The 55,334-nt window shown below is 58.7% G+C and carries 58 protein-coding genes and 2 pseudogenes; 38 read left to right on the forward strand and 22 right to left on the reverse strand.

From position 1 onward, the window contains the following. The first annotated feature begins 261 nt into the window (after positions 1–261). The gene (locus IAE39_RS07160) at positions 262–1,107 is read left to right on the forward strand and encodes an alpha/beta fold hydrolase (RefSeq protein WP_201200735.1); all 846 of its coding nucleotides are present in this window, start codon (positions 262–264) and stop codon (positions 1,105–1,107) included. 35 nt (positions 1,108–1,142) lie between these two features. On the opposite strand, the gene IAE39_RS07165 is transcribed toward IAE39_RS07160, so the two are convergent. Then, the gene (locus IAE39_RS07165) at positions 1,143–2,093 is read right to left on the reverse strand and encodes a GlxA family transcriptional regulator (protein ID WP_201200737.1); all 951 of its coding nucleotides are present in this window, start codon (positions 2,091–2,093) and stop codon (positions 1,143–1,145) included. Positions 2,094–2,197: 104 nt separating this feature from the next. On the opposite strand from IAE39_RS07165, the gene IAE39_RS07170 reads away from it, so the two are divergent. The 3 genes from IAE39_RS07170 to IAE39_RS07180 all read left to right on the forward strand — a co-directional run bounded on the left by IAE39_RS07170 (position 2,198) and on the right by IAE39_RS07180 (position 4,680). Beyond that, positions 2,198–3,022, forward strand: coding sequence for an SDR family NAD(P)-dependent oxidoreductase (locus IAE39_RS07170; protein WP_201200739.1), 825 nt, complete (start codon positions 2,198–2,200; stop codon positions 3,020–3,022). Continuing rightward, positions 3,019–3,537 (forward strand): carboxymuconolactone decarboxylase family protein, encoded by a 519-nt coding sequence (locus IAE39_RS07175; protein WP_201200755.1) that lies wholly within the window; start codon positions 3,019–3,021, stop codon positions 3,535–3,537. Before IAE39_RS07170 ends, IAE39_RS07175 begins: the two co-directional genes overlap by 4 nt. Positions 3,538–3,672: 135 nt before the next feature. Continuing rightward, positions 3,673–4,680, forward strand: a complete 1,008-nt coding sequence (locus tag IAE39_RS07180) for a zinc-binding alcohol dehydrogenase family protein (RefSeq protein WP_201200758.1) — start codon at positions 3,673–3,675, stop codon at positions 4,678–4,680. Between the two features lie 167 nt (positions 4,681–4,847). On the opposite strand, the gene IAE39_RS07185 is transcribed toward IAE39_RS07180, so the two are convergent. Beyond that, positions 4,848–5,372 carry a cupin domain-containing protein gene (locus IAE39_RS07185; RefSeq protein WP_201200760.1) on the reverse strand — a complete coding sequence of 175 codons (525 nt, stop codon included), beginning with the start codon at positions 5,370–5,372 and terminating at the stop codon, positions 4,848–4,850. A 346-nt stretch (positions 5,373–5,718) separates the two neighbouring features. On the opposite strand from IAE39_RS07185, the gene IAE39_RS07190 reads away from it, so the two are divergent. The 8 genes from IAE39_RS07190 (at position 5,719) to IAE39_RS07225 (ending at position 11,388) form a co-directional block, all read left to right on the forward strand. Continuing rightward, complete coding sequence (locus tag IAE39_RS07190; RefSeq protein WP_201200762.1) at positions 5,719–6,219, forward strand: DUF4142 domain-containing protein; 501 nt, start codon at positions 5,719–5,721, stop codon at positions 6,217–6,219. A 23-nt stretch (positions 6,220–6,242) separates the two neighbouring features. Continuing rightward, a complete protein-coding gene (locus tag IAE39_RS07195; protein WP_201200765.1) occupies positions 6,243–6,494 on the forward strand; it encodes a hypothetical protein in 252 nt (83 codons plus the stop codon). A gap of 96 nt (positions 6,495–6,590) precedes the next feature. Continuing rightward, a complete protein-coding gene (locus tag IAE39_RS07200; RefSeq protein ID WP_201200768.1) occupies positions 6,591–6,971 on the forward strand; it encodes a termination factor Rho in 381 nt (126 codons plus the stop codon). Between the two features lie 115 nt (positions 6,972–7,086). Then, complete coding sequence (locus IAE39_RS07205) at positions 7,087–8,004, forward strand: DUF72 domain-containing protein (protein ID WP_201200770.1); 918 nt, start codon at positions 7,087–7,089, stop codon at positions 8,002–8,004. Next, positions 8,001–8,774, forward strand: coding sequence for an endonuclease/exonuclease/phosphatase family protein (locus IAE39_RS07210; RefSeq protein ID WP_201200773.1), 774 nt, complete (start codon positions 8,001–8,003; stop codon positions 8,772–8,774). The genes IAE39_RS07205 and IAE39_RS07210 overlap by 4 nt, the downstream gene beginning before the upstream one ends. Beyond that, a complete protein-coding gene (gene clsB / locus IAE39_RS07215) occupies positions 8,771–9,973 on the forward strand; it encodes a cardiolipin synthase ClsB (RefSeq protein ID WP_201200775.1) in 1,203 nt (400 codons plus the stop codon). Before IAE39_RS07210 ends, clsB begins: the two co-directional genes overlap by 4 nt. Next, positions 9,973–10,932, forward strand: coding sequence for a lysylphosphatidylglycerol synthase domain-containing protein (locus IAE39_RS07220; protein ID WP_201200776.1), 960 nt, complete (start codon positions 9,973–9,975; stop codon positions 10,930–10,932). Before clsB ends, IAE39_RS07220 begins: the two co-directional genes overlap by 1 nt. A 27-nt stretch (positions 10,933–10,959) precedes the next feature. Further along, complete coding sequence (locus IAE39_RS07225) at positions 10,960–11,388, forward strand: hypothetical protein (RefSeq protein ID WP_201200778.1); 429 nt, start codon at positions 10,960–10,962, stop codon at positions 11,386–11,388. Positions 11,389–11,484: 96 nt separating this feature from the next. On the opposite strand, the gene IAE39_RS07230 is transcribed toward IAE39_RS07225, so the two are convergent. From IAE39_RS07230 to IAE39_RS07250, 7 genes and pseudogenes are all read right to left on the reverse strand, one after another. After that, positions 11,485–11,715: a metallothionein gene (locus IAE39_RS07230; RefSeq protein ID WP_201200779.1), complete on the reverse strand. Its 231-nt coding sequence runs from the start codon at positions 11,713–11,715 to the stop codon at positions 11,485–11,487. Then, positions 11,715–11,853 (reverse strand): annotated as a pseudogene (locus tag IAE39_RS29620) (phosphotransferase system, HPr-related protein); the annotation flags it as partial. The pseudogene IAE39_RS29620 and the gene IAE39_RS07230, both read right to left, overlap by 1 nt. A 3-nt stretch (positions 11,854–11,856) precedes the next feature. Further along, entirely contained in the window at positions 11,857–12,006 is a 150-nt protein-coding gene (locus IAE39_RS29965; RefSeq protein ID WP_328825558.1) for a PSPA7_2676 family Cys-rich small protein, read from the reverse strand. Between the two features lie 119 nt (positions 12,007–12,125). Then, on the reverse strand, positions 12,126–13,232 hold the full coding sequence (locus tag IAE39_RS07235) for a carboxylate-amine ligase (protein WP_201200780.1): 1,107 nt from the start codon (positions 13,230–13,232) through the stop codon (positions 12,126–12,128). Positions 13,233–13,239: 7 nt separating this feature from the next. Further along, positions 13,240–14,193, reverse strand: coding sequence for a methyltransferase (locus tag IAE39_RS07240; protein ID WP_201200781.1), 954 nt, complete (start codon positions 14,191–14,193; stop codon positions 13,240–13,242). Continuing rightward, positions 14,193–15,518 carry an iron-containing redox enzyme family protein gene (locus IAE39_RS07245; RefSeq protein ID WP_201200894.1) on the reverse strand — a complete coding sequence of 442 codons (1,326 nt, stop codon included), beginning with the start codon at positions 15,516–15,518 and terminating at the stop codon, positions 14,193–14,195. Before IAE39_RS07245 ends, IAE39_RS07240 begins: the two co-directional genes overlap by 1 nt. Before the next feature lie 14 nt (positions 15,519–15,532). Next, positions 15,533–15,718, reverse strand: coding sequence for a hypothetical protein (locus IAE39_RS07250; protein ID WP_201200782.1), 186 nt, complete (start codon positions 15,716–15,718; stop codon positions 15,533–15,535). A 217-nt stretch (positions 15,719–15,935) separates the two neighbouring features. On the opposite strand from IAE39_RS07250, the gene IAE39_RS07255 reads away from it, so the two are divergent. Then, complete coding sequence (locus IAE39_RS07255; protein WP_201200783.1) at positions 15,936–16,436, forward strand: DUF4142 domain-containing protein; 501 nt, start codon at positions 15,936–15,938, stop codon at positions 16,434–16,436. A gap of 133 nt (positions 16,437–16,569) precedes the next feature. Here the strand turns inward: IAE39_RS07255 and IAE39_RS07260 are convergent, their stop codons facing one another. Continuing rightward, complete coding sequence (locus tag IAE39_RS07260; protein ID WP_201200785.1) at positions 16,570–17,085, reverse strand: MgtC/SapB family protein; 516 nt, start codon at positions 17,083–17,085, stop codon at positions 16,570–16,572. 608 nt (positions 17,086–17,693) lie between these two features. Here IAE39_RS07260 and IAE39_RS07265 point away from each other — a divergent pair. The 4 genes from IAE39_RS07265 to IAE39_RS07280 all read left to right on the forward strand — a co-directional run bounded on the left by IAE39_RS07265 (position 17,694) and on the right by IAE39_RS07280 (position 21,766). After that, on the forward strand, positions 17,694–18,797 hold the full coding sequence (locus IAE39_RS07265) for a site-specific integrase (protein ID WP_236548448.1): 1,104 nt from the start codon (positions 17,694–17,696) through the stop codon (positions 18,795–18,797). Positions 18,798–19,005: 208 nt separating this feature from the next. After that, complete coding sequence (locus tag IAE39_RS07270; RefSeq protein WP_201200789.1) at positions 19,006–19,881, forward strand: TIR domain-containing protein; 876 nt, start codon at positions 19,006–19,008, stop codon at positions 19,879–19,881. A gap of 646 nt (positions 19,882–20,527) precedes the next feature. After that, the gene (locus tag IAE39_RS07275) at positions 20,528–20,977 is read left to right on the forward strand and encodes an antitoxin Xre/MbcA/ParS toxin-binding domain-containing protein (protein WP_201200791.1); all 450 of its coding nucleotides are present in this window, start codon (positions 20,528–20,530) and stop codon (positions 20,975–20,977) included. Between the two features lie 372 nt (positions 20,978–21,349). Beyond that, complete coding sequence (locus tag IAE39_RS07280) at positions 21,350–21,766, forward strand: DNA-binding protein (RefSeq protein WP_201200792.1); 417 nt, start codon at positions 21,350–21,352, stop codon at positions 21,764–21,766. On the opposite strand, the gene IAE39_RS07285 is transcribed toward IAE39_RS07280, so the two are convergent. Beyond that, the gene (locus IAE39_RS07285; RefSeq protein WP_201200793.1) at positions 21,756–22,544 is read right to left on the reverse strand and encodes a hypothetical protein; all 789 of its coding nucleotides are present in this window, start codon (positions 22,542–22,544) and stop codon (positions 21,756–21,758) included. The two genes, IAE39_RS07280 and IAE39_RS07285, sit on opposite strands and share 11 nt — an antisense overlap. 285 nt (positions 22,545–22,829) lie before the next feature. Between IAE39_RS07285 and IAE39_RS07290 the strand changes: the two genes are divergently transcribed. From IAE39_RS07290 to IAE39_RS07300, 3 genes are all read left to right on the forward strand, one after another. Next, positions 22,830–24,662: a Mu transposase C-terminal domain-containing protein gene (locus tag IAE39_RS07290; RefSeq protein WP_201200794.1), complete on the forward strand. Its 1,833-nt coding sequence runs from the start codon at positions 22,830–22,832 to the stop codon at positions 24,660–24,662. A gap of 104 nt (positions 24,663–24,766) precedes the next feature. Then, a complete protein-coding gene (locus IAE39_RS07295; RefSeq protein WP_201200795.1) occupies positions 24,767–25,672 on the forward strand; it encodes a TniB family NTP-binding protein in 906 nt (301 codons plus the stop codon). Positions 25,673–25,686: 14 nt separating this feature from the next. Then, on the forward strand, positions 25,687–26,505 hold the full coding sequence (locus IAE39_RS07300) for an ATP-binding protein (protein WP_201200796.1): 819 nt from the start codon (positions 25,687–25,689) through the stop codon (positions 26,503–26,505). Between the two features lie 1,624 nt (positions 26,506–28,129). Here the strand turns inward: IAE39_RS07300 and IAE39_RS07305 are convergent. Further along, positions 28,130–29,080 carry a GlxA family transcriptional regulator gene (locus IAE39_RS07305; protein ID WP_201200895.1) on the reverse strand — a complete coding sequence of 317 codons (951 nt, stop codon included), beginning with the start codon at positions 29,078–29,080 and terminating at the stop codon, positions 28,130–28,132. Positions 29,081–29,187: 107 nt separating this feature from the next. On the opposite strand from IAE39_RS07305, the gene IAE39_RS07310 reads away from it, so the two are divergent. The 4 genes and pseudogenes from IAE39_RS07310 to IAE39_RS30070 form a co-directional block, all read left to right on the forward strand. After that, positions 29,188–29,985 (forward strand): SDR family NAD(P)-dependent oxidoreductase, encoded by a 798-nt coding sequence (locus IAE39_RS07310; protein WP_201200798.1) that lies wholly within the window; start codon positions 29,188–29,190, stop codon positions 29,983–29,985. A gap of 22 nt (positions 29,986–30,007) precedes the next feature. After that, positions 30,008–30,772 (forward strand): SDR family oxidoreductase, encoded by a 765-nt coding sequence (locus tag IAE39_RS07315; protein WP_201200799.1) that lies wholly within the window; start codon positions 30,008–30,010, stop codon positions 30,770–30,772. 150 nt (positions 30,773–30,922) lie between these two features. After that, entirely contained in the window at positions 30,923–31,930 is a 1,008-nt protein-coding gene (locus IAE39_RS07320; protein ID WP_201200800.1) for a zinc-binding alcohol dehydrogenase family protein, read from the forward strand. A 44-nt stretch (positions 31,931–31,974) separates the two neighbouring features. Continuing rightward, a pseudogene (locus IAE39_RS30070) lies at positions 31,975–32,079 on the forward strand (hypothetical protein); the annotation flags it as partial. Positions 32,080–32,136: 57 nt separating this feature from the next. Here IAE39_RS30070 and IAE39_RS07325 read toward each other — a convergent pair. Beyond that, on the reverse strand, positions 32,137–33,309 hold the full coding sequence (locus IAE39_RS07325; RefSeq protein ID WP_201200802.1) for a M20 aminoacylase family protein: 1,173 nt from the start codon (positions 33,307–33,309) through the stop codon (positions 32,137–32,139). A 161-nt stretch (positions 33,310–33,470) separates the two neighbouring features. Between IAE39_RS07325 and IAE39_RS07330 the strand changes: the two genes are divergently transcribed. Together IAE39_RS07330 and IAE39_RS07335 are read left to right on the forward strand one after the other, a co-directional pair. Beyond that, on the forward strand, positions 33,471–34,370 hold the full coding sequence (locus IAE39_RS07330) for a LysR substrate-binding domain-containing protein (protein ID WP_201200806.1): 900 nt from the start codon (positions 33,471–33,473) through the stop codon (positions 34,368–34,370). Positions 34,371–34,528: 158 nt separating this feature from the next. Next, positions 34,529–36,043: a peptide MFS transporter gene (locus IAE39_RS07335; RefSeq protein WP_201200808.1), complete on the forward strand. Its 1,515-nt coding sequence runs from the start codon at positions 34,529–34,531 to the stop codon at positions 36,041–36,043. A 186-nt stretch (positions 36,044–36,229) separates the two neighbouring features. On the opposite strand, the gene IAE39_RS07340 is transcribed toward IAE39_RS07335, so the two are convergent. Genes IAE39_RS07340 through IAE39_RS07355 form a run of 4 tightly spaced genes read right to left on the reverse strand, consistent with a single transcriptional unit; the run spans position 36,230 to position 39,390 of the window. After that, complete coding sequence (locus IAE39_RS07340) at positions 36,230–37,438, reverse strand: pyridoxal phosphate-dependent aminotransferase (RefSeq protein WP_201200810.1); 1,209 nt, start codon at positions 37,436–37,438, stop codon at positions 36,230–36,232. Beyond that, positions 37,435–38,064: an RraA family protein gene (locus tag IAE39_RS07345; RefSeq protein ID WP_201200812.1), complete on the reverse strand. Its 630-nt coding sequence runs from the start codon at positions 38,062–38,064 to the stop codon at positions 37,435–37,437. Before IAE39_RS07345 ends, IAE39_RS07340 begins: the two co-directional genes overlap by 4 nt. Next, positions 38,061–38,726: an RraA family protein gene (locus IAE39_RS07350; protein WP_201200814.1), complete on the reverse strand. Its 666-nt coding sequence runs from the start codon at positions 38,724–38,726 to the stop codon at positions 38,061–38,063. Before IAE39_RS07350 ends, IAE39_RS07345 begins: the two co-directional genes overlap by 4 nt. Before the next feature lies 1 nt (position 38,727). Next, complete coding sequence (locus IAE39_RS07355; RefSeq protein WP_201200816.1) at positions 38,728–39,390, reverse strand: RraA family protein; 663 nt, start codon at positions 39,388–39,390, stop codon at positions 38,728–38,730. A gap of 107 nt (positions 39,391–39,497) precedes the next feature. Between IAE39_RS07355 and IAE39_RS07360 the strand changes: the two genes are divergently transcribed. The 10 genes from IAE39_RS07360 (at position 39,498) to IAE39_RS07405 (ending at position 47,679) form a co-directional block, all read left to right on the forward strand. After that, positions 39,498–40,397 (forward strand): LysR substrate-binding domain-containing protein, encoded by a 900-nt coding sequence (locus IAE39_RS07360; protein WP_201200818.1) that lies wholly within the window; start codon positions 39,498–39,500, stop codon positions 40,395–40,397. A 90-nt stretch (positions 40,398–40,487) separates the two neighbouring features. Next, a complete protein-coding gene (locus tag IAE39_RS07365) occupies positions 40,488–41,297 on the forward strand; it encodes an alpha/beta fold hydrolase (RefSeq protein WP_201200820.1) in 810 nt (269 codons plus the stop codon). Between the two features lie 132 nt (positions 41,298–41,429). Then, positions 41,430–41,837, forward strand: coding sequence for an ACT domain-containing protein (locus IAE39_RS07370; protein ID WP_201200822.1), 408 nt, complete (start codon positions 41,430–41,432; stop codon positions 41,835–41,837). 177 nt (positions 41,838–42,014) lie between these two features. After that, positions 42,015–42,437 (forward strand): nuclear transport factor 2 family protein, encoded by a 423-nt coding sequence (locus IAE39_RS07375; RefSeq protein WP_201200824.1) that lies wholly within the window; start codon positions 42,015–42,017, stop codon positions 42,435–42,437. Beyond that, positions 42,434–43,186 (forward strand): SDR family NAD(P)-dependent oxidoreductase, encoded by a 753-nt coding sequence (locus IAE39_RS07380; RefSeq protein WP_201200826.1) that lies wholly within the window; start codon positions 42,434–42,436, stop codon positions 43,184–43,186. The genes IAE39_RS07375 and IAE39_RS07380 overlap by 4 nt, the downstream gene beginning before the upstream one ends. Positions 43,187–43,189: 3 nt before the next feature. After that, on the forward strand, positions 43,190–44,434 hold the full coding sequence (locus IAE39_RS07385; RefSeq protein WP_201200833.1) for an NAD(P)/FAD-dependent oxidoreductase: 1,245 nt from the start codon (positions 43,190–43,192) through the stop codon (positions 44,432–44,434). Next, positions 44,431–45,243, forward strand: coding sequence for a DUF1365 domain-containing protein (locus IAE39_RS07390; protein ID WP_201200834.1), 813 nt, complete (start codon positions 44,431–44,433; stop codon positions 45,241–45,243). The genes IAE39_RS07385 and IAE39_RS07390 overlap by 4 nt, the downstream gene beginning before the upstream one ends. Then, a complete protein-coding gene (locus IAE39_RS07395; RefSeq protein WP_201200835.1) occupies positions 45,218–46,477 on the forward strand; it encodes an SAM-dependent methyltransferase in 1,260 nt (419 codons plus the stop codon). Before IAE39_RS07390 ends, IAE39_RS07395 begins: the two co-directional genes overlap by 26 nt. A 2-nt stretch (positions 46,478–46,479) precedes the next feature. Beyond that, complete coding sequence (locus IAE39_RS07400) at positions 46,480–46,965, forward strand: DUF2878 domain-containing protein (RefSeq protein WP_201200836.1); 486 nt, start codon at positions 46,480–46,482, stop codon at positions 46,963–46,965. Between the two features lie 360 nt (positions 46,966–47,325). After that, positions 47,326–47,679: a RidA family protein gene (locus tag IAE39_RS07405; RefSeq protein WP_201200837.1), complete on the forward strand. Its 354-nt coding sequence runs from the start codon at positions 47,326–47,328 to the stop codon at positions 47,677–47,679. A gap of 73 nt (positions 47,680–47,752) precedes the next feature. On the opposite strand, the gene IAE39_RS07410 is transcribed toward IAE39_RS07405, so the two are convergent. The 4 genes from IAE39_RS07410 to IAE39_RS07425 all read right to left on the reverse strand — a co-directional run bounded on the left by IAE39_RS07410 (position 47,753) and on the right by IAE39_RS07425 (position 50,683). Then, positions 47,753–48,502 carry an amino acid ABC transporter ATP-binding protein gene (locus IAE39_RS07410; RefSeq protein ID WP_201200896.1) on the reverse strand — a complete coding sequence of 250 codons (750 nt, stop codon included), beginning with the start codon at positions 48,500–48,502 and terminating at the stop codon, positions 47,753–47,755. A gap of 11 nt (positions 48,503–48,513) precedes the next feature. Continuing rightward, positions 48,514–49,173, reverse strand: coding sequence for an amino acid ABC transporter permease (locus IAE39_RS07415; protein WP_201200838.1), 660 nt, complete (start codon positions 49,171–49,173; stop codon positions 48,514–48,516). Between the two features lie 10 nt (positions 49,174–49,183). Further along, positions 49,184–49,831 carry an amino acid ABC transporter permease gene (locus IAE39_RS07420; protein ID WP_201200840.1) on the reverse strand — a complete coding sequence of 216 codons (648 nt, stop codon included), beginning with the start codon at positions 49,829–49,831 and terminating at the stop codon, positions 49,184–49,186. 63 nt (positions 49,832–49,894) lie between these two features. Then, positions 49,895–50,683 (reverse strand): ABC transporter substrate-binding protein, encoded by a 789-nt coding sequence (locus tag IAE39_RS07425; RefSeq protein ID WP_201200842.1) that lies wholly within the window; start codon positions 50,681–50,683, stop codon positions 49,895–49,897. A gap of 286 nt (positions 50,684–50,969) precedes the next feature. Here IAE39_RS07425 and IAE39_RS07430 point away from each other — a divergent pair, with 286 nt between their 5' ends. Next, positions 50,970–51,410 carry an Lrp/AsnC family transcriptional regulator gene (locus tag IAE39_RS07430; protein WP_201200844.1) on the forward strand — a complete coding sequence of 147 codons (441 nt, stop codon included), beginning with the start codon at positions 50,970–50,972 and terminating at the stop codon, positions 51,408–51,410. A 219-nt stretch (positions 51,411–51,629) separates the two neighbouring features. Here the strand turns inward: IAE39_RS07430 and IAE39_RS07435 are convergent, their stop codons facing one another. Beyond that, a complete protein-coding gene (locus tag IAE39_RS07435) occupies positions 51,630–54,677 on the reverse strand; it encodes an aminotransferase class III-fold pyridoxal phosphate-dependent enzyme (RefSeq protein ID WP_201200846.1) in 3,048 nt (1,015 codons plus the stop codon). A 143-nt stretch (positions 54,678–54,820) separates the two neighbouring features. Here IAE39_RS07435 and IAE39_RS07440 point away from each other — a divergent pair, with 143 nt between their 5' ends. After that, positions 54,821–55,261 (forward strand): Lrp/AsnC family transcriptional regulator, encoded by a 441-nt coding sequence (locus IAE39_RS07440; protein ID WP_201200848.1) that lies wholly within the window; start codon positions 54,821–54,823, stop codon positions 55,259–55,261. The last annotated feature ends 73 nt before the right edge of the window (positions 55,262–55,334 follow it).

Raw genomic sequence — 55,334 nt, forward strand, 5'->3', positions numbered from 1 at the left:
GCCATGGGCGCAGCACGGCCATGGCGCTACACTGAAGTCCAGGATGCACCATCTCGCCAGCTGTCAGAAAGCATGCCCCACCAGTGGCCCGAAAGTTTCTTCAACGACCTCACGTGCCAGCGCGTTATCCAGTGCAGCACGGGAGGCGGTATTGTCGAACGAACTCGGATCGCACGTCCCGAATCACGCCCTTAAACGACGTTTATTGACATCCCTCTGGAGGGCAGGATTGCAGCCAACTCCATCAAGGATGTAAGCATCATGAAGGCTCCAACCACTGCCACTACTGCTCCTACCCAATTCGTTCAGGTGAATGATCGTCGCCTGGCTTATCGAACCATTGGCAGCGGCCGCCCACTGGTATTGCTGGTGCGCTATCGCGGCACCATGGACGATTGGGATCCGCTGTTCCTGGATAACTTGGCCGGGCGCGGTTTTCAGGTGACTGTCTTTGACTACAGCGGGCTGGGCCAATCAAGCGGCACACCGAGCTACAACCCCGGAGCACTGGCCAAGGATGCAATAGAACTCATCCAGGCGCTGGAGCTCGGCAAGGTTGTGATTGGTGGATGGTCACTCGGGGGAATTGCCGCTCAGGTTGTGCTGGCGCAGGCGCCACAGTTGGTAAGCCATGCCGTACTGATTGGTACGACGCCACCCGGTCAGCTGGTCAAACCTGGTGAAGCCCTGTTCTATGAGATGGCTCGTCGAGAAAATGACTTCGAGGATTTCGTACGCTTGTTCTTCGAGCCAGCCTCGAAGAACAGTCGTGCAGCAGCCGAAAAGGCCTGGGCGCGACTGACTTCACGTGAGGAGGATCGCAGCCCCCAAGTCCCTGTCGAGTGGGCCGCTCAGCAACTCGGAGACGGGCCGAAGAACCCCGTATTCCCAGTCGAGGCGGTGTTGCAGGCCCTGAAGAGCACCACCATTCCCGTGCTCCACCTGGGGGCCGATCACGACATCGTGTTCCCGGTCGAAAACTGGTATGCCCTGAGCAGCCAGTTGCCGACGCTGACGCTCGTCAGCTTCCCTGCCGCTGGCCAGGGGCCTCACATGCAGCACCCTGAGGCGGCTGCCAATCACATCGCGGCTTTCATCTCGGCTTAGCTTAACTGAGGGCCACCCCGGTGGCCATTCCTCCCTCATCCGGTCACAACTCGTCTGGCGTCCCTACGCACTGCCTGAGGCGGAACGCCAAGCCCGCGAATGAACACTTCTCGCATGTGCCGGCGATCTCTGAAACCCGTTTCTCTGGCCACTACATCCAAGCTGTGGCGACTCTGCTCGATCATCAGCCGGGCAGCTTCAAGGCGCAGGCTTTCCACGGCCTTCGCCGGTGACTGGCCCGTCTCTGCAGTAAACACCCGTGTGAACTGCCTGGGGCTCAAATGCGCGACTTCAGCCAGCTCCTCCACACTGAGTGGCCGGCCAAGATGCTTGCGTGCGTAATCCAAGGCGCTCTGGATGCGGTCAGATTTCGGCGAAAGCGTCAGCAGTTCGGAATGCTGGGATTGCCCACCGGAGCGGCGCTGATGCATGACCAGTTTTCGCGCCACCGAGCGAGCCATCTCCGTTCCGTGATCCTTTTCCACCATCCCCAATGCCATATCCAGCGCTGCAGTCATGCCCGCAGATGTCCATATCGGCCCATCCACGATGAAAATCCGATCTTCTTCGACTTCGATTTTCGGGTGCAGCTCACGCAGCTTGTTGGCAAAGGCCCAGTGTGTCGTTGCCCGCCGATTGTCGAGGACGCCAGCCTGCGCCAACACGAAGCAGCCTGTGCACAGGCCTGCCGTACGCCGCGCTCCGTCGACAAAACCTCGCACACTGGCAAGCACCTCCTCACTCGGCGGCGTCAGCGGCGTCAACGTCCCGGTGATCATCCAGGTGTCGGCCAAGCCAGGAGCGCCCAAGGGCAAGGTGTCCATGTACATCCCCAACGAGGAGCGCACAGTCCCACCCTCGATGGAAAAATTCTGGATCTTATAAGCCATTTCACCGGCAACGATGTTGGCAAACTCGAAGACCGCTTGGGTGGCCAAAGACATGACCTGGAAACCTTCAGTTATCAGATAGCCGACCCGGTGCATCGAATGACTCCATAGGTGATGTCCTAAAAACGTATCTTATGCGTCATTCAAGACGAAAGCGACCTTCTGCATCATGGCTTCACACCCAACAACGGAGCATGACCATGACGCAGCAATTCAAAGGCACCGCGCTCATTACCGGCGCCTCCACCGGGATTGGCTCGATCTACGCAGAGCGTTTGGCTCGCCGGGGCTATGACCTCGTGCTGGTGGCTCGCAACCGGGAGCGCCTCAACGCCCTGGCCAGCCGGATCACCACCGAGACCCAGCAGAACGTGGAAGTTTTCCCGGCTGACCTTTCCAAAGCAGATGACCTGGTGAAGGTCGAACGCAAACTACGTGATGACGCCAGCATCAGCCTGCTGGTGAACAATGCGGGTATCGGCACTCACACAAGCCTGATGGAAAGTGATGTCGAACGCATGGCCGAAATGATCAGCCTCAACATCACCGCCTTGACCCGCCTTACCTACGCTGCCGTTCCAGGCTTCGTCGCCCGTCAGGAAGGCGCCGTCATCAACATCTCGTCCATTGCAGGCCTTGCGCCAGAGCTGCTCAACGGTGTCTACGGTGGCAGCAAGGCCTACGTCACCGCCTTCAGCCAATCCCTGCACAAGGAGCTTGCAGACAAAGGCATCAAGATCCAGGCGGTATTGCCAGGGGCCACCGCGACCGACTTCTGGCAGATCGGCGGCCTGCCTGTCGAGAATCTCGATCCCGGCATCGTCATGTCCGCTCATGATCTGGTCGACGGTGCCCTGCAGGACTTCGACAACGATGTGCTGCTGTCCATCCCGTCGCTGCATGACGTGCACGCTTTCCAGCGCTATGAGGCCAGCCGGCAAGCATTGTTCAGCCAGTTGTCCAGTAACCAGCTTGCCCCGCGTTACAGCGCCAAGGGATCACCAGCACAGGAAACGCAATCATGACTCGCATCAATGCCCTGACCCTCGATCAGGCTCCTCCAGCCGCGCGCAGTGCCCTGCAGGGCGTGGAGAAAGGCTTGGGCTTTATTCCGAACGCGTTCGCCACCCTCGCCCATTCGCCGGCAGCCCTCGGTGGCTATCTTGCGCTGTCGCAAGCCTTGAACAAGAACAGCCTCAGCCCCGCCGAGCGTGAAGTTGTCGCGTTGGCTGCATCAGCGGTGAATGGCTGCGACTACTGCATCGCCGCACACAGCTTCTTTGGCGGCAAGGCAGGTTTGGACGCTGGTGAGCTGCTGGCGGCACGTGCCGGCACACTCGATGGCGTTGCTGCGTTCGCCAGAGCGGTGACGCTGAGCCGAGGCCAGGTCAGCGATGCGCAGCTGGCGGCGGCGCGGGAAGCAGGGCTGGATGACGCGAAAATCGTCGATGTGATCGCCCAGGTCGCCCTGCTGACGCTGACCAACTACCTCAACAATGTGGCCATGACGGACATCGATTTCCCACCTGCCGGCACGTGAGGGGCTGCGCGAGGCGTCGCCAGCGCCTCACCACTTTCATTACAAGCGAGAAAGTCTTACTGCTTTTAGGCTGTTTTTCGCGTTAATCGAAGCGAATAACCTGTGTCCACTTTTGATTCTCATAGAGGTAGCGCCATGAAGGCTGTCGTCTACACACAACCCGGATTACCTATTCAGGACGCTCAGTCTCTGTATGACGCGGAGCTCCCGGAGCCAAAGGTCGGCGCCCGTGACCTGCTTGTCGACGTCAGGGCGATTGCCGTCAACCCGGTCGATACCAAGATTCGGGCCAGCCGCGGTGGCGAGCAACCCCAAGTGCTCGGCTGGGATGCTGTCGGTGTGGTCCGTGAGACGGGCCCAGAGGTCACCCTGTTCAGGCCAGGGGATGAAGTGTTCTACGCCGGAGCCATAGATCGGCCCGGCAGCTACAGCCAGTTCCATGTGGTGGACGAGCGAATCGTCGGCCACAAGCCCAAGCGCCTGGACAACGCCAGTGCCGCCGCCCTGCCGCTGACGTCCATCACGGCCTGGGAGTTGCTGTTCGACCGTTTGGCCGTCGAAGAAAATGGCGGCAGAGGTCAAACCCTGCTGGTGGTCGGGGCGGCTGGCGGAGTGGGCTCGATCCTGGTACAGCTGGCAAGCAAGTTGACGCAGCTTACAGTGATAGGCACGGCCTCAAGACCTGAGACTCAAGCCTGGGTCAATGATCTGGGCGCCCATCATGTGATTGATCACTCCGAGTCGATCCCGCTTCAGCTGGAGGCGCTCAAACTGAATCCGATTGATTATGTAATCAGCCTGACGCACACCGACTCTTACCTGCCGCAATTGGTGGAAGTGCTTCGTCCGCAAGGCAAGCTCGCATTGATCGATGACCCGGCGCAACTGGATGTCATGCCGCTCAAGCGCAAATCGCTGTCACTGCACTGGGAGCTCATGTTCACCCGCTCCTTGTACAAGACCGAGGACATGATCAAGCAGCACCAGTTGCTCGAACGTGTTTCACAGCTGGTCGATGAGGGGATACTGAAAACGACTGTCGGGGAGCATTTCGGCGGCATATGTGCCGACAACCTCAAACGTGCCCACGCCCTGCTCGAAAGCGGCAAGGCCCGAGGCAAAATTGTTCTGGAGGGCTTTTAGACACCGCTTTGAAAAAGGCCCGCGCGTAATACCTTCAAGATGAAGCAAGCCGCTCAATCAATGGCAAGCCCGGAGCGCAGCTTTCCCCGAGGCAGCTCTCGCTCGGCAGCCACAGTGGGTGTTTCGTGAAACCGGATTGGCTCAGCAGTCTTCTCGTTTGGTTCTGATCACTGCCAGAGTCTCATCAGGGCACCATGAATTCCGCTCACTGGGTCCTGCTCAGGGTGTGGCACTCGGGCGATACGTGCCAGTGCCTGCTGGTGAGCGGCAACTTCTGGTCGCTGGATATCGTAATCTTCCTGCCCTTGGGGATAGGCGCCCACGACCAGAAAGTCGTCGCTGGACACCATGCAACGATGCCCCGTCCCTGCGGGTAAAACCAGAACATCACCCGCCTTGACCGTCAGCGCCTGCCCCGCTGCACCGCCCAACATTATCCGAGCCTGGCCGCGGGCAACGCCCAGCACCTCGTGCGCATTGGGGTGAAAATGGTGGTAATCGAAAATCCCGGCACGCCACAGCGGGGTCCATTGATGAGCGGCGAACAAGGTCTCGAACGCGCCGGCATTGTCATGCGCAGGCGCAAGTTGCAGCCGGTAGAGCAACACGGGGAAGCGGCTATTAGGCGTCGCACCATCGTCCTCGAACCGCAGGGCCTGCAGGGGCTGGGTGTTGCTGTCGATGGCAAACATGAGGGCATCCTGATCAGGTAGGCGATGTACTTGTGAAGCCAGACCTATCCCGGGGTTCCTGCGGGCTGACGATGTACAACCTGTTGAAAGTCGAGCCCCGACGTGCCCTATCAACTGTTCGCCATCTCTATTGGCCTGCATGACATTTTCGTTGACCGTGAAGATCAGATCGCCAGCGCCTGGGAAAAGCCCTGGCCGCCGATCGGCCGGTTCTGATCGAGTTCAAGACCGATGTGCCGCCCCGCACTACAGCATCTGGCTCGAAGAAAAACTAAACCTTTACTCGCTCCTGCGGCTCAACCGATTGCGACATTGAGGTCGCGCCCACTGAACGAAGGAGTCAGACATGCACCAGCCATTCCTGAAACTCGCAGGCATCACGCTATTGATGAGCCTGGCTTCGCTACAGGCACAAGCCGCCTCTTCGGATGACTTTGTCGATGCAGCCACCGAGGCCGGCATCGCCGAAGTGGTCACCGGCAATCTGGCGCTGGAAAAGAGCCAGAGTGCCGACATCAAGAAATTTGCCCAGCAAATGGTGACCGACCATACCAAAGCCAATCAGGAGCTAGGCGACATCGCCCGCAAGCTGGATATCAGCGTGCCAGACGATGCGGCACTGACGGACAAGGTCAAGAAAATGATCCTCGAATGGCGCGAAGAGTCGTTCGACAAATCATATGTGAACAACCAGGTCGACGCTCACGAGAAGGCAGTGGAACTCTTCAAGAAGGAAGCCGCGTCATCCGACAAACCTGAACTGAAGGCGTTCGCCAGCGATAAATTGCCAACCCTCGAGCACCATTTGGAGCAGGCCAAAGCGTTGCAGACCACCCACGGTAAATAACCTGCAGCCGAGTGAGGTCAAAGATGAGCAATGACGAATTACGTACTGAAGTACTGACGCGGTTGCTGCACACCCATCCCCATGGGCTGGGCAAGGAAGTGTTGGACAATTATCGGGGCGAGAAAGCCGTGGCCGGCATGCTCAAGACACTTCAGGAGCACGGTCTGATTCAGGATGGCAGTGTAGCGGTCAGCGCTGACCATGAGGTGACCATGAGTTACCCGATCAAGCTGTCAGCAGCAGGGGTCGAGGCGGCTCGCCAATTGGAGAGCTGACGCGAGCGGGACCGCGCCGCGGTCCCTTCTACTGCTGCCTGCTGTTGATCACCACATCGGCCAGGGTTTCAGGCAATTTACTCAGGAGTGAATACCATGCCACGCGGTGACAAAGACAAATATACCGACAAGCAGAAACGCAAGGCCCAGAACATCGAGCAATCATACGAGGACAAAGGCGTCGGCAAGGATGAAGCCGAAGCACGCGCCTGGGCCACCGTTAACAAACAATCCGGCGGCGGTGAAAAGCCGGGAGGTGCGGGCAGCAAGACATCACTGCAGGCGAAAGATTCTGCACGTTCGGATTCGGCCAAACGCGCCGCGAAATCTCGTCAGGGGCATTCACGTACTTCACACGTTTCGCTGGAATCGCAAACCAAGCAAAGCCTTCTGAAGGAGGCGCGCAGCAAAGGCATCAAGGGGCGTTCAACCATGAACAAAGCCCAATTGGTGGAAGCCCTGGGCAAACAGAATTGACCAGGGCAAAGTTGAGCAGTGCATGGCCCAACCCTGAGCCACTCGTCAATCATGCTGAACCCCTCTTTACCGCTGCCGGTCGCTACTGATGAGTGCATGAACGCGGGGGGCAACGGTGAGCGAGATCCGCATTGGTATTTCCGGTTGGCGCTATGGCCCATGGCGCAAGGACTTCTACCCAGAGGGGCTGCGCCAGGACGACGAGCTGACGTTCGCCTCGCGGGCAGTCAACAGCATCGAAATCAACGGCTCCTTCTACGCGCTGCAAACCCCGGAGCGCTATGGCAAGTGGCGTAATCAGACACCGCCAGGCTTCGTGTTCGCGGTCAAGGCGCCGCGCTACATCACCCATGTCCGCAGGCTGCGCGAGGTCGACGAGGCGCTTGCCAATTTCTTCGCATCGGGCCCGTTGCTGCTGGGTGACAAACTGGGCCCCTTCCTGTGGCAGTTTCCGCCAAACCTGAAATTCGACGCGCAGCGCTTCAGCGACTTTCTGGCCAAGCTGCCCCACGACCGCAAAGCCGCCCGCAGCCTTGCCCGCCACGCCGCGGAACGCCTGCAAGGCAACGGCGGCATTGTCGTGCCGGGTAATGCGCGCCTGCGCCACGCCGTGGAGATCCGCCACCCCAGCTTCCTCTGCAACACCTTCATCGACCTGTTGCGCAAGCACAAGGTTGCCTTGGTGGTCGCCGACAGCGCCGGCAAATGGCCCTGTGTCGAAGAGGTCACGGCCGACTTCGTATACTTGCGCCTGCATGGCGATGTCGAGCTGTACAGCAGCGGCTATACGGCCAGCGCGCTGCGCCGCTGGCGCCTGCGTATCCAGGCCTGGGCTGCGGGCGGCCAGCCGGAGGATGCTAAGCGCGTGGTACGCCGCGCCCCTGCAAAACGTACGTCGCGTGATGTGTACTGCTACTTCGACAACGACCAGAAAGTCCATGCCCCTTACGATGCCCGCCGCCTGCTGGACAAGCTGGGCCTTGGCGGCGAGCTGGCTACCGAACCAGGCGTCGAGCCGCAGGAGCCGCTATGAACCGGACACTGCCCGCCCCCCGCGGCATCATCGACAAGGTCACCGCCGTGCATCGCCTGACGGTACTGACCCTCAATGTGCACAAGGGCTTCACCCTGTTCAACCGCCGCTTCATCTTGCCGGAACTGCGCGAGGCGGTACGCTCGACCGGCGCCGACCTGGTGTTTCTCCAGGAGGTGCACGGCAGTCATCGGCAACATGCCGAGCGCCATCCGACGTGGCCACAGACACCCCAGTACGAGTTTCTCGCCGACAGCATGTGGCCGCAGTTCGCCTATGGACGCAATGCGGTTTACCCCCATGGCGACCATGGCAACGCGCTGCTGTCCAAATTTCCCATCCGTGCCCACGACAATCTGGACGTTTCAGTCCATGGCAACGAAGAGCGCGGTCTGCTGCACTGCCAGCTGGAAGTGCCGGGCCATGAACAGGTGCACACCGTCTGCGTGCACCTGGGCCTGCGCGAAGAGCATCGTCAGCGTCAGGTCGGCCTGCTGCTCGCGTTGCTTGACAGCCTGCCGCCGGATGAGCCGGTCATCGTCGCCGGCGACTTCAACGACTGGCGCCTGAAAGCGGATGCGCGGCTGTCGGGCCACTTGGTGGAAGCCTTCGGCAAGCCGCCACGCAGCTTTCCCGCGCGCCTGCCGATGCTGCGCCTGGACCGCATCTACCTGCGCAATGCCCGTGCTGCCCAGGCACGGGTGTTATCCAGATACCCATGGTCCCACCTCTCCGACCATGCCCCGCTGGTGGCGCAGGTGACGCTATGAAGCAGCCTTGGTGCGACGGCAACCGCGTCCAGTTGCTGATAAACGGAGAGCAGTACTATCCCAGCGTCTTCGAGGCCATGGCCCAGGCACGCGAAGAGATCCTTTTGGAAACCTTCATCATCTACGACGACAAGGTCGGCCAACCCTTGCGCCACGCCCTGATCGATGCCGCGCGGCGCGGGGTGCGGGTCGAAGTGGCGGTGGACGGCTACGGCACCGCCGACCTGCCTGATGATTTCATCGCCTCGCTGACCGAGGCCGGCGTGCGTTTCCATGCGTTCGATCCGCAACCACGGCTGGTGGGCATGCGCACCAACCTGTTTCGCCGCCTGCACCGCAAGATTGTGGTGATCGACGGGCAACGCGCCTTCATCGGCGGCCTGAATTACAGTGCCGACCACCTGGGTGACTTCGGCCCGCAGGCCAAGCAGGACTACGCCGTGGAGGTCGTCGGCCCGGTGGTGGCCCAAGTGCATGCTTCTTCCTGCCGCATGCTCGCACCGGTGCTGGATGCTGCCAGCAGGCTTCAGCCGAATGGCATCGCTTCAGGCCCGGCCAGCGCCGTGCTGGTGGAACGCGACAACCAGCGCCATCGCAACGATATCGAAGCCTGCTATTTGCAGGTTTTCCGTGAAGCAAGGCAACGTATCGTCGTGGCCAACGCCTACTTCTTCCCCGGCTACCGCTTGCTGCGCGAACTGCGCAACGCCGCCCGGCGCGGGGTCGAGGTAACGCTGATCCTCCAGGGGCAACCGGACATGCGCTGGGTTCGCGCGCTCTCGCGGCTGCTCTACAACTACTTGTTGCGCGACGACGTGCGCATCCATGAGTACTGCCAGCGGCCGCTTCACGGCAAGGTTGCGTTGGTGGATAACGACTGGTCCACCGTAGGCTCAAGCAACCTCGACCCGCTGAGCCTGTCGTTCAACCTTGAGGCCAACCTGCTGATCCGCGACCCTGCGTTCAACGAACAGCTGTACCAGCATCTGACCGAACTGAGCCGGGAGCACTGCAAGACCGTAACGCTGGAGCGCATGGTGCGTGGTTATTGGTGGCGTGCCCCGTTGATCTTCCTGGGTTTCCACATCACGCGCTATTTCCCGCGGATTGCCGGCTGGTTTCCGGCGCACCGGCAGCGCCTGCAGTCGCTGCAAGCCGACGACCAGGCCCCGGCCGACTACCACGGGGGCAAGACCTGATGGCCACTACACGCTGGACGACCTGGGCCAAACGCTTGCTGACCGTGCTGTTTTTGCTGTTGATACCGGTACTGCTGGTCACCCTGGCGCGTAACCTGGACTGGAATGAAGTGCGCCAGTCACTGCTGGCCTACCGGTCCTCAACCCTGGCCTTGGGGCTGCTGCTGGCCCTGTGCAGCTACCTGGTATTCGCCAGTTACGACCTGCTCGCCCGCGCCTACACCGGTCACCGCTTGCCGGCTCGCCAGGTACTGCCGGTAGCGTTCGTCTGCTATGCATTCAACCTCAACTTCACCACCTGGGTCGGCGGTGTGGCCCTGCGTTATCGCCTGTACAGCCGGCTGGGCCTGGATACCCCGACCATCACCCGCATCCTCACCTTGGGGCTGTTGACCAACTGGATGGGCTACTTGCTGCTGGCCGGCACGGTATTCGCCTTGGGCCTGGTCAAGCTGCCGGAAAGCTGGGCGGTCGGTGCCAGCGGCCTGCGCCTGATCGGCGTATTGATGGTGGCGGTGGCGTTAGCCTACCTGTGCGCCTGCGCCTGTGCCAAGCGGCGCACGTGGGCGCTGCGCGGCCACGAAGTCACCCTGCCGAGCCTGCGTATGGCGCTGTGCCAGGTGGCCCTGGGCGCAAGCAACTGGGCGCTGATGGCAGCGCTGATTCACCTGCTGCTGCCGCCCGAGCTGTTCTATCCCTCGGTGCTAGGTGTATTGCTGATCAGTTGCGTGGCCGGGGTGGTCGCCCACATTCCCGCAGGGCTCGGCGTACTGGAAGCCGTATTCCTGGCGCTGCTCCACGGCCAGCTCGGCCAAGGCACCCTGATCGCAGCGCTGCTGGGCTATCGAACGCTGTACTACCTGATCCCGCTGCTGTTGGCGGTGGTTACCTACCTGATCCTCGAGAAGCGCGCCAAGGCCTTGCGCCGACAGGCCGAGGCAGCCATCGATAAGCGCTGACGGGCCCTGGTGCCCGGGAGGTATATCATGCGATTCGCTCTGTACATGGCACTATTGGGAATTTTGAGCAGTGGGCAGGTGTTGGCCGAAGGTTGCGACGTGGTCACCCGCTCATCCAGCGAGGCGGTCAAACCAGTGCAGCAACACACCTGTTACAGATACAGCAACATGCCCGCGGAGGCGATTGCCTGGTCGTGCAGCAACGAAAGTAAAGAGATGTTGAACAACGAAAAGCGTCGGGTGGAGCGTTGCGCCGACGGCAGCGTTGGCAGCTGTATCGCGCCACTGACGCAGGAGACACTGGCCAACCCCGATGCCGCTGGACGTGATGAACCTGCCACCCGCCCTGCACTACCCAAGGATGCGCGGATAATCACCTACTACTACGACACTTCCGGCCTGGGCCAGGCCCGCAGCGACTGCGAACGCAACAACGGTGTCTGGCAAACCCATTGAGTGAGTCACCCAAACCAGATGCGTGACGGGTGAGTCTCTACATGATCTACACCACATCCTGTCGCTCTCCCGTCTCACATCTACAAGCATCTAGGCTCATGGCGAAATCGGATCGCTCGCCGGGAAAGTTTCATCCAGTGCATTATCGACATTGGACTCTTTCGACTGAGCTAACTCACCACACTTGCAGTCGCTCATTCGACAGGGTTCGCCATTGCGATGGCCCTTTGCACAGGCCTCGCAGCAATAGGCCTTGCCATCCTGGACCACAGCATTGGCATCCACGGTGCAAGAACAATGGGTGCAGGAACAACGTTGCTCATTCATCACGGCTCTCTCCCTTCGTCATCGGGCACCACATCATCGGTCCAGCGGCGCTAAGCGCGCCAGTTCGGCCTCGTCCAGGCCGAAACCGCCACCGACCTCGTGGCCATCTAGTTGGCGCAAGGCCTTGTTCACATTGCCGGGTCATGGAGCGCTCCTACACATTGAAGGGTGACCGGGCTGGCTGTAGCGCAGCGCGCCACTACGTTCGCAACATTGGCAGTGAAGCCCGGCGACTTCACATACCAGCAGGCTTCGCCATTGGCAGTTCCGCAGCAGGCAGAAGAGTTTCATCAACCACCTCCCTGGCCCTCAGGACCATCCGGGCCCTTACTGAAACTGACTGCGCAGCGCCGCGAAGGTTTATCCGGATTTCCCGGTCAGCCCATCAGGGCAGCGGTTTGTCACCGGCTCTACCGATGGTCGCTCATCACCTGCCCGGCCACTGCGCGTATCGCCTGGCGGTTATCCAGGCCCTGTTCACGGGCCAGCGCGAAGGCTTGGCGCTGGCGATCGGCACTGCTGCCCTCTCGCAGGATAAGCCGGGCATGAACGAATGAACGCTCGGCATCGGCGGTGTCCGGCGGGCATTGCAGTTGCAACTGCCTCAGCCAGCCCTCGGCGCTGACCGGCTGTTGCTCGTGGACACCGATGAAGGTGGCCAGACGGCCCTGACGCAGGGCGCGCCAGTAGTTTTCCTGGGTGACCCAGCGCATCTCGCGGTTGGCGGGGTCATCGTGGCGGGTCAGCGCCTGCTCGACAAGGTGGCGAAACAGGCCGGCGACGGCCAGGGCATCTTCCAGCCGCGGGCAACCATCGCAGATACGCAGTTCGACCGTCGGAAACCGCCTCGAGGGCCTGATCGCCCACCAGAAGTCGCCGTCCTCGGCCAGGCTGCCGGTCCGTTGCAGCAATGCCCTGTAGCGCTGGTAAGCGCTCCAGTCCGGCAACGGCTCTGGCAGGCCCATGTGCGGCCATTCCCCGCACACTGCGCGGCGGTAGCTCATGTAGCCGGTATCCTCACCTCCCCAATACGCAGACGAAGTGCTGAGCGCCAACAACAAGGGCAGCCAGTACAGCACCCGGTTGATCACCCGCATCCGATCGATGCCCACTGGTACACCGACGTGCACGTGTAGGCCATTCAACAGGCTGCGCCGGGCCACCAGCTGGTAATCGTCGAACAACTGGCGATAGTGCGGTGTGCCACGTGGGTGCTGGCGCAGCCACTGGGCGCTTGGGTGGCTTGCCGCGCCGTACAGGCCGGCGCCCTCGTCGGCCAGCGCCTGGGCCAGGCGCTGGCGCCGCTCGCCAAAGAAATCACGTGCCTGGTGCAGTGCGTCGAATACCGGCGAAGCGATCTCTATCTGGCTGTGGAACATTTCTTCGGCGAACCACGGGCCCAATGCATCCCGACAACAGCGGGCCACGGCTACGGACGGCGCCGCCATGACCTGCCCGGTGGCCAGCTTCACCAGCAGGTATTCTTCCTCGATGCCAAACGTGCACTGGCGCCCCACAACGCTATCAGCCGCGACGGGTTACAGTCAGGGCCACGGCGGCAATGCGCTCGACCTGCTCGTAACCGGGCTCAAGCAATTGCTCACCGAATACGTCTGGGTCCAGCTCGCGATAGAACCAGCTGAACTCAGGGCCTGCCAGGCGCAGGCGCATGGCTTCGAGCAGCGCATCGCGCCCCTCGACGATGGCGACACCGGTGTACAGCAACAACGTGCCACCGGGCGACAGGCGCTCACGGGCCTGCTCGACAATGCGCAGCGACAACTCGGCGCCCAGTGCGCCGCCGCCGTGGCGGTAGGCGCGCTGGCCGGCGTCGAGCATGTACGGCGGGTTGGCGACGATCAGGTCGAACGTACCTGCGATGTCATCGAGCAGGTCGCTGCGCTCCACCGAGACATTGGCCACACCGGCCAAGGCAGCATTGATGGCAGTATGGCGCAAGGCCAAGGGGTTGATGTCCACCGCGCAGACCTGCGCATGCTGCGCGGCGCGCGCGATCAGCAATGCCCCGACACCGCTGCCGCAGCCGATGTCGACGGCATGCTGCACGCGCTCGGGCGTGCTTCTGAGGTGATCGTGGATCAGCTGGGCGAACCGGTAGCTGTCCGGGCCGAAGAACACGGCATCGCGGCTGTCCGTAGGCCAGGCGGAATGAACCAGCAGCAGGTCATCCAGGCTGGACCAGCGCACGTTGCTGCACCACAGCGCCCCCTGGGCTTGCAGCACGCCAGCGAGGCGCAGCTGCTCCAGTTCATCGTGGCTGAGCAGTGACGCGGCGAACGGTCTACTCCAGCCGAACACATCACGCAAGGTACAAGCCTGCTGCGCCTCGGCTCGGGCATTGACCCTGGCTTGGGTCGCCGGCGTCACGCAGGTGAAACGATAGCCGTCGGCGCGCAAGCGCTTGCCCAATTGCAGCAAGGCCTCATCGGCACGAATCTCATCCTGGTCGAGCAGCATCAATGAAGACCTCCGTGCATCAAACCGGTGGCCTGGATGAACGCACGGGTGGCGTGCAGGCCTTCGGGAGTGGCGTGCCGATTGCCGGCCATTGCATCGATCAGCGCAGGTATGTCCGATACCTTGGACGTGCTAGAGACATCATCGTCCAGCTGCAAGCCATGCTCCCACTGCCCTGGCGGCACCCGACGCATTCCGGCACCTTGCCAGGAGCCAGCTATCCAGTCATGCCAAAGCTGCTTTTCATAGGCATCAAACACACCGAACATGGCCGCAACCGGCCCCTCGATCAGCGACCAGAAGCGGCTTTGCTCAGGATCGTTGTCACGCTTGATCCAACCTTGCGCCTGTAAGGCTTCAAGAAACCCGGGCACCGCGCCGGGCTCAGCAAGCCACTCGTTGATGGTGCGTCCTTGCAGGCGACAGCGGTCCGAATGCATGCACTGTCCATAGATGCGCTTGCGTTCCAGTGCACTTAGCAACTCGGCCTGCACGTCGAACGACGCGATCAGCGCGGGCGTGTCGGTGCCCAGGTTATTGAGCCGGTAGCCGTGCCTCACGCGCTCATAGAACGCCGGCCCCTGATCCCGCGCCAGCTCGGAGAAGCACTCCACGGCGCGTCGCGCATGGCCGCTGGCGGCATTATCGATGGTCACATGCAACTGAAAGTAATGGGCGTCGATACCCAGCTCGGCCAGCTCATGGGTGGTGATCAGCAGGTGCAAGGGCGGTTGCTCGTAACCCAGGTTGTAACCGATTACTTCCGGCAAGAATCGCTGGCAGTGCTGCCCCAGCGCCAATTGCAGCGTGCCCTGCAGGTAACGAGCAGGGTCAAGTGGCCGCTCCTGCGAGCACCCCAGACGGCTGAGCAAGCGCTGATAAATCAGCACGTGGTTGCAGCGAGGGTCGCCGTCCCCGAGCTCTTCCAAGAAGGTGCGGATCAGCCCGTGGAAGCGCGGATCCTGCCAGTGCGATAGGGTTCCGTGCAGCCACGCACCGTCGACCGCCTTGGTCGGCGCGACTTGCTGCAGGAACCACAAGGCATGGGCTCGGTTGGCGAAATAACGCCGCGCCCCGCCCTGAAGCCGGTGTTTCAGATAGGCCGCATGCCCTTTGGCGACACCCCCTGCATGGGCATCGGCCCATTGCGTAAGTAGCCCAGGATCATCTGGCAAATCGTCGGCAAGCAGACGGGCATGGCGCAATTGCTCCTCCAGCCAGGCCCCACTAGTCGGTTCATGGCCCTCAAGTAGCGCTCGATAGCGATGTTCCAGCCCTGTGCTGGCCTTATGGGTCGTGGTACCTGCATGCGTCATTACCACCATGCCTTGAACCTCGCTCATTGATTCTGCGGTTTGGTCTCAGGTGGAGGAGTGGTTGCGGGAGGGGTAGGTTGCTGCATCTGAAGCGAGGGTTTACTTGGGTCAGCATCCTTGGCGGGGTGATCCTTGTCGCGGTCGAAACAACCTCCGAGCAGCGAGAAACTGGCAGTCAACAGCAGCGCGACAAACAGGTTGTTTTTCATCTGATGGGCTCTCGTTTTCGTGAAGACCTACACCAACGAGTCCGACCGGTACCGGTGAATTCGTTCTGATTTCGACATAGCGGATGAGCGGTGCCCGAAAACGCCCGTTGCGCCTTTACGGTGGCCCCTTATTCAAAAAAAACTAAACCTCCTCCTGCTCCCACGGCTCGACCGGGTGCGACTTAGAGGTCGCAGCCACCAAGCGAAGGAGCGTCAGATGAACACACCATTATTGAAAATCGCCGGGGTTGCCCTGTTGATGGGCCTGGCTTCGCTGCAGGTACAGGCCGCGTCTTCGGACGATTTCATCGATGCGGCCACTGAAGCCGGTATCGCCGAAGTGGTCACCGGTAACCTGGCGCAGGAAAAGAGCCAGAGCGCAGACATCAAGCAATTCGCCCAGCAAATGGTCACAGACCATTCCAAAGCCAACCAGGAACTCGGCGATATCGCCCGCAAGCTGGACATCAGCGTGCCCGACGAAGCGGCGCTGAGTGACAAGGCGAAGAAGATGATCCTCGAATGGCGCGAGGAGTCGTTCGACCGGTCGTATGTCAATAACCAGGTCGAAGCGCACGAAAAAGCCGTGGAATTGTTCAAGAAAGAGGCCGCCTCCTCGGACAAGCCAGAGATGAAGGCCTTCGCCAGCGAAAAGTTGCCAACGCTGCAACACCATCTGGAGCAGGCCAAGGCGCTGCAAGCCACCCACGGCAAGTAATCGACTCGTCCCCGCGCGATCCCAAGGGCCGTCTTGCGGCCCTGTCTTAAGTTACCTGGAAGCGAGCGCCCATGAATGGCTCCGAGTCGGTCTGACCAAAAGCCGACACGCTTTGACGGGCGGCCCACGCCCTTCAGCGCTTCCCGCCCTTCTGCTGCTGTTTCTCTGTGCCCTGCCCTTCGACCTTGTCCACCAGCAAGGGCATCGTGCCCAGCACCAATAGCGCCAACACCGTACTGACCAGCGCCGTGGCTTCGCGTCCCATCCCCGCTGCCGTACCAATGGCCGCCGTCATCCATAGCCCCGCGGCTGTGGTCAGGCCCTTGACATGACTGGTGTCCTGGCCATTGCCTTTGAGGATGGTGCCCGCGCCCAGAAAGCCGATACCGGCAACGATGCCCTGAATCACCCTGCTCAGTGCCTGCGCATCGGCACCTGCCATGCTCGGTGCCAGCACGAACAGCGCCGCCCCCAGCGAAACGAGCATGTGCGTGCGTAGCCCGGCGGACTTGCCTTTGTGCTCGCGCTCGAAGCCCAGCACTGCGCCCAGTACGGCAGCCATCACCAGACGTACTAGGATTCGAACGATCTCGCGCTCATCGCCAATGTCGGCAAATTCGGCCTGGATTGTTTGCCAGATCATGTCCATTGACAGGAACTGGCCTGATGAGGTTGTCTGCTGGTGCGGCGCTCTTCGCAGGCTCGCGCTGGTTCGATCTTGATCGGCATGACAGCGGCTTCCGAGGACGGTTAAACCGTATGACTGCAAGTACTGCAAGGTTGCTGCATCGGATTGCCTGGCAGGTAGAGTGCATGTCGTCTGGGCTGACTTTGACAGCTGTCAGAAATCGCCATTCTCGATCGCGCATTCTGTTGGGGGTATCGCGGGTATTTTTGGGGGTGTATTTTCCATTTATTGAAACCAGAAATGCCGCCCTAGAGCCCTGTCCAGGTGTTCTTCGGCGAGTTCCTACCTCCCGCCGCACCGCCAGTGGTTTCTGCTCAGGCATCAGCATTTTTTATTCTCGCAGTGACCAGAACCGACGTGACGTAATCCGTCACTGCGTCCTAGATCTAACAAGGCGCCTCAAATTATTTGGCCCCTTCTTTAGCATGACGACCGCGTACAGGAGCTTCACGAGCTGTTAAACCCTTACTTTTATAATCTGCACCTGAGTATATTTGGGTCTGATAAGTCACAGGTTATCCGAACCTATCGCAGCATTGAGCGAGATGAAATTGACAGAGCCGGTACAAATGCTCTCCTCCCAGCCGTTGGTGCTGGCGGAGTTAGCCGACAGCACCCGCGCCGCGGCCGAGGCATTCATCGCGGCAGGCACTGCGGCCAATACGGTGCGCAGCTATCAGAGCGCCCTCACCTACTGGTCCGCGTGGTTGCGGTTACGTTATCGCCGCTCGCTCGGCGACAGCGCGTTGCCACCCGAGGTCACCGTGCAATTCATCGTCGACCATTTGGCCAGGCCCGATACATCTGGTAACTGGACGCACCTGCTGCCGCCGGCCGTCGATGCCGCGTTGGTGGAAGCCAAGATCAAGGGCAAGCCGGGGCCACTGTCGTTCAGCACAGTTAGCCATCGCTTGGCAGTTTTGGCTAAATGGCATCGCCTGCGACGCTGGGATAACCCAAGTGAGGCTCCTGCGGTGAAGACGCTTCTTCGCGAGGCACGCAAGGCCCAAGCGCGCCAAGGCGTATCCGTGCGGAAGAAAACTGCAGTAGTGTTGGAGCCGCTGCAGGCGATGCTTGCCACCTGCACTGACGGCGTGCGTGGTACGCGCGATCGCGCCCTGCTATTAATGGCCTGGAGCGGCGGTGGCCGGCGCCGCTCGGAAATCGTGGGTTTGCAGATCGAAGACCTTCGCCGTCTGGACGCCGACACCTGGCTATATGCACTTGGGGCAACCAAAACCGATAGTAGCGGCGTGCGGCGGGAAAAGCCGCTGCAGGGACCGGCGGCTCAGGCGCTGAACGCCTGGCTCGCTGTAGCACCGGCCAGCGAGGGCCCGCTGTTTCGCCGCTTGTACAAAGGGGGGCGGGTCGCGTCTGCTGGTCTGTCCGGTGACCAGGTCGCGCGCATTGTCAAACGCCGTGCGGCACTAGCCGGCCTCGACGGCGACTGGGCAGCGCACAGCCTGCGCTCGGGCTTCGTCACCGAGGCAGGACGCCAGGGGGTGCCTCTCGGCGAGGTAATGGCGATGACTGAGCACCGTAGCGTCAGTACCGTAATGGGCTATTTCCAGGCGGGGTCGTTACTGGGCAGTCGTGCCAGCCAACTCCTTTCAATGGAATCGTCAAACGAGAACGCGCCAAGTGACCTTCAGCCGACAGCGAATCCCTCCTAGCGCGCAGGGAGGCGCCCGCCAGATGCGTGAACAAGTACGGTGTGCAGTCCACACCACGCCACCAACTGATTTCAACATCGCCTCCTAAGCATCAAGGTGCAGCTCGGCGAAGCCAGCCCGGAGCGTTCGCCCGACGTAAGTAGCAGTGGATGAAGCGGCATCTCAAATCAGCAATAATGGCCTACCGCCACCAAGGAACGCGTAGACCATGGCCCGAAAATCCTCCCCTGTTGTCCCTCCACAGCCGAAGTTAAAACTGACGTCGCAAGAGATCGACCGTGGTATTGCCCGGTTATCCGAAAGAATTGCAGAGCTTCACGCCTTTGACCTTGGTACCGTCCGGGATGGCAATACACCCGAGCTAAAGGCTATGGAGGTTGCCATCAAGGACAGTCTGACCCGCTGTTTCGGCGAGGACACCAGTACCTACCGCACCTATGCGGCCGCCACCGACCTCACGTATTACCCCATGGTTTTCACCACCGGGCACACGGTCGACTATCACGGACCAATTCAACGCAGGGTACTGAACTCCATCGCGCTGCTTGAACAGGCACAGAAAAGCTTGAAGGAGGATTTGGCTGATCTCCCAGCAGCGGAGGATACGCAGAGAGCCTCGGGTCGTGAGGATAAGCTTGTCCAGTCAGATCGAGTATTTGTTGTCCACGGCCATGACGAGGGTGCTCGTGAGTCGGTGGCTCGATTCCTTGAAAAGCTTGGACTCGAGCCCGTCATTCTCCATGAACAGGCCAATCGTGGTCGGACCGTAATCGAGAAGATTGAAGGACACCGAGACGTAGGATTTGCGGTGGTGCTGCTCACGCCTGACGACCAAGGCTGCGTAAAGGGCGGAGAATTAGAGCCACGCGCCAGACAGAACGTCCTGTTGGAACTTGGCTATTTCCTGGGCTACCTGGGGCGTGACAGGGTCTGTGCACTCAAGCGTGACCAAGTGGAAATACCCAGCGACTTCGCAGGCGTAGTCTGGACTTCGATGAGCGACGAGGGTTGGAAGCAAGCCTTGAGCCGGGAGCTACAGGGCGCCGGCTACGAAATTGATTGGAATAAAGTAATGCGCTGCTAGGCAGCAGGCTGAAGCCCTGACCTCAACCGGGCTGACAAAGGTGGCGGTGGGGTGTAATCTAGCGACATTGGCTCCGAGACTTTGTTGGCAAATCGCCTCCCCTTGGAGACGCCTGAAAGCCCGCCCTAAAAGCGGGCTTTTTTCGTATCCGCCAGCATTTCCACCGATTGGGCTCTCACAAGCTCAGTCTTCGGCTCAGGCGCGCTCTGCGCCCAATCCCCCTCAACTAGCTCTGCCGTTCTTTGAGGCTTTCAGCGATTTTGGCCTCCAGGGTTTCTAGCGGCACACCTTGACGCCGCACGATTTTCCGAGAACGCCGAGATTTCTTTCAATAACTGCCCGTCCTCCCCCGAGATGAATTCCAGCTTTTGGTGCAGCGCAAGGTAGGTGGCGACGTCATTTTGCTATCTGCATTGGAGCTATGGACTAGCCAGTTGCGGTCCTCAAGTAACGTGGCAACGCGTCAGGCGGCAGACGACGCTCAAAATGCTGATCGATCCGCCGGCGATCACGCGTATCGGCAACGTCAGACTCGGTCTCAATACGTTGGCAATGGTCAACGGGTGTCAACCCTCAGGACCACGTGTAAGATGTACCCTTGAGCGACAGCGCAAAGTGCTGGTGGAATGCCAATGGAGTACATTCAATGGTTCCGATTCGTGAAAGTGGCACCCGCAGGGCAACGGAATACTTGATCCAAGCCAATATTGGTGAACTGAGCCCCGTGCTGATTTATCACCATATTAACGCAGGATTCACATTGTTGGACGTTCAACAGATGTTGTTAGAGATTACACCACGCTCGTGCGGCTCAACATTGCGCCGAATTTTAGGCAAGCCTACTTCTGCCAAGCTCCGCGCCGGGCGTCTCCCAGTACGCCTGAATTCCCAGCAGAGCGCTGTGGCCTTTATGTACGCCAAGATTTTTGAGTTATCCCTGAATGTTTTTGGTACGCCCCAACTCGCTGAACAATGGATGAGATTACCGTGCCGCTTCCTAGGTGGCGATGTGCCACTTGACGTGATACATAATCCCTATGCATACCGCTTGATCGAAACGTATCTACAGCGCGTAAAGTACGGGATTTACCAATAGCATTTGGCACACAAGCACCCTATCTCGTGTCCATCCCAAGCAAATATTATAATGAGACATTCCGAGTGCTAACCGTTTAACGCCCGCTACAAGTTGCATTATACGGAGCGTATAAATAAATTGATTCGGCGATCGCTGCAACATGCCACCAAAAGTCAAAAAAGCAACTACATTAACACCAATGTGATAGCAAGCCTTGATCAAAAAAATCCTATACTATATCAAACCACACTTGCACTTGTGACTGGTTAGAGTAACTCACAAGCCCTGCATCTTCACTACGTGACGAAGCTTTATTAAATCTTCTGGCATTGACTTAAAAAAGACGTTTGGGCATAATACTTTGGGTCGCATACTTCGGAAGTCAAAGTAATGAAAAGCAAAATAACCGAAATGGATGTCGCACGAGCAATTCAGCGCTTAAAGACTAAAGGAATGAAACCAACCCTCAATTCCATTAGGGCCGAACTGGGAAATCAAGGATCCAAGACGACCATCTTACGGATGGTGCGAACACTTAGCGAGCAAAATAAATCTGCCAATCTTTCAATTACTCTACCTGCAGGTGCTGATGGCTCATTAGCAACTGCCAGCCTTTCAATAGAAGAGCCTTCTGCAATCGTCGAAAGTATTGAATCGCTGGGAGAGGCCCGAGTGATTGTCAACAGACTGTGCTTAACTATACAGCATTTAAAAACCGAACTGGCCATATGTCAATCCAACAACGAAGCTTTACGCTCATCTCAAAAGCAAGCGTTAGAGGCACTGCGCGCATCCATTAAATTGTAATGATGCGCGGACAACACCTGTACACCTTTCTCTGTATACGTTTTAGCTGTTTCTCCCCATCGATATTCTCGGCGCTCCCTCCATCCGCTCTACCCCTTAAATGCTTTGCCAGATTTATTCGCTCTAGCCAGTTCATTTCTCTAATGACGTAACGCCACGTTAGCCATACATCTGAATAATCTCTCCCACCGGGACTGTAATACCCTTCATAAACAGCCTCCCAAAATTTGATTACCCCACGTACTTCATAGCACGCGGAATCAAAAAAAACACACCCTGCTGCCTCTACAGCGCCGAAGACCACACTTGAAAATTCCTCCTGCAGGATAGTCCACTTTCGCTCAATAAGTAGTTGAGCAACCACATCTAAAAAATCCTGATAAACTTGACCGCCTCGTAAGTCAATGGCGGTACAAGTGCTCGCAATAAATATCGCTAGCCTATCGAAACTTTTATGTTTTTGCAGTTCCTTGAGCGAGTAATAACTACTCAGCCGAGATGCCGCTCCGTAGCGATTGAGCACATCAATTCTTGTTGAGTAGTCGCAGTCTTCCTTTAGAAGTTTCCACAGTGGATGGTGATACACATCAGATGCTTGAGGGCATACTAGCAGTAGCTGGTTGAATGTGCTGTGTTGAGGCTGATGCCCTCTCAAAAACAATCTCCATGGTTTTGGGTCCAGAGATCCTGATTCCATACCGTGGATTTGCTCAAACCACCTCGCCATTGCGTAGCCAGTGCGAGCAATCCTCGCCTCGTCTGCAATGGTCAGGGCCATCGCCTTCACCCTTAGGTAATCAACGGGCTGCTTACGTGGTCGCGCCACATCGTACTCCTAAATCGGGGTGATACGGTTCACACCGATTCTCAATGCGCGGCATGCCGAACCTTGTATAGCCTTGATTTTTAACATTTCTTTTGTTCGTAAATTCAGTTTTTTTGCCTCGTGACTACTCAATTCCTGCCCCCCTAGAATGGTACACATCGGCTTCAGTGTACCGCTATTCGTAATCAAATGCGGATCTGCGGAGCTTGCCAGGTGGAGAGATAAGAGAATTGAGCAATGGATCAGATTCTGGAAATTGGTGAGTATGTAATCGTAAATGGCGTGATTGCTGTTATTTCTGAACTGATCGACTCTGAAAATCTGAAGGTGAGAGAGCACGAGTCGGGTTTGTTATATACAGTGAATGTAGGTGATATCAGAGTGATTCCGAAATCATCTAAACAATCTGAGAGCTTCCGACTAGACCCGACAGATCCTGCTATAGCACAGTCCTTAGTGCAAGCTGCTGAGCGAGCAGAAGTGATCATGAAGTATAGAAGAGGCGAATTAAACGTTAAACAAAGCGGCGAGTTGCTCGGTATTAAGAAAAGCCAATTTTACAAACTCAACAAAAACTATAGCGAAGACTTTGGTCCATCTAGCATAGTACGCCAAACCGCTGGACCAAAAATCGGCTCTACCCGAATTAGCAAGCATATATCCGATATCGTGGACGAATGCTTTGATACACACTACAACGGGCCAGCAGCAAGTTATTCAGCAGTTTGGAGACAGGTCCAAGCGCAGTGCTTCAAGGAAGGGCTGCAATGCCCAAGTCTTGGAACCGTTAGCCGATTAATCAAAATGCACGACCAAAAAGAAAGAGAGCTCAAAAAAAACGGACAAGATGCAGCACGCCAAAAATTTGAGCCAAGGCCTGGAATCGTTGAAGCAAGTGCCCCACTAAGTATCGCTCAAACGGATCATACAATGGTGGATCTGCTTTTGCGTGCCGAGCACGACAGAAACATAATTGTCGGCCGCCCGTGGGTAACGCTAATCATTGACATATATAGCCGTGTTATTCTCGGCTACTACATCTCAATGTTCCCGCCGTCCTTGATTTCGGTACAGCAAAGTTTAGGGATGGCCGCGCTTCCGAAAAAGATGGGTTACTTTGTTAGCGATCTGGATTATGTGGAGTATCCTTATTACGGGCTTCCCCAAATAGTGCTCATGGACAATGCCAAAGAATTCAGATCTCTGACATTGCGTGCAGCCATGAGCAAGTATAACGTTAAACCAGAGTATAGGAAGCCGTATAAAAAGCATATGGGAGGACACATCGAGCGCTTGATCGGTACGTTCATGACTACTGCAGTACATTTCCTTCCTGGTACAACATATTCGAATCCACAACAACGCGGCGATTACAACAGCGAAAAACTATCTTCGTTGACCTTCAGCGAGTTTGTCACGTGGTTCGCTGGCCAGGTAATGATTTATCATGGAACGGTGCACTCAGCGCTAAAGAAATCGCCTAAAGACGCCTGGAATGAGTATTTCATCTCTAAAGGAACAACTCCACAACTGATTACTAATCCTAAGCAGTTTTTCATCGACTTTATGCCGGAACTACAGAGACCGGTGCACAATAGTGGCATCCATGTTAATGGCAATAGGTACCACTCGCAGGGTATCAACCAAGTTCAAGGTCGGGGAAAAATCACTATCAAGTTCGACCCCTACAACCTAGAACAGATCTGGGCTAAAGTCGGCGATAACTATGTCCAAGTACCCAAAATAACCGGCGAGCATGATTTCATAAACTATGAAAGCTATAGGTGCAACCGTAAATTTAACAAGTCTGCTCCGCCTGGCACCATCACTGATCCGGATGCTCTTCGCCAGGTCTTGAAGAATAATGACCTGGTTAAAAATAGCCGTAAACGCACTCGTGCTGCCAGCGTGATGAACAATGCAGATGAAGCTAGGCGTCAGCACAACCGCGCAATAAAATCCGGTTTGCCTAAATCTCATTTTCCTGACTCGATCGAAAATCCGCAAGCCACTGCCCATCGCAACGTAAACTTTTCATTGCCCCCAACGCTGTACGACTTGACAGACTGATCAACTCGAGCCGAGCAAATATACGTGTGGTTTCTAACTTTAGATTGTCTTTGTTGTAAGCGACCCATGGCGTGTTTACACATTCAATCAAGAAGGAATTCGATATGACTGAAACATTCGCAAATCAAACTAGCAATAATTTTTCAGGTGCACATGTAAGGGAGTCGCGCAGGCCTTTGCTGCTACTTGAACCTGAGCAGCGAATGGCGATCTGTTTAGAAGATGTATTTCTCGACTATCCAATCGCAGACTCGATTCTCAAATCAATAGACTACATGCTTCAGTCAAAAAACAAAGTGCAAGCACCCTGCATGCTGATATGGGGTGAAGGCGGATATGGCAAAACCAGCCTGATCAGGAAAATCAAGGAAAGAAACGTTGAGCAAACCAATAAGCTTGTTTTCATGAGTATGCGGCAGACACCAGAGAACTACAACTTTCGCGAGCTATTGCTTGAGGCCTTCGGGATCCCGCTAACCAAAAAATTTAGTGGTTTTAATGCCTCGAAGGAGTTCGCACGCACAGTCGCGCATAACAATATCAAAGGTATCGTTATTGACGAAATTCATGACGCGCTCACGCTGACCCCTTTTCAACAACGCGCAAATTTATCGCTACTTAAAAATCTTTCTGGAGAGCAATTCAATCTGAGCGTGATTGCGTCTGGTACAGAAAAAGCCAGCGAAGCACTCCGACTCGACGCCCAACTGGAGAGACGTTATCTACAGTGGCCTCTCGCAAAGTGGGAGCTCGACGAAAACTTCCGTTCCTTCCTGCTTGCTTATGAACGCACTTTACCGCTAAAAAATCAATCACGGATATGGGATGAGGTAATCGCGCGGATGATACTAAAAACATCCTCAGGAATTATGGACAATGTTGCGAAAATTATTCAGGTTGCGGCTGCGGAAGCAATACGTACTGGTGAAGAACAAATTAGCGCAGAAATCATAGAGCATGTGCACCGGCTTGCTCCACACTATGGAGTTTCGCTAATGAAATCTCATTGAGCTCGGGAAATTTTATGAATGAATTAAGCTTGCTGACCCGGTCGATCCATGACGACATGCAGTTTTTAACCCCGCAAGTAACGAAGTGCATCGACGAAATCCAATCGCATCATAAGTCTCAGAGTGAGCGCCGCCAACGCATGCCTCTTGTAGTGTGCGGCAAATCTGGAAGCGGAATTTCGACAGTAATGTCCCGAACAGCTAAGCAATTCAAATTAACGAGCACAGGTGTTGTAGTATTGCAACGTCAAGATCTTGCCCTCTACTCACCGTATCAATTGCTGCTCCACCATTATGGCTTCAGACCGGCCGACAGTGCGCGACTCGCCTCATCATACGATCTGCCTCTTTACATCACCAAGCTTTTGGCTATGGCTGAACCTGAGGTTATTATTTTGGATGATTTTCTTAATGGAGTTATTGGAAACAAAGACAAATCCAAGCATTTAGCCCAGTGGACTAATTTGGCAAATGCAATGCCGCAAACATCGATAATTTTCGGCAATCCAGGTCGCCGTACACCTACATGGTTATCTAGCGCCCCGAACTACAAATCAGTCTATATAGATGAGTGGTCACCAGGCCCTTCATTCGACCTCTACCTGAGTCAAATTTCCGATCTGGCACTGACAAAATATGGTCTGAACATGGAGCTGCAAGTATTTCAGAGCCAGCTCTATCAACATTCCCATGGCAACACTGGAAACTTGATCCGTCACTTGCGGCAACTCGTCATAAATCTAATGCTAAATCAGCAGTCAGATATGACATTATTTTTTGCCACAAAAAAACTAAAGGAGTTGATTGAAGACAATGCCAGGATCTTCTGTTAAATCGCTATGTGACGATGAATCTTTTTCTTCATTGGTAATGAGAGGTGTCTTAGACGCCCCGGCGGCTCAAACTTTCTACGATGAAATCAAAGATTACACACTCGAAGGCGACCCCGATTTCGATCACGCTTACACTCAATCAGGTTCTGCGCCTGTTTACGACAGGATTAAGCCGAATGACTGCTGGATAATCCCTCACACCGTTTCCGATTTTGTTTGCATGCAGTGCTTGGCGTCATCATTGAAGGAATATCACGCTTTGAGGTTTATGAAAGCCTGGCGTCAAGTGGCTCAGCCCTTTTGTAAATCACATAATAAATTACTGGATTCTTTCCCAGCCAGGAACAGCGACTTAATGAACTTCCTAGTACAGAAGCCCAGTTCGCTGCGCACTACCCTCCCAGAAAGCATACTTCAGATGATTGCTTGCACCGCTAGGAAAATATATGAAGACTTGATTGAAACAATGCATTTCGAATGTCCCGCTGCCGCCCAGAAGCGATTCAGTTCTTTCAGGTTCCTACTTGAATTATTCCTTCATGCACAGTCCGATTCCGGAGGCATCGCGTCTTTTTATATGAGTGCCCCGAGGTCCCGTAATAGCCGATGGCAGCCATTCAGTTGGCAGTCCAGCTTTCAAACGGGTGCAGTGATCAGCAACGCGCTGGAGCGCGCGTGTGCAATTATTATGTATCACGCCATCTCATCGGACGCTTCGCAAATATCAATCGCTCCTATTACGTCCCAAATTTCCGGTTTCGGCTACCACTACCCAATTACACCCGAATCAATCGGTAGCTTGAGTAGATTGGTAATGAGCGAGGTTAATCCAGCCGTCACAGCAAGATTGCACAGTTACTCCGAAATACTGAATTGTAGTTCTTATCAGCGTTTTCTTCGAGGGTTCCATCATGACAAATGTTAGACTTACACATATTCGAATCAATTGTTTAGACCTAGGTTTCCCGGTCTACGACCAATTCAAAATGGCCACGCTTACCCCGCAAATAATAATTTGCAGTGATGTGTGCCTAGGAACAATAATTGCTGCTGGCATCACGCGACGCGAAACCATTCACGACTTGTCATACAAAATAAAACTTTTTCTGCGTAGCGACTTCTCGATAATCCGCGACCCGTCAATATCAGCCAACTCATTAACTTTCCAATGGTTTTCATACTGTGGGATCACAGCAGCGCCAACCAAACACATACAACAAAAACCGATTCCATTTATTGATGACCTGGACTTGAGCGAATCTTTACAGCGCTTACCTCTTTACTATCTGCGCTTACTACTGGACCGCAACTTAAAGCTCATTCATTTAGAAAGGTTTGTATTAAGCATTCTTAGACAGCACAATAAAAAATGTCAGATACCGACACTCCAACAATAGGCGCAAGTGGAGAAGAACGAGGCGTCAATAGCCGTTAATGGGTGGAATTTCTCCCGATTTAAAGAAAAATTTTCCACTAATTAACAGTTAATCGGTGAAAAAAGTCTTAAAATCAATGACTTGGGGATTTCCACTTTTGCTCTGATGGTCACAGTCTGCGTGATCTCTACCCTTCGCTTTCCCTCGAGGCACTCACTGTGATTGCGACGGCAGCTGGAACGGCACAGTCAGGCGGATACGACCCGCCGTGCATCCCTTCGCACGGCTTGAGGCGGTACGCCAAATCCGCGGATAAACACTTCTCGCAGGTGCCGGCGATCCCTGAAGCCTGTCTCCCGGGCTACTACATCCAGGCTGTGCCGACTCTGCTCAATCATCAATCTGGCAGCTTCGAGGCGCAGGCTTTCCACGGCCTTCGCCGGTGATTGCCCAGTCTCGGCGGTGAATACGCGGGTGAATTGCCTGGGGCTCAGATGAACGACCTCAGCAAGTTCGTCCACACTGAGTGGGCGGTTAAGGTACTTACGGGCGTAATCCAGAGCCATCTGGATGCGATCAGATTTTGGTGAAAGCGACAGCAGCTCGGAGTGCTGTGATTGTCCACCGGAGCGGCGCTGATGCATGACCAGCTTACGCGCCACTGACCGTGCCATATCGGTGCCCAGATCCTTCTCGACCATGGCCAGCGCCATGTCCAGTGCAGCGGTCATACCTGCAGACGTCCATATGGGCCCGTCCACGATGAAGATCCGGTCTTCTTCAACTTCGATCTTTGGGTGCAACTCGCGAAGCTTGTTCGCATAGGCCCAATGCGTCGTTGCCCTCCGGTTATCGAGCACACCTGCCTGCGCCAGCACGAAGCAACCCGTGCATAGGCCTGCCGTGCGTCTCGCTCCATCGACAAAGCCACGCACGCTCGCCAACACGTCTTCATTTGGCGGTATCAGAGGCGTCAATGTCCCCGTGATCATCCAGGTATCGGCCAAGCCTGGAGCACCCAAGGGTAGCGTATCCATGTACATCCCGAGAGATGAACGGACGGTGCCGCCCTCAATGGAAAAGTTCTGGATCTTGTAAGCCGTTTCGCCGGCAACAATATTCGCGAACTCGAATACAGCCTGAGTCGCCAGTGACATGACCTGGAAACCTTCAGTGATGAGGTAGCCGACCCGGTGCATGGTTTGAAGCTCCAATATGCGATGTCCTAAAAACGTAGCATAAGCGTCGTTTAAGACAAGAGGACCTTCCCGCATCATGATTCCACATCAAACGCTGGAGCATGACCATGACGCACGCATTCAGAGGCACCGCGCTCATCACGGGCGCTTCCACAGGGATCGGTTCGATCTATGCAGAGCAGCTTGCACGTCGCGGCTACGACCTGGTGCTGGTTGCTCGCAACCGTGAGCGACTCAACGCCTTAGCCGGTCGGCTCACTACCGAGACCCAACAGGCTGTGGAGGTGTTCGCAGCTGACTTGGCTGATGCCGAGGGCCTGCGCCAAGTGGAGCGCAAGCTGCAGGAAGACGCCAGCATCACAATGCTGGTCAACAACGCAGGTGTTGGTACTCATACCAGCTTGCTGGATAGCGATGTGGAGCGCATGGCTGAGATGATCAATCTCAACATCACCGCCCTCACCCGCCTTGCCTACGCTGCCATCCCAGGGTTCGTTGCTCGCCAGCGTGGCGCCGTCATCAATATTTCGTCCGTCGTGAGCCTCGCGCCAGAGATGCTCAATGGCGTTTACGGCGCCAGCAAGGCGTATGTCACCGCCTTTACCCACTCCCTGCACAAAGAACTTGCGGACAAGGGCATCAAGATCCAGGCGGTACTGCCTGGCGCCACTGCAACCGACCTCTGGCAGATCGGCGGCTTACCCCTCGAGAACCTTGACCCCGGCATCGTGATGTCGGCCCAGGATCTGGTGACTGGCGCCTTGCAGGACTTCGACCAGGACGTATTGATCTCCCTACCGTCGTTGCATGACCTGCAGGCTTTCGAGCGTTACGAAGCCAGCCGGCAAGCCCTGTTCGGCCAGCTTTCCAAGAGCCAACTCGCTCCGCGTTACAGCGCCAACTGACTATTCGCTAAGGACACCATTCATGAAACTGACCGCCAACACCATTTTTATCACAGGTGGTACTTCAGGCATTGGCCGCGCCCTTGCCGAAGCCTTTCACCAGCGTGGCAACAAGGTGATCGTTGCAGGCCGCCGGCAGGCACTGCTGGACGAGATCGCTCATGCGTACCCTGGCATCGACACGGTAAGACTGGATATCAACGACCCCCAGCAAATTGCACAGGTGGCCCAGAAGGTTATCCAACGCCACCCTTCGCTGAATGTGATCATCAACAACGCCGGGATCATGCCCTTCGATAACCCAGCATCCGGTGATTACGACGATGCCCAGGCGGTAAGCCTGCTGGAGACTAATTTACTCGGCCCAGTACGAGTCAGTGCCGCCTTCATTGAGCATCTCAAGCGCCAGCCGGACGCATACATCATCAACAACAGCTCGGTGCTGGCCTACCTGCCACTGGCAGCCACCGCACTGTATTCGGCTACCAAGGCAGCCATCCACTCCTACTCCCTTTCGCAGCGCTTCACCCTGCGTGACACGAGCGTCAAGGTCTTGGAGATCGCCCCACCCTGGGTCGATACCGATCTGATCCACAAAAGCGGTGACGACCGTGCAATGCCGCTGGATGACTTCATCCAGGAAACGCTGGCCAAGCTTGAAACCGCTACGACCGAAGTCTTGGTAGACCGCGTCCTGCCGCTGCGTGCGAACCAAGGGGCCAACGAGCATGAACTGATCAACCAGTTCAATCAGTCCGTGGTCGAGAACCCGATCCCGGTTGCCTGACCTGACGGACTATGGGGTGTCTGGATCTGGTCACCAGTGCCTCATGCTACTTTCATTGCAAGCGAGAAAGTCTTACTGCATTCAGGCTGTTTTTCGAGTGAATCGAAGCGAATAGCCTACGCCCACTTTGAATCTCATAGAGGTAGCACCATGAAGGCTGTCGTTTACACCCAACCCGGATTACCTATTCAAGACGCGCAATCGCTGTATGACGCAGAAATACCTGAGCCAGAACCCGGTGCCCGTGATCTGCTCGTCGAAGTCCGCGCCGTTGCCGTCAACCCGGTCGATACGAAGATTCGCGCCAGCCGCGGCGGTGATCAGCCACAGGTCTTAGGGTGGGATGCTGTTGGAGTCGTCCGCGAGATTGGCTCGGAAGTGACACTGTTCCAGCCTGGTGATGAGGTGTTCTACGCTGGCGCCATTGATCGTGCTGGCAGCTACAGCGAGCGTCACGTTGTGGACGAGCGCATCGTTGGGCACAAGCCTCGCAGTTTGGATAATGCCAGTGCCGTAGCCCTGCCACTCACGTCCATCACTGCCTGGGAATTGCTGTTCGATCGTTTGGGCGTTGAAGAGAATGGTGGCGAGGGTCAAAGCCTTCTTGTAGTCGGTGCTGCAGGTGGTGTGGGTTCGATCCTGGTTCAGCTAGCCAGGAAGCTGACTCAGCTCACCGTCATCGGTACCGCTTCCAGGCCTGAGACTCAAGCGTGGGCCAAGGAGCTGGGAGCCCACCATGTCATCGACCACACGGTCTCGATCCCTCTTCAGCTGCAGGAATTGAAGCTGAATCCGGTCGATTATGTGATCAGTTTGACGCACACCGACACCTACCTTCCTCAGCTTGTTGAAGTGCTTCGGCCCCAAGGCAAGCTCGCACTAATCGATGATCCAGCGCAGCTCGATGTCATGCCGCTGAAGCGAAAATCGCTGTCCCTGCACTGGGAACTCATGTTCACACGCTCGCTGTACAAGACCGAGGACATGATCAAGCAACACCACCTGCTTGATAGGGTGTCGAAGCTGGTTGATGACGGAATTCTCAGGACGACGATGGGCCAGCACTTCGGGACGATTTGCGCCGAAAACCTCAAGCGTGCTCATGCCCTGATCGAAAGCGGAAAAGCGCGGGGCAAGATTGTCCTGGAAGGCTTCTGATCGCAGCTCCAGACTTGTTGCTCAGAGATAATCAGCCGCTTGCGCTTGAGTATGCCGCGCTGTCCTCCGGTGATTTCGTTCACCGCGCTGTCGAGGCCGCCGACCTGATCATCAACATCGGCCACGACGTGATCGATGAAACTCTCTTCGGGTGCCCAAAATAGGCACCCTTCTTTTTTTGGCCTGAGTATCCGGTAGCGCGCAAATTACCCGTCCAGCCAGGCTTGCGTCAGCCGCACCCAGAAGCTGGCACCGACCGCAAGAATGTCGTCGTTGAAGTCATACTCCGGATTATGCACCATGCACCCTCCCCGGCTGCCAATACCATTGCCGATGTAGGCATAGCAGCCGGGCACCTGTTCCAGCATGTAGGCAAAGTCCTCGCTGCCCATCACCGGCCTGGATTGCGCCAGCACACGCGCCTCGCCCAGCAGATCGAATGCGACTGCCGTGGCGAACTCGGTCATGTGCCGATCGTTGACCAATACCGGGTAACCCCGGTCGTAATGAATTTCGGCATGCAGCCCAAAGCTTTCCGCCTGGCCGACCACCAGTGCCCGGATACGCTGCTCGACCAACTGCCGCACCTTGACATCCAGCGTACGCACCGACAGCCTCATCTCGACGCTTTCCGGAATGATGTTGAACGCCTCGCCGGCATGCACGCTGCCCACCGATATCACCGCAGCATCGAGCGAATCGACATCACGCCCGACGATCGTCTGCAGCGCAAGCATGATGGCGCCCGCCGCAGGCATCGGGTCGCGGGCGCGGTGGGGAAATGCGCCATGCCCGCCCACGCCGCGCAAAGTAATCGTCACGTTGTCCGAAGATGCCGTCATCGGACCCACGCAGAAGGCCATGTCACCGGCGGCGATGCCGGGCATGTTGTGCAGGGCGAACACGGCATCGCAGGGGAATCTGTCGAACAGGCCGTCATCCATCATCGCCTTGGCACCGCCAAAGCCTTCCTCGGCCGGCTGGAAGATCAGGTTCAGGGTGCCGTTGAAGGCACGGGTCTGCGCCAGGTGGCGAGCCGCGCAGAGCAACATGGCGGTATGACCGTCATGCCCGCAGGCATGCATCTTCCCCGCATTCACGCTCGCATAAGGCAGGCCGGTGTGCTCGGTGAGTGGCAAGGCGTCCATGTCCGCACGCAGGCCGACGCTGCGGGTGCCGTTGCCGGAGCGCAACACGCCGACCACGCCAGTGCCGCCGAGGCCTCGATGGACCTCGTACCCCCATGCCGCCAGGCACTCGGCTACCAGGTCACTGGTCACGGTTTCTTCAAAGGCAAGTTCAGGGTACGCATGGATGCGTCTGCGCAGCTCGATCGACTCTGGCGCAATGGCAGCGATGTCGGGCAAGACGGGGGACATGGTGTTTCCTCATGGGCGGGTTCTTGTGTGAGCGGAGCCTATCCCCCATGGCGGCAACTCATAAGCCAATGAATGGTGTTGGTGTTCACCGACGATTGCCGCTGGGCAGCCACCCGCACAGCACAGATAATCCGCTCCCCCGTCCAGGCCACGGATCGTCCATGAAATACCACCAGCTCAAAGCCTTCGTCACCATCGTCGAGGAAGGCAGCATTCGTGCAGCAGCACGGCATCTGCACCTGTCGCCTGCTGCGCTGACCAAAGCCATCAAGGAACTCGAGCACGTCCTGGGCGTGTCGTTGATCGTGCGCACCACCCGGGGCGTGCAACTGACTGCCATCGGACAGCAGCTCAACGTCCGCGCCCGGCTCATCGTTGCCGAGATGCAGCGCGCCCGCGAAGATGTCGAGCAAGCACGCGACGGGGCCGTCGGCTCGCTGGCGGCCGCCATCACCCCGGCCACGGCCCTGACCATCCTGCCGGAGGCCTTTGCCGCCTTCCGCCGTCGCTTTCCTGGCGCACGGGTCAACATCAGCGAAGGCTTCCCGGGTACCGCGTTACGGAAACTGCACGACGGCACACTTGATTTTGCCGTGTTGGCGATGGGAGCCGAGACGATCGCCGACGAATTCGAGCACGCGCCGCTGTACCGGAGCGAGCTGGTGGTGGTCGCCAGGCACGGCCATCCCCTGTCGCACGCCACCAGCCTCGCAGAACTGGTCGATGCCGACTGGCTGCTCAACCTGGCGCCGGACAGCTCATCCCAGGTGCTGTTCGATGCCTTCCACCGGCAGGGCCTGCCGACACCGACGCGTATCGTCGAGTGCCTGAGCTATGGCGTTTCCCATGGCCTGGTCCAAGGCTCCGACCTGATCACGGCCATGCCCCGCCAGTTGCTGGACTTCAAGTGGCAACGCTCGGTGTCGGTGCTGCCACTTGCAGACACCATCCCGCCGATATCGATGCAGATCGTCACCCGGCGCAACAGCCCGCCCACCCCTGCGGCCAGCCTGTTGATCGACTGCCTGCAGGACGCTGCCAGAAGGCGCGGGCTGGCCTGAGCGTCGAGGGTGGCAAACCACGGTGAACACCGTGGCTTTTTGTTGGCTCGTTAACCCGCCGTGGAGATCGTAGCCTTGCCCCTGCGCCGCCCAAGGTCAAACGGGAGCGGCGCCTGTGCTCGATCACTCGAAAAACAATAATCGGAGAGCCGCCCTTCATGCGCCCGACATCGAAACACCGCTCCTTCACTACCGTCTTCCTGGTCGAGCTGTGGGAACGCTTCGGCTTCTACGGCATGGCCGCGCTGCTGGTGCTGTTCATGATCGACAAACTCGGCTTCGAGGACAGCCGCGCCAACCTGACCTGGGGCGCCTTCAGTGCCCTGGCGTTTGCCGCCCCCGCCATCGGCGGCTGGATCGGCGACCGGGTTCTCGGCGCGCGCCGCACCATGATCGCTGGCGCCGTGGTGCTGTGCAGCGGCTACCTGATGCTGGCCCTGGCCCGGCAGGAACTGCCCTACCTATTTGCGGCCCTGAGCGTGATCGTGGTCGGCAATGGCCTGTTCAAGGCCAATGCCGCCAGCCTGGTTCGGCGCATCTACGAAGGCGATGAGGCGCGCATCGACAGCGCCTTCACCACCTACTACCTGGCGATCAACCTCGGGGCGGCGGCCTCAATGCTGGCGACGCCCTGGATCAAGGACCACTGGGGCTGGAGCGCAGCCTTCGCGGTATGTTGCGCCGGCATGGCCATCGGCATTCTCAACTTCCTGCTGATGTACCGCACGCTGGCACACATTGGCTCGCCCGCCGATAGCCAGCCGGTGTGTTGGAAGCGCGTCGCCGGCATCGTGGTCGGCGCTTTGGCATTGTGCTTGTTCACCGCCCTGGTCCTCGAACACACTTTGCTGGCCACCTTCACCATCTGGGCCGCCGGGCTCAGCATTCTGTCGATCTTTGTTTACATGACGATCAGAGCGGCGCCAGCGGAGCGCGCCGGACTACTGGCAGCACTCATACTGACCCTGCAGGTGTTCCTGTTCTTCATCTTCTACCAACAGCAATACACCTCCATCACGCTGTTCGCACTGCGCAATGTCGACCCCCGCTTCACCTTCTTCGGCCACACGCTGTTCACCTGGAGTGCCGCCCAGTTCCAGGCGCTCAGCGCTATCTGGATCATCGTCCTGGGCCCGTTCCTGGTCTTGCTCTACAACCGGCTGGCCAGCCGTGGCCACGATGCCCCGGTCGCGGTGAAGTTCACCCTCGGCTTCGCTGCGGTCGCGGCCAGCTTCTTTCTGCTCGCGGTCAGCGGGCAGTTCGCGGTGGACGGTAGAGTGTCGTCCTGGTTCGTGGTATGGAGCTATGCGCTGTATGCGCTCGGCGATTTGCTGATCAGTGGCCTGGGCCTGGCGATGATCTCGCGCTATGTGCCAATAAGGATGAGTGGCTTCATGATGGGCGCTTATCTGGTGGCTGCGGGAGTAGCTCAGTACCTGGGCAGTGCGGTGGCGAACCTTGCGCAATTGCCGCCAGCGGGCATGCAGGCGGCCCTGTCGCTACCGCTCTACATGCGTTTGTTCAACGGGCTTGGGTGGGCAGCTCTAGGGGGAATGACGCTGGCGTTACTGTTGTTACCGTTGCTGAAAAGACTGTCGCTGGCTCATCAGAGCAATACGACAGAACTGGAAGAAGCAAGTACTACTATTGAGCGTCCAGCAGTTACTGGCTAGCCGGCGGCGACGACCACCGCTTCCCAGTGTACCCGCAGCGAGTTGCTGACATCCCTGACTTGGCCCGACTCAATGGCACAGAGCGGACATTGACTGCGTCCAAAAAAAGGCTGCACCACCTGTATCGCACGTATGCAATTGAGGAGGTGCAGCCTTTCGCTGCTCTACTTCAGCGTGGTTATCTAGCTATCTCGCACCCTCGCAAAAGCGGTGGATGGCCTGGCACGCCGCACGCAGAGAATCGTCATCGAGCGCATAAGCAATACGGAGGTAGCCAGAAAGACCAAAAGCACTGCCCTGAACGACTGCAACGTTGGCCTCCTCCAGCAAGGCCAGGGCCACGGCCTCATCATTGACCAACTCACAACCGGCGGGAGAACGTTTGCCGATCAACCCTGAACAGTCGGCGAAAGCGTAGAAAGCCCCACCTGGAATTTCGCAGCTGATGCCCGGCGCCTGGTTGAGCAACTGGACCATGAAATCGCGACGCCGCTGGAAGACTTCGCGGCTATGAGCGATGAAGTCTTTCGGACCGTCGAGGGCAGCGATTGCTGCGTGCTGCGAGATGGAACAGGCACCTGAGGTCTGCTGCCCCTGAAGCTTCTCCATCGCCTCGAGCAGCCAGCGGGGACCGGTAGCAAACCCGATTCGCCAACCCGTCATGGCATAGGCTTTCGACACGCCGTTCATGGTCAACGTTCGTGCAGCCAGACGTGGTTCAACCTGGGCAAGCGTGAGGAAGTCACGGTTGTCGAAAATCAGGTGCTCATAGATGTCGTCAGCGAGAATCAGAACCTGCGGATGGGCCAGCAACACCTCAGCCAGAGCCTGCAGTTCGTCGCGATCGTACACAGCGCCCGTGGGATTGGACGGCGAATTCAGGATCAGCCCGCGGGTGTTCGGGCCGATGGCTTCGGCCAGTGCTTGCGGGGTCAGCTTGAAGCTCGATTCGGCGCCGCAAGCGACAATGCGCGACTCGCCACCACACAGCTCAACCATTTCCGGATAACTGACCCAGTACGGCGCGGGGATCACAACTTCGTCGCCTTCGTTGAGGGTTGCGGCCAGGGCATTGAAGATGACTTGCTTGCCGCCGCTGCAAACCAGCGTGTCCTGCCAGCTGACGTCGAGACCATTTTCACGCTGGTATTTGCGCGCGATAGCTTCCCGCAATGTACGAAGGCCGGCCACCTGCGTGTAGCGAGTGTGACCATTGTTGATTGCACTGATGGCTGCAGTACGGATGTGCTCCGGCGTATCGAAGTCAGGCTCACCCGCGCAAAGCGAAATGATCTTCGCCCCTTCTGCGCGTCGTGCAGCCACACGGTCGATTATCTTATAGGTTGCCGAAGGCTTGGCAGCCTCCAAGCGACGGTTCAGCGTTTCCAGGCTCACGCGTGTTCCTCCGGGTGAGTAAGGCCCATGAGGTCCATGGTCGTGTGCCCCTCGCGCAGCTTGGCCATGAAAGCTGCTTCTTTATCAGCACGCTTCTGACCTTCACGAAGCGTGCGCTCTACTGCATGCGCCGGGATGATGATCACGCCGTCCTCGTCCGCGACGACCAGATCGCCGGCGCTTACTTGTGCACCGCTGAAGCCGAACGGTTTACCTACTGAAGGCGTGGTCGCCTTGACGGTACCTTTGACCGAGATACCCCGCGCGAACACCGGGAAGCCATGCGCTTCAAGCGCGGCGATGTCGCGTACACCGCCGTTGATTACCAAGCCGACAATGCCTGCGGCTTGCGCCGCCACCGTGAGCACTTCACCCCAGTAGCCAGCAATGAAGTCGGCGCAATCACAAACCAGGACGCTGCCGCGCGGCGCTTTGGCCACGGCCAAGTGCAGGCCCAGGTTGTCACCAGGCGAACACTGCAGCGGGTATGCGGGCGCAGCAATGAAGGCGCCCTTCCAGACAGCGCGAATCTTGCGGTCGACCGCACATGGCAGCCCAGAGGCCTCATACAGGGTGGAACTGCCGAGGACCTTTGCAATGTTCTGATAATCGTGTGGAAGGCTCATGGCTGTTTGCTCTGCAGGGAGTAGTAACCGAGGGCGGCACGCGCTTCTTTGAGGCGCTTGCCAGTGGCGATCTGTTCGCGGATCTGTGCTTCGACGTGTTCGATGCGACGGGCCGTTTCAGCGACCTCCTGCGCACGATTGCGAGGGACGATGACGACACCGTTGGCGTCAGCGACAACGATGTCGCGGGCGCAGACTCGAGCTTGGCCAACCGACACCGGATGGTTTACACCCACGACTTCCACGCGGTCCTTACCGGTACGCATGAAACGGCCTTTGCTGAACAGCGGGTAGCCTTCGCCCAGCGCCTTGTTCACATCGCGGCAGACTCCGTCAATGACCGTGCCAGCAATACCCCGGGCCAGTGCGTACTGGGTCATGATGTCGCCCCACACCGTGCAATCGGTACGGCCGTCATTGGCGATGACCACCACATCGCCTGGTGCTACTTCATCAATGAAGTCACCGACAGTACCGGGCGGTGTGCTCGCGCTGACGTACTGAACAGTGAAGGCAGGACCGACCACGACCTGGCTGTAGTTGGCCAATGGCGCGATACCGAAGGCCTGGCCTGGAAGGCCCAGTTTATCCATCGCGTCGGACACCGTCGGGGTATCCAAGCCCTCGAACAAGGCAACCAGGTCTTTATCAGAAAGGCTCATATCAGTGCTCCACCTTGATGGCTTCGAATTGCGTGTCGTGCATGACTTCTTCGACCGAGCGACCGGCGCGAACAGCGTCGACCATGCCGGCTTGGCGGCGGTCAATACGCTCGGCCAGATCAAGCACTTTCTCGATGGCATTGGCCGGAACGAAAACGGTGCCGCATTCGTCGGCAATCACGTAATCGCCCTCATCAACTTCAACACCCGCCATGCGAACTTTGACGGCCGCGTTAATCTGGATGAGTCGGTTGCGCGCGCTGATCATGGTCACGCCGCGACCGAAGACCGGGTAACCGATATCTGCGCTGCCGCAGATGTCGCGGCTGAAGCCATCGATGATCGAGCCACGAATGCCTTTGCGCTGGGCTGCGTTGGCCAGGATGTCGCCCCAGCTGGAGATACCGTCGACACCACCGGCGATCACCAGCACGCGGTCATCGGTGGTGACCTGCTCCACGACCGGGGTAATCAGGTGAACGGTGGGGGCCACGTTCTGCTTTGGCCCCAACTGCACGGTGCTGGCTCGGCCGACAATTTTGGGGCAGTTCCAGAGCGGCATCAGGCCGTTAGTGGCGCCAGGCAGTTCGAGGAAGTCCAGAGCGTCCGACACTGTGTTGGTATCGAGCGCAGCCAGGCGTTCAAGCGGGGCTTTCAAGCTCATCTGTTGCAGGCCTCTTGTAGGTGAGGCTTGAGTATCTGCGCCGAGTTTTGATACGTATATTACGAAGAAGCTAAGCTTGTTATATCCCAAACCTATGGAAAAGCGCCGTGATCAACTTTCGCTTGATACGCCACCTTTGGCTGTTCCTGGCTGTGGCAGAAGACCAGAATTTCAGTCGCGCGGCCAAGCGGCTGGGTATGTCGCAACCGCCGTTAACCGAACAGATCCAGGCGCTCGAACAGTCGCTACGCGTTCAACTTTTTACCCGTTCTCGCCGCGGAGCACAGCTGACTGCCGCCGGTGCCGCGATTCTTCCCGCAGTCCGGAAATTCGCAGATCAACTGGAGCGACTCGAGTTGGCGGTTCACGAAGCCGTCGCAGGCCATGCCGGCGTGGTGACCATCGGGGCCATTACATCGGCGATGATCGACGTGCTACCGCCGTTGATCGAGCGCTTCAAACAGAATCATCCGTTGATTACGGTATCGGTTCGGGAGATAGATAGCGCTGAAGCCATACCCGCACTGGAAGCGGGTGATATCGATATTGCATTCGCACGCCTGGAAGGGCATCTCGGTCGACATATTCAATCCTTGCCGTTGTCCGAAGACAGGCTGGCCGTAGCGCTACCCAAAGACCATCCCTTGGCTGCCAAGGAGTCAATTTCTCTACAAGCGCTCGCGGACGAAACCCTGGTCATGGCTTCACGGGATGTGAGCCCTGTGTACTTCGACTACCTGGTTGGGCAGTGCAAAGCCAGCGGCTTCGCACCGCGCATCGTCCACCAGGTGCGGTCCGTATCGTCACAAGTCGCCTTTGTCAGTTGCGGACAAGGCATCGCATTGGTACCGACGTCTATGGGTAAACTCGCGCCGGAGAATGTCCTTATCCGCCCCCTGCATCCCGAAGTGAAAGTGGTGATCACGGCCATGGCCTGGCATAGCGAGCACAAAAAACCATTGGTGGAGGCAATGATCGACCATGCAAGACAAGATTTGCAGTCATAGGCCAGGCGTATGACAGGGTTCGTGGCTTCGTATTTTACAAATCATTTGGCGCGTTCAACATTGGGGACTCTGTTATAGGAGTTTGTAACCGTGCCCCATGCAGCTCGCTTCACGTACGAGAAAGTCCCACTGACCATCGATGGTGTACAGCTCGATCTGGCGGTGATACACCGCACCGGGCCAAAAACACCCATCCTGTTCCTCCACGGTTTCGGTTCCACCAAAGAAGACTACGCCGATATCACGCTGCAAGCGTCTTTCGAAGGACACCCCTTCATCGCCTATGATGCGCCAGGCTGTGGTGAAACGGAGTGCGCCGACCTCTCGCGCATCAACATCCCATTCCTGGTGAAAACCGCGCAGGCCGTGCTCAGGCATTTCGGATTCGACAAGTTTCATCTGGTAGGCCATTCCATGGGGGGGCTGAGCGGCTTGGTATTGGCTCACGAAGAGCCTGATCGCATTCAAAGCTTCGTTGATATCGAAGGTAACATCGCACCTGAGGATTGCTTCCTCAGTCGGCAGACCCATGATCATGATCGTGAGGACGACGCGGGCTTCTTCCGTGATTTTATCAATCGCACCCGGTTGGCTTCTGATCCTGCAAGTGCACTCTATGCAGCCAGCCTCGCGCATAAAGTACGGACCGGCGCAGTGCGTGGCATTTTCGAATCGATGGTGGATTTGTCCGACAATGCTCAGTTGATGGACAAGTTCCTCGCACTACCCTTCCCGCGCCAATACATGTATGGGATAACCAACTCACACCTGTCCTACCTCGACCATATCGCTGCACAAGGTGTGGAGCTGGCGTGCATCCCTGATTGCGGTCATTTCCCGATGTATTCGAATCCCGCCCTGATGTGGAAGCACATCAAGGCTTTGCAAGACCGCGCCTGAGCGGATCATATCTTTACTCAGATGTCGCCAGGGCTAGATCATAAGCGAGGCTAATCGAGCATGAGCAACATTGATTAAACTGATGACCGGAAGGCATGCACACTGTCGCCTTTTCCAATCGGGAGTCACCCAATGTCAGGCGAAAAATCGATCACAGCGCTGCTCCGCGGCATGAGCCCTGTCCTCAACGAAGGCGACTATGTGTTCTGTACGGTTAACGATGCCGCAGCGCTTCAATGTACTGATGTGCTGGGTACATTCCGCGAAAAAGAAGGCCTTACCGCTATCATTGAGCGCGAGCGAGCCGACGCACTGGGCCTTGAGTACAGCTTCGTAGCCGCCTGGATCACCCTCACAATCCACTCTGCTCTGGATGCGGTGGGGCTGACGGCAGCATTCGCGACTGCACTCGGTAAAGCCGATATCAGCTGCAACGTCATCGCCGCTTTCTATCATGATCACATTTTCGTTGGGAAGGATGACGCCACTAAAGCCATGGACGTCCTCCGCACGCTATCGAGCGGAGGTGAACCCAAGTAGGGCGTGACGATCACTGCTTTCGATCAGACTTACGTTGATCGAAAGCGTGGCCCCCTTGCCCTACTGGCTCATTTCAGGACAGCGGGAAAACTGTACAAAAAAATCCCGCTGTATAGATTTCTCCCAACACCTGCACTATACCTTGTACATCCATCAGATTTTGTACAGGTATTGTGCATGTCCACCTACCTGCAACATTTCACCGAACGCTTTGCCGCGCTGGATTCAGGCCACCTTGACCTGCTGGGTGACTTGTACAGCGAGGACATCACCTTCCGCGACCCACTGCATCAAATCAGTGGCCTGCCGGCCCTGCGTGCCTATTTCACCCAGCTGTACGCGAACGTTGCCGAGGTCAGCTACACCTTCGAAGGCCTCGACGAACCGCAACCGGGCTACGGCTATATTCGCTGGACCCTCAATTACCGCCACCCACGGCTGGCCCGTGGCCGGCCAATCAGCCTGCAAGGTTGCAGCCACCTGCGCTGGCGCGGCCGTGTGCACTTTCACCAGGACTACTTCGACGCCGGCGCCTTGCTGTACGAACATGTGCCGGTCATGGGCGGGGCCATACGCTGGCTCAAGGGCCGGCTGGCATGAGCCGGTGCTGGCTGACCGGTGCCAGCAGCGGCATCGGTGCAGTGCTGGCGCAGCGCCTGCTTGAACAAGGCCACCAGGTAGCGCTCGGGGCGCGCCGGACAGAGAGCCTGGCGGCGCTGGCCGCGCGCTACCCCGGCCAGGTACTGCTGGCGGTGGGCGATGTGAGCCAGCCTGAACAGGTGGCGCGCATGGTCGAGCAGATCGAGCAGGCCTGGGGCGCGCTGGACCTGGTGATTCTCAACGCCGGCACCTGCGAGTACCTGGAGCCGGGGCAGTTCGACCCGACGCTGGTCGAGCGGGTGATCCGCACCAACGTACTCGGCACCAGCCAATGCCTGGCCGCCGCCCTGCCCTTGCTACGGCGCGGCCAGCAGCCACATCTGGTAGTCATGGGCAGCTCGGTCGGCTGGCTGGCGCTGCCCCGCGCGGGGGCATACGGTGCGTCGAAAGCGGCGCTGCGCTACCTGGTCGAGTCGCTGCGCATTGATTTGGCCCACGAGAACATCGCGGTCACATTGGTCAGCCCCGGCTTCGTCGACACGCCGCTGACCCGTCGCAACGACTTCCCCATGCCCCAGCTGTGGAGCGCCGAGCGTGCCGCTGACCATATCGTCGCGCGCCTGCCACGACGCCCGCTGGAAATCGCGTTCCCGGCCACCTTCACCCTGGTGCTGCGCCTGCTCGGCGCAATGCCGGCACGCTGGCGCCTGAAACTGGGCCGGCGCCTTGCCCGGCAACCACAGGCCTAGCCCATGCGAATCGCCATCATCGGCACCGGCATCGCCGGCCTGACCTGCGCCCACCTGCTGTCGCGCCGCCACGAACTGACCGTGTTCGAAGCGGCGGACCGGGTCGGCGGCCACACCCATACCGTCGATGTGCGCTGGCGCGATCAGCCATATGCCGTCGACACCGGTTTCATCGTCTTCAACGACTGGACCTATCCGCATTTCATCCGCCTGCTCGAGCACCTGCGCGTACCTTCGCGGCCAACCGAAATGAGCTTCTCGGTGCATGATCCGCGCAGCAGGTTCGAGTACAACGGGCACGACCTGAACAGCCTGTTTGCCCAGCGCCGCAACCTGCTGTCGCCCGGCTTCTGGGGCATGCTGCGCGATGTGCTGCGCTTCAACCGTCAGGCCCTGGCCGACCTGGACAAGCAGCGCATCGGCAGCGAAACCACCTTGGGCCAGTACCTGCACCAGCAAGGCTACGGGCAGCGCTTCATTCACCATTACATCGTGCCGATGGGCTCGGCGATCTGGTCGATGCCGCTGGCCGACATGCTGGATTTCCCCTTGCAGTTCTTCGTGCGGTTCTGCCGCAACCACGGCTTGCTGTCGGTCAGCCATCGCCCGCAGTGGCGGGTGATTGAGGGCGGCTCGCGCAGTTACCTGGCGCCGCTGTGTCAGCCCTTTGCCGGGCGCATCCGCCTGAACTGCCCGGTGCAGCGGGTCAGCCGTGACGAGGGCGGCGTGGACATCAGCTGGGCAGGGGGCCGGGAGCGTTTCGACAAGGTGGTGTTTGCCTGCCACAGCGACCAGGCCCTGGCGTTGCTGGCGGCGCCCAGTGGGCAGGAGTCTGCGATCCTCGGGGCCATCCGCTACGCCAGCAACGAGGTGGTGCTGCATACCGATGCCCGCCTGCTGCCGCGCCGCCGGGCCTGGGCCAGCTGGAACTACCGCCTGGGCAACAGCGCGCAGGCCCCGGCCGCCCTCACCTACAACATGAACATCCTCCAGGGCATCGAGGCACCGGTCACCTTCTGCGTCAGCCTCAACCAGACCGCCCTGGTGGACCCGGCGCAGATTCTCGCCCGCTTCAGCTATGCGCACCCGCAATACAGCCTCGCGGCCCTGGCAGCCCAGGCGCGTCAGGATGAACTGCAGGGCCAGCAGCACAGCTATTACTGCGGCGCCTATTGGGCCAACGGTTTTCACGAGGACGGCGTGGTCAGCGCACTGACCGTTGCCAGTCACTTTGGAGAAGCGCTGTGAACAGCAGCCTGTGCCACGGCTGGGTCGGTCACCGGCGGCTGACGCCAAGGCCGCATGCGTTTCGTTACCGCATTGGCATGTTCTACCTCGACCTCGACGAGCTACCCGCGCTGCTCGGCCTGTCCCGCTGGCTCGGTTGTTCGCGCCTGGCACCCCTTTGCTGGCGCGAAACCGACTACCTGCCGGCGTTGACCCGCCAGGGCATGCCGCTGGTCCAGGCGGCGCGGCTACTGGTCGGTCAGGCCACCGGCCAGGTGCCCGAAGGCGCCGTGCACCTGCTGACGCAGCCTCGCTGCTGGGGGCTGTCGTTCAACCCGGTGAGCGTGTATTTCTGCCACGACCGCCTGGGCCAGGTCAGTGCCGTGCTGTTGGAAGTGCGCAACACACCCTGGCGCGAGCGCTTTCACTACGTGCTGCCGGTGCAGGGCGACCTGGCCCGACCGTTTGCCGTGGCCAAAGCGTTCCACGTTTCGCCCTTCATGCCCATGGACATGGACTACCGGCTGCGCTTCGCCGTGAATGCCCGCTGCGTGCGCGTTCACATGCAGAACTGGCGCGCCGGGAGCAAGGTATTCGAAGCGGACCTGGCACTGCAACGCCAGCCACTCGACCGCACAGCGCTGCACCGCCACATCCTGGCCTTCCCGTGGATGAGCCTGTGCACCGTTACCGGCATCTACTGGCAGGCCCTGCGCCTGCTGCTCAAGCGCACACCTGTGCACGACCATAGCGCCAGCCAGCATGACCTGGCACTCGGCCAACCCGCCCGTGAGGAGCCCGACCATGTCCGAACCGACCTTGAGCATTAGCAAATCGGCCGGCATCGCCCCGCTGCTTGGTGGCCTGGCCAGGCGTGCGGTGCTGGCGCAATTGCGCCGGCTGAAACACGGCCACCTGCGCCTGATCCACCAGAGCCAGCAGTGGACCTTCGGCGATGTCGCCAGCCCGCTGTACGCCGAAGTGGAAGTGCTCGACGACGCGGCCTGGGGCCTGGTCGCCGGCAACGGTTCGATCGGTGCCGGCGAGGGCTACATCCATGGTTACTGGCGCAGCCCGGACCTGGCCGCAGTGACCCGGCTGTTCGTCGCCAACCTCGACGTCCTCGACGCCATGGAAGGCGGGCTCGCACGCCTGGCGCGCCCGGCCCTGCACCTGCTGCACCGGCTGAACCGCAACAACCGGCGCGGTGCCCGACGTAACATCCTGGCCCATTACGACCTGGGCAATGCACTGTTCGAACGGCTGCTCGACCCGACCATGATGTACTCCGCTGCCCAGTTCGACAGCGCCGGGCAGACCCTGGAACAGGCCCAGCGCAACAAACTGCAGCGCATCTGCAACAAGCTCGAACTCAAGCCCCACGAACACCTGCTGGAAATTGGCAGCGGCTGGGGCAGCCTGGCCATTCACGCTGCCCAGCAGCATGGTTGCCGGGTCACCACCACTACCCTCTCCGCTGCGCAGCACGCGCATACCCTGCGGCGGGTCAAGGCGCTGGGCCTGGAACAGCGCATCACGGTATTGCACGAGGACTACCGGGATTTACGTGGTCGCTTCGACAAGCTGGTGTCGATCGAGATGATCGAGGCTGTCGGGCACCGCTACCTGCCCACTTACTTTCGCCAGTGCGCCGCGCTGCTCAAGGACGACGGCCTGATGCTGCTGCAGGCCATTACCATCCGCGACCAGCGCTATGCCCAGGCCCGGCGCTCGGTGGACTTCATTCAGCGCTACATCTTCCCCGGCGGCGCCCTGCCCTCGCTGAACGTACTGCTCGACACCGCCAGCCGCCAGACCGGGCTGAACCTGGTGCATCTGGAAGACTTCGGCCAGGACTACGCACGCACCCTGCGCCACTGGCGCGACAACCTGCGCCAGGCGCGCAGCGAGCTGACTACGCTGGGCTACGACGACACCTTCCAGCGCCTGTGGGAGTTCTACCTGTGTTACTGCCAGGGTGGCTTCGAGGAACGCACCATCGGTGTGGCGCAGATGCTCTGGGCCGCGCCCCAGGCACGCCGGGCGCCGCTGCCGGGCGCCTGAGCATGGGCCGCCGTGGCTGGCTGCTCGGCAATGCGTTATGGCTACAGGCCGGCTGGTGGTTATGCGTGCTGGGCGCGCACTGGCCCTGGCTGCTAGTGGTCGTGGTGGCGGGCCTGGCGCTGCACCTGCGTTTGAGTGCCTGTGGTGAATGGCGTGTGCTATTGGTCATCGCCGTTGCCGGCTGCCTGCTGGACAGCATGCTCGGCATACTGGGCGTGTTCCGCTTCGAGCAGTGGCCCCTGCCGCCGTGGCTGGCACTGATGTGGCTGGTATTGGCCAGTGGCATGCGTCACAGCCTGGCATGGTTGGGTCAGCCCCTGTGGCGCGGGGTGCTCGCGGGCCTGCTCGGCGGCCCGCCGGCCTACCTGGCTGGCGCCCGACTGGCCGGTGTGGAGTTGCCGATGGGGCAAGTCGGCACGGCGCTGGTCCTGGCACCGATCTGGGCCTTGGTGCTGCCACTGAGTTTGCGCTTTGCGGTCAGGCGGTGAGGCGGTGAGGCGGTGAGGCGGTATGGAGGCCATGTACCGCGTTGCCTGCTTCGCGGGTGAACCCGCTCCTACATCGGGCGGTGATTGGCTGAACGCTGCGCTGTACCTTGTAGGAGCGGCTTTAGCCGCGAACACCGGCAAAGCCGGTGCCGTGCACCGCGTTGCCTGTTTCGCGGGTGAACCCGCTCCTACGCAGTTTCGATGCATTGCCACAGCACCTGAGGCCTCACGCAACACGTTGTTTTGCCGCCATTAATAGCCAAAATCCTGTCTTCATTCAGCTAATTCAACTGGCTGCCTGTCGATACACTTTCCAGCTTCACACTCATCACGACAACAACCACAAGGTAACCCGCAACCATGGCTATCCAGCGTCTGCACAGCAACAAGCGCCTGAGCAACACCGTGATCCACAACGGTGTCGTCTATCTGGCCGGCCAGCTGGCCAACAACCATGAAGCCGATATCCGCACGCAAACCGCCGAAACCCTGGCCAATATCGATGCGCTGCTGGCTGAAGCCGGCAGCGACAAGTCGAAGATCCTGTCGGTTACCATCTACCTCAAGGACATCATCAACGACTTCGCCGGGCTCAATGAGGTCTGGGAGGCCTGGGTGGCAGAAGGTCACGCACCGGCACGCGCCTGCGTCGAAGCGGCCATGTTCAAGCCGAGCCTGCTGGTGGAAATGTCCGTGGTAGCCGTGCAAGGCTGATAGCCTGATAAGCTGAAAATCAAAGCCGGCTTGCCCCCCAGGTTTGCGCCGGCCTTCAGGTTCTGCCTGCAAACTAACGGTCGTGCAAGTGCTTCTTCAGAAATGCCCGGGTGCGATCCTGTACGGGATTGCTCAGGATTTCACCCGGCGCTCCCTGCTCCACCACCACCCCGCCATCCATGAACACGATCTGGTCTGCCACCTCACCGGCGAAACGCATCTCGTGGGTGACGATCAGCATGGTCATGTGCTCGGCCGCCAGCTGCTTCATGACCAGGTTCACTTCCTCGACAAGCTCAGGGTCCAGCGCCGAGGTTGCCTCATCGAACAGCATGACCTTGGGTTGCATGGCCAGCGCCCGGGCAATGGCCACGCGCTGTTTCTGCCCACCAGACAAACGTGACGGGTACTCGTCGATCTTGTTGGCCAGCCCGACCTTTTGCAGGTACTCCAAAGCCAGTTCCCTGGCCGCACTTTTCGAATAGCCTTTGAGCTTCACCGGCCCTATGGCGATGTTTTCACACACGGTAAGGTGCGGGAACAGGTTGAAATGCTGAAACACCATGCCCATCTGCTGGCGCACCCGGTTGATGTGCTGCTCGAAAGCGCGACCTTTCAAGGGCCGATTGACCTGGTCACCGTCAAGCCAGACCTCACCATCATTAAGCACTTCAAGATGATTGATCGAGCGCAGCAAGGTACTTTTCCCCGAGCCGCTGGGGCCGATGATGGCGTAGATCTGCCCACGCGATACCGACAGGTCGATACCCTTGAGTACCTCAAGCGCGCCGTAGGCCTTACGGGCGCCCTTCACTTGCACCATAGCGTTGTTGTTCATCGTGACATCTCGACCTTTGCTTCAATTAGATGCAGCCCAGCCTCGAGTACCAGGTTGGCCACGTAGTAGATCAGCGCAACGGCAATGTAGAACTCGAACGGGCTGTAGGTTTCGCTGACCGCCAGTTGTGCGCTGTAGACGAGCTCGGCAATGCCGATGATCGATACCAGCGAGGTGTCCTTCAGCAGCACGATGAGGTTGTTGCCCAACGGCGCAATGGTCTTTCTCAGTGCCTGTGGCACGATGATGTAGCGCTGGGTCATGGCCCTGCTCAGGCCAATCGAACGCGCGCCTTCTATCTGCCCAGGGTCGACCGCCTCGATACCGGACTTGATCACGTCAGCGTTGTACACCGCAAAATGCAGGCTGAGCCCGATGATGCCCGCCGCGAGTGCCGGAATATCGATACCCACCTGCACCAGCCCGTAATAGATAAGGTACAGCTGCAGCAACAGGGGCGTCCCCATCAGCAGCCAGGTCACGAAGCGCACCGGCAGTGCCAAGGCTTTGGGGGCATACAGGTCGATCAGGGCAAACAGCACGCCCACGACCAGGCTGATGACGCTGGAACACAGAAACATGACCACCGTCCACCACAGCCCGGTCGCCAGCATGTCGTAGTAAGGCGTGATGACACTCAGGTTTAATCCTTCCATTGGCAAGCCCTTACTTGGTGGCGTAACGCCGGTCCAGTAGCTCGACCAGGTATTTGACCGAGTAGACCATGACGATATAAAGCAGCGCCGACACCATAAAGATCTCGAACGGTTTGTAGGTTGAACTGATAAAGCGCTGCGCGGTGTAGGTCAGTTCAACAACCGAGATGGCCGAGACCAGGGCGGAGCCCTTGATCAAACCAATGGTATTCACGCCCAGCGGCCTGATCATCAGTTTCAGTGCCTGGGGAATGATGATGTACAACAGCGTCTGCCTGCGGCTGAAGCCAATCGACCGGGCGCCTTCAACCTGGCCGGGGTCGACGTTATCGATAGCCCCGCGAATCGACTCCGACATATACGCTGCGATATTCATGCCCAACCCGATAACCGCCGCAGAAAACGGCTCCAGTTCAATCCCTATTTGTGGGCCACCAAAATAGATAATGAACAACTGCACCAGGCAGGGTGTGCCGCGAAAGACACTGACATAGAGTTTGGCGGCCCACCGCAGGATGGCCAGTGGCGATAGCCTGAGAGCCACCAGAATGATCGCCAGCACTAAGCCGAGTATTAATGAAAGCAACGAGATCTGCACCGTGACCCAGGCGGCTTCCATGAAAAACGGGTAGGTGCGATGGATTAATGATAGATCCATAAATACCACTCACAAAGTCTGCCAACCCGGCCCAACCCATGTTCAGGCCATGACGGGTAAGTGTCAGCGAATATCGCTACCGACCCATTTCATCGAGATTGCTTTGTAAGTGCCATCGGCCAGGATGTCGTCCAGGGCCTTTTGCAACTGGGCCTTGAGCTCCGGGTTGTTTCTACGGATGGCAATGCCCAGCCCCTCACGGCCGCCCTGATCATCTGGCAAGCTGATGATGCGTACTTTCTGCCCGGTCTCTTTTACGGCAACCATGACGGGAATACTGTCCATGACCACCGCATCAATCCGCCCGGCATCCAGGTCAACCAGCATTTCCGGCAGCCCTTTATAGGTGCGCACTTTCAAGTTGCCACGGGCGCGCGCCCATTTGTCATGGGAGTCGCCCAAGGTAACGCCAACCGTGACATCCTTGAGATCCTCCAGCGTCTTGATGGGCGAGTCTTCCTTGACGCCAATCGTGCGACCTGCATGGTAGTAAGGCCCGACGAAGTCAACGGCTTTCAGGCGCTCGGGCGTAATGGTCATCGAAGCGATGACAGCGTCGTACTTCTTGGCCAGCAGCCCGGCGATAATGCCATCGAACGGGGTGGTGATTATCTTGATTTTCACACCCAGGCGCTGGGCAAGTGCCTCACCAATGGAGGCGTCGAAGCCGACAATTTCATTTCTTTCATTGGCAAAGCTGAACGGAGAGTACTGCCCGCTCATGGCCACACGCAGTACCTTCGATTCTTGAATGGCCTGCAAGTCATCGGCGTGCGCTGCGCCATGAGAGAAAAGTGCGGCGGCTGCTACAGCGGTGGACGCCAATAGCATTCTGGTTGTTCTTGCCAGCATCGAGGCACTCCTTGGAAGTTTGTATTTTTTATTGTCCTGGGCGTCAGAGCCCCAACCTTCCGCAAAAGCTTTGCATACTGAAACCTTGAAAGCACCCTGCAATGTGCGTGTTCGACGGGCACTTTGCCGGAATCGGCCGACACAATGTCGGTGCTATTTCGGGCCGGGGGAAAACTGAAGTAGTGTCTGGTAATGCACGATAAACAAGCAAGTACTCAGCTGGTGTGCACCTGCATAGTGCGGGGCTGGCCGGCTTTTTACCGGTGATTTGTCAGGAGTGTCAGCATTGCGCGAACTAGACGTCAAGGATCGGGAAATCCTCGAGATACTTTCCAAGGAAGCACGCGTTGCGCTCAAGGCACTGGCAGCCAGGATCGGGCTGTCCAGAAGTGCCACCAGCGAACGGGTTTTACACCTGGAGCGCAGCGGGGTTATTCGCGGATACCGTGCGGATATTGGTGAAATCGATGCCAATGTCATACGGGCGATCGTCCTGGTTTCACTCAAGCGCACACCGGCGCTTGGACTGCTGGACCTGCTGGCGCAGAACGCCCAGGTAAAACGGGTTTCATCGGTCAGCGGGCAGCTTGACCTGGTGATCGAGGTTGAGGCGCGAACGATTGATGACTTGAACCGGGTACGTGATGCCGTGGCCTGTCATGATTCGGTAGATGACATCACTACGGCGGTGGTGTTGCGGCGTGATATAGACAGGCAGAAGGCCTGAGTGAATTCGCATGGCACCGGCTGCGCCGGTGTTCGCGGCTGAAGCCGCTCCCACAGGTACTGCACATGCTTCAAGCATTATGCTGGTCCTTGTAGGAGCGGCCTTGCGTCGCGAAAGGGCTGCGCAGCAGCCCCGGGGTTTCAGCGCAAATGCACAAGTTGCCGGGGCTGCTGTGCAGCCCTTTCGCGACGCAAGGCCGCTCCTACACCAGAAAGCGTGTTACTTCAGCGCGGCGGCGAAGCTGTCCTTCAGCACCTCCAGCAGGAAGTCGGCATTGGCCCGGCTGAAAATCATCGATGGGCGCATTTTCAGTACGTTGTCATGCGGCCCTTCGGTACCGATCAGCACGCCGCGCTCCCTGGCCCCATCCGCCACTTTCCTGGCCAAAGCCGTGGCCGGAGCCTTGGATTTGCGGTCAGTGACCAGCACGATGCCGAGGAACAGGCCCAAGCCGCGTACATCACCAATCACCTCGAATTGCTGCTGAAGCTTGCGGAAACCTTCAAGCAGGTAGTTGCCGACGGACAAGGCATTTTCCTTCAGCTGATCGCGCTCGATGGCATCGAGTACCGCCAAACCCACTGCGCACGATACGGGGTTGCCGGCAAAGGTGTTGAAGTACTCCATGCCATTGTTGAAGGCATCGGCAACCTCACGGGTGGTCACCACCGCCGACATTGGGTGACCGTTGCCGATCGGCTTGCCCATGCTGACCGCATCCGGCACCACGCCCTGGGTCTCGAAGGCCCACCAGTGGCTGCCAACACGGCCAAAGCCGACCTGCACCTCATCGGCCAGGCACAGCCCGCCTCCAGCCCGCACCATGGCGTACACCTCCCTGAGGTAATGATCGGGCAGGAACACCTGCCCCGCGACACTGGGGATCGACTCGGCGAGGAAAAACCCGGGGCGCTTGCCGGCCTTGCGCATGGTATCCAGTTGCTCTGCCACCGACTCGGCAAAGCGCTTGCCGTGCTCGTCCACCGGCCAGTCCTCGGGGGCGTAGTAGCTCTCCGGGACCACGGCCTCGTAAACGTGCGCCGCCCTGCCCTTGCCGGCTTTGCGCTTGTACTTGTAGGGGCTGAGGTCGATGAGTTCCTGGGTGGTGCCGTGGTAGGCCCAGTCCAGCACGATCGCCTGGTCACTGCCGGTGTAGTTACGCGCCATGCGCAGCATCAGGCTGTTGGCTTCACTGCCCGAACAACCGAACGACGCCACGCAAAGGCCCTCTGGCAGCGTACCGGTCAGGCGCTCGGCGTATTCGACAATGTTGTCGTGCAGGTAACGGGTATTGGTGTTGAGCAACGCAGCCTGGCGTGTCAGGGCTTCGACCACGTCCGGGTGGCTGTGGCCCAGGTGGCAGACGTTGTTGAAGCAGTCCAGGTAGGCTCGCCCGAAGTTATCGATCAGCCACACGCCATCGCCCCGTACCAACTTGATCGGGTCGGTGTACGAAATGGACAGGTTCGGTAACAACAGTTCTTTGCGTTTGGCAATGATCCGGGCCTTGGTCATGCCCTGCTGGTCGTAGGTTTCTGGCGGGATACCGGCCAGCGCCGAGGCATCCGGGAACAGGTCCGCCCACACTTCGCGGTATTCCGGCTCACCTACGCCTATCACCTCGCCGGCGGTCAGCCGGGTGTCGGTGGTCATCTGCAGGTGCAGGTGTGGAATCCAGCCGCCGTTTTCATGGTCCGCGCCCATGTAGCCGACCAGGTCGCCGGCTTCAAGCGTGTCGCCCGCTCGCAGGCGGGTGAGCGCCTCATGGGCCATGTGCCCCCACAGGGTCAGGAATGGCGGGCAACCTGGCGGCGCATGCTCGATCATCACCAGGCCACCGTAACCCAGCGGGTCGGGCTCGACCTCGACGCTTTTGACGGTGCCGGCAACGGGGGCGTACAACGGCGTACCGGCAGGCATTACCAGGTCGACCCCTACATGCAGGGTGCGGCGTTGCCCCTTGATGAAACGCGACTCGAAAGCGCTGTCGGTGTAGATGGTGCGCAGTTCGCCCCATGGCCCGATGGCCAACGGCACGTTGTGCGCAGCCGAGTATTCGTTCCACCAGCGGGTTGCGTCGGCCGGGCGCTGCTGGGCCGAGGCAATGGTCATCTCGTGGCTGGCGTCGCCAAACGGCGCGATCACCTTGTTCAGGATGGCTGCTGACGGGCGCACCAAGTCGGCAAAGGTTTTGTGGTTGGCGGCGATCCAGCGACGCACATCGCCGGCACCGTCGATGGCATCAAAACCACAGGCCTTGCGCAGAATGCCGGTGGCCAGCCGCGGGTTCATCGCATCCAGTTGCTCCAGCAGGCGCCAGGCAGGCGCCTCGCTGATGGCCAGGTAGGGGTTGTCGTCGGTCTGATCCTGGCGGGAAGCGGAGAACGTGACGCTGATGACCAGGCGCATGGCGATCAGGTCGAACAGCACATCAAGCTCTTGTGCCTGCAGCGGGTACGTTTCATGGAAACCGGCCACCAGCGCGGCAGCCGCGCCTATCGGGTCGTCCATGTCGAGGATGGCATACGCACTGGCAATCGCGACCTCGGCAATCAGCACGGTGTGCACGGCATCGCCGAAGTCGATGAAACCGGTCACGGTGCTGGTGGTTTGCGCATCGACCAGGATGTTCCAGTCGTTGGCATCGTTGTGGATCACCTGGGCACGGAGCGCGGCCAGCCTTGGCTGTACGGTCTGCTCGAAGCGGGTGATGAAACGCTCGACAATCGCCCGACGCGCCGGGCTCTTGATGAAGTGCAGGCGCGAACGCGAGCGTGCGGCGTGGCGCAGGTCCCAGTCCAGTTCGCGCACCGCCCCCGGGTGCATGAAGCCCTGCAGGGCACGGTCAAGCTCACCCAACGCCCGGCCGAAGTTGCTCATCAATGCAAAGCTGCGCCTGGCCTCGGCGAGCGGAGTGCCCGGTAGCCAGCTGACCATGCGCAAGGCGTGCTGCTCACCCGCGGCGCTGGCCACCTTTGGCAGGTAGCCCCCCGCCACACTGGCCCGCAGGTGCGGCACGCCCAGGTGCGCCCCCTGCACCGCCAGGTGCTCGAGCAGCGCGGTTTGAAACGCGCTTTCTACCTGGGGTTCACTCGCGTTGACGATTTTCAGGATCCAGCCCGCATCTGTGCCGGTTTCCAGCCGGTAGTTACGGTCACGCTCGCCATCCAGGGGCGTTGCCGTACCGGTGACATTGAAGAAGTCTTTTGCGAGGCCCTCTGCATCGCTTGCCGAAAACCGAGGTGCCGGGTGGGAAAGGTCTGTCATATCATCACGTTCCGAGCGAGCAAATTGTTTTTTCAATAGCTTGTCATGCACCACCGAAACCGACACCCTGCATACGGTCGGGATCAACAGGCATTATGCCGGTTCCGACCGGCATAAAGACGGCGGGCTTATTGGGTGGTGCAATGCGTGACCTGGACGCAAAAGATCGTGAGATTCTGGAAGTACTTTCGAAGGACGCGCGCATTGCGCTTAAGGCACTGGCCGGCCGCATCGGCCTTTCCAGAAGCGCCACGACCGAGCGCGTCGCCAACCTTGAGCGCAGCGGGATCATTCGCGGTTACCGCGCGGACATCGGCGAAATAGACGCCAACGTGATACGTGCGATCTTGCTGGTGACGTTGCAGCGCACGCCGGCCATGGGGCTGCTCGACCAACTGGCCACCGACGCGCGCGTGCGACGGGTTTCCTCGGTGAGCGGCCAGCTCGACCTGGTAGTTGAAGTAGAAACGCGCACCATCGATGACCTCAACCAGGTACGTGACAACGTGGCACGGCACGAATCGGTGGAGGACATTACCACCTCGGTGGTACTGCGCCGGGATATCGACCGTCAGGGGGCGTGATAAATTGCAGCCAACGCGTCGCCTTCTTCGCGGGTGAACCCGCTCCCACAGGTATGGCGCAGGCTTGAACTTC

Origin of the sequence: Pseudomonas sp. S37, from assembly GCF_016658545.1 — a bacterium.
Classification (GTDB): Bacteria; Pseudomonadota; Gammaproteobacteria; order Pseudomonadales; family Pseudomonadaceae; genus Aquipseudomonas.

Bases quoted from the DNA above. Each gene is read 5' to 3' on its own strand.
- IAE39_RS07160 (WP_201200735.1), top strand. From the start codon at position 262: ATGAAGGCTCCAACCACTGCCACTACTGCTCCTACCCAATTCGTTCAG.
- IAE39_RS07165 (WP_201200737.1), bottom strand. From the start codon at position 2,093: ATGCACCGGGTCGGCTATCTGATAACTGAAGGTTTCCAGGTCATGTCT.
- IAE39_RS07170 (WP_201200739.1), top strand. From the start codon at position 2,198: ATGACGCAGCAATTCAAAGGCACCGCGCTCATTACCGGCGCCTCCACC.
- IAE39_RS07175 (WP_201200755.1), top strand. From the start codon at position 3,019: ATGACTCGCATCAATGCCCTGACCCTCGATCAGGCTCCTCCAGCCGCG.
- IAE39_RS07180 (WP_201200758.1), top strand. From the start codon at position 3,673: ATGAAGGCTGTCGTCTACACACAACCCGGATTACCTATTCAGGACGCT.
- IAE39_RS07185 (WP_201200760.1), bottom strand. From the start codon at position 5,372: ATGTTTGCCATCGACAGCAACACCCAGCCCCTGCAGGCCCTGCGGTTC.
- IAE39_RS07190 (WP_201200762.1), top strand. From the start codon at position 5,719: ATGCACCAGCCATTCCTGAAACTCGCAGGCATCACGCTATTGATGAGC.
- IAE39_RS07195 (WP_201200765.1), top strand. From the start codon at position 6,243: ATGAGCAATGACGAATTACGTACTGAAGTACTGACGCGGTTGCTGCAC.
- IAE39_RS07200 (WP_201200768.1), top strand. From the start codon at position 6,591: ATGCCACGCGGTGACAAAGACAAATATACCGACAAGCAGAAACGCAAG.
- IAE39_RS07210 (WP_201200773.1), top strand. From the start codon at position 8,001: ATGAACCGGACACTGCCCGCCCCCCGCGGCATCATCGACAAGGTCACC.
- clsB (WP_201200775.1), top strand. From the start codon at position 8,771: ATGAAGCAGCCTTGGTGCGACGGCAACCGCGTCCAGTTGCTGATAAAC.
- IAE39_RS07220 (WP_201200776.1), top strand. From the start codon at position 9,973: ATGGCCACTACACGCTGGACGACCTGGGCCAAACGCTTGCTGACCGTG.
- IAE39_RS07225 (WP_201200778.1), top strand. From the start codon at position 10,960: ATGCGATTCGCTCTGTACATGGCACTATTGGGAATTTTGAGCAGTGGG.
- IAE39_RS07230 (WP_201200779.1), bottom strand. From the start codon at position 11,715: ATGAATGAGCAACGTTGTTCCTGCACCCATTGTTCTTGCACCGTGGAT.
- IAE39_RS29965 (WP_328825558.1), bottom strand. From the start codon at position 12,006: ATGAAACTCTTCTGCCTGCTGCGGAACTGCCAATGGCGAAGCCTGCTG.
- IAE39_RS07240 (WP_201200781.1), bottom strand. From the start codon at position 14,193: ATGCTGCTCGACCAGGATGAGATTCGTGCCGATGAGGCCTTGCTGCAA.
- IAE39_RS07245 (WP_201200894.1), bottom strand. From the start codon at position 15,518: ATGGTGGTAATGACGCATGCAGGTACCACGACCCATAAGGCCAGCACA.
- IAE39_RS07250 (WP_201200782.1), bottom strand. From the start codon at position 15,718: ATGAAAAACAACCTGTTTGTCGCGCTGCTGTTGACTGCCAGTTTCTCG.
- IAE39_RS07255 (WP_201200783.1), top strand. From the start codon at position 15,936: ATGAACACACCATTATTGAAAATCGCCGGGGTTGCCCTGTTGATGGGC.
- IAE39_RS07260 (WP_201200785.1), bottom strand. From the start codon at position 17,085: ATGGACATGATCTGGCAAACAATCCAGGCCGAATTTGCCGACATTGGC.
- IAE39_RS07265 (WP_236548448.1), top strand. From the start codon at position 17,694: ATGCTCTCCTCCCAGCCGTTGGTGCTGGCGGAGTTAGCCGACAGCACC.
- IAE39_RS07270 (WP_201200789.1), top strand. From the start codon at position 19,006: ATGGCCCGAAAATCCTCCCCTGTTGTCCCTCCACAGCCGAAGTTAAAA.
- IAE39_RS07275 (WP_201200791.1), top strand. From the start codon at position 20,528: ATGGTTCCGATTCGTGAAAGTGGCACCCGCAGGGCAACGGAATACTTG.
- IAE39_RS07280 (WP_201200792.1), top strand. From the start codon at position 21,350: ATGAAAAGCAAAATAACCGAAATGGATGTCGCACGAGCAATTCAGCGC.
- IAE39_RS07285 (WP_201200793.1), bottom strand. From the start codon at position 22,544: ATGGCCCTGACCATTGCAGACGAGGCGAGGATTGCTCGCACTGGCTAC.
- IAE39_RS07290 (WP_201200794.1), top strand. From the start codon at position 22,830: ATGGATCAGATTCTGGAAATTGGTGAGTATGTAATCGTAAATGGCGTG.
- IAE39_RS07295 (WP_201200795.1), top strand. From the start codon at position 24,767: ATGACTGAAACATTCGCAAATCAAACTAGCAATAATTTTTCAGGTGCA.
- IAE39_RS07300 (WP_201200796.1), top strand. From the start codon at position 25,687: ATGAATGAATTAAGCTTGCTGACCCGGTCGATCCATGACGACATGCAG.
- IAE39_RS07305 (WP_201200895.1), bottom strand. From the start codon at position 29,080: ATGCACCGGGTCGGCTACCTCATCACTGAAGGTTTCCAGGTCATGTCA.
- IAE39_RS07310 (WP_201200798.1), top strand. From the start codon at position 29,188: ATGACGCACGCATTCAGAGGCACCGCGCTCATCACGGGCGCTTCCACA.
- IAE39_RS07315 (WP_201200799.1), top strand. From the start codon at position 30,008: ATGAAACTGACCGCCAACACCATTTTTATCACAGGTGGTACTTCAGGC.
- IAE39_RS07320 (WP_201200800.1), top strand. From the start codon at position 30,923: ATGAAGGCTGTCGTTTACACCCAACCCGGATTACCTATTCAAGACGCG.
- IAE39_RS07325 (WP_201200802.1), bottom strand. From the start codon at position 33,309: ATGTCCCCCGTCTTGCCCGACATCGCTGCCATTGCGCCAGAGTCGATC.
- IAE39_RS07330 (WP_201200806.1), top strand. From the start codon at position 33,471: ATGAAATACCACCAGCTCAAAGCCTTCGTCACCATCGTCGAGGAAGGC.
- IAE39_RS07335 (WP_201200808.1), top strand. From the start codon at position 34,529: ATGCGCCCGACATCGAAACACCGCTCCTTCACTACCGTCTTCCTGGTC.
- IAE39_RS07345 (WP_201200812.1), bottom strand. From the start codon at position 38,064: ATGAGCCTTCCACACGATTATCAGAACATTGCAAAGGTCCTCGGCAGT.
- IAE39_RS07350 (WP_201200814.1), bottom strand. From the start codon at position 38,726: ATGAGCCTTTCTGATAAAGACCTGGTTGCCTTGTTCGAGGGCTTGGAT.
- IAE39_RS07355 (WP_201200816.1), bottom strand. From the start codon at position 39,390: ATGAGCTTGAAAGCCCCGCTTGAACGCCTGGCTGCGCTCGATACCAAC.
- IAE39_RS07370 (WP_201200822.1), top strand. From the start codon at position 41,430: ATGTCAGGCGAAAAATCGATCACAGCGCTGCTCCGCGGCATGAGCCCT.
- IAE39_RS07375 (WP_201200824.1), top strand. From the start codon at position 42,015: ATGTCCACCTACCTGCAACATTTCACCGAACGCTTTGCCGCGCTGGAT.
- IAE39_RS07380 (WP_201200826.1), top strand. From the start codon at position 42,434: ATGAGCCGGTGCTGGCTGACCGGTGCCAGCAGCGGCATCGGTGCAGTG.
- IAE39_RS07385 (WP_201200833.1), top strand. From the start codon at position 43,190: ATGCGAATCGCCATCATCGGCACCGGCATCGCCGGCCTGACCTGCGCC.
- IAE39_RS07395 (WP_201200835.1), top strand. From the start codon at position 45,218: ATGTCCGAACCGACCTTGAGCATTAGCAAATCGGCCGGCATCGCCCCG.
- IAE39_RS07400 (WP_201200836.1), top strand. From the start codon at position 46,480: ATGGGCCGCCGTGGCTGGCTGCTCGGCAATGCGTTATGGCTACAGGCC.
- IAE39_RS07405 (WP_201200837.1), top strand. From the start codon at position 47,326: ATGGCTATCCAGCGTCTGCACAGCAACAAGCGCCTGAGCAACACCGTG.
- IAE39_RS07410 (WP_201200896.1), bottom strand. From the start codon at position 48,502: ATGGTGCAAGTGAAGGGCGCCCGTAAGGCCTACGGCGCGCTTGAGGTA.
- IAE39_RS07415 (WP_201200838.1), bottom strand. From the start codon at position 49,173: ATGGAAGGATTAAACCTGAGTGTCATCACGCCTTACTACGACATGCTG.
- IAE39_RS07420 (WP_201200840.1), bottom strand. From the start codon at position 49,831: ATGGATCTATCATTAATCCATCGCACCTACCCGTTTTTCATGGAAGCC.
- IAE39_RS07425 (WP_201200842.1), bottom strand. From the start codon at position 50,683: ATGCTGGCAAGAACAACCAGAATGCTATTGGCGTCCACCGCTGTAGCA.
- IAE39_RS07435 (WP_201200846.1), bottom strand. From the start codon at position 54,677: ATGACAGACCTTTCCCACCCGGCACCTCGGTTTTCGGCAAGCGATGCA.
- IAE39_RS07440 (WP_201200848.1), top strand. From the start codon at position 54,821: ATGCGTGACCTGGACGCAAAAGATCGTGAGATTCTGGAAGTACTTTCG.